36 protein-coding genes and 1 pseudogene are annotated in these 43,938 nt (G+C 73.1%); 16 read left to right on the forward strand and 21 right to left on the reverse strand.

All coding sequences use genetic code 11. The annotated features are described in order from the left end of the window. Positions 1–141 precede the first annotated feature (141 nt). The 4 genes from TR46_RS14370 to TR46_RS14385 form a co-directional block, all read right to left on the reverse strand. The gene (locus tag TR46_RS14370) at positions 142–1,296 is read right to left on the reverse strand and encodes an ABC transporter ATP-binding protein (RefSeq protein WP_042399789.1); all 1,155 of its coding nucleotides are present in this window, start codon (positions 1,294–1,296) and stop codon (positions 142–144) included. A 63-nt stretch (positions 1,297–1,359) separates the two neighbouring features. Beyond that, entirely contained in the window at positions 1,360–2,229 is an 870-nt protein-coding gene (locus tag TR46_RS14375) for an ABC transporter permease (protein WP_439654361.1), read from the reverse strand. 23 nt (positions 2,230–2,252) lie between these two features. Further along, the gene (locus tag TR46_RS14380) at positions 2,253–3,119 is read right to left on the reverse strand and encodes an ABC transporter permease (RefSeq protein WP_042399934.1); all 867 of its coding nucleotides are present in this window, start codon (positions 3,117–3,119) and stop codon (positions 2,253–2,255) included. A gap of 59 nt (positions 3,120–3,178) precedes the next feature. After that, a complete protein-coding gene (locus TR46_RS14385) occupies positions 3,179–4,348 on the reverse strand; it encodes an ABC transporter substrate-binding protein (protein ID WP_042399793.1) in 1,170 nt (389 codons plus the stop codon). A gap of 264 nt (positions 4,349–4,612) precedes the next feature. Between TR46_RS14385 and TR46_RS14390 the strand changes: the two genes are divergently transcribed. After that, positions 4,613–5,350, forward strand: coding sequence for a GntR family transcriptional regulator (locus tag TR46_RS14390; RefSeq protein ID WP_042399794.1), 738 nt, complete (start codon positions 4,613–4,615; stop codon positions 5,348–5,350). A gap of 7 nt (positions 5,351–5,357) precedes the next feature. Here TR46_RS14390 and TR46_RS14395 read toward each other — a convergent pair whose 3' ends face one another. The 3 genes from TR46_RS14395 to TR46_RS14405 all read right to left on the reverse strand — a co-directional run bounded on the left by TR46_RS14395 (position 5,358) and on the right by TR46_RS14405 (position 9,772). Beyond that, the gene (locus TR46_RS14395; protein ID WP_052432795.1) at positions 5,358–6,584 is read right to left on the reverse strand and encodes an LCP family protein; all 1,227 of its coding nucleotides are present in this window, start codon (positions 6,582–6,584) and stop codon (positions 5,358–5,360) included. A gap of 156 nt (positions 6,585–6,740) precedes the next feature. Further along, positions 6,741–8,141: an LCP family protein gene (locus TR46_RS14400; RefSeq protein ID WP_084718483.1), complete on the reverse strand. Its 1,401-nt coding sequence runs from the start codon at positions 8,139–8,141 to the stop codon at positions 6,741–6,743. Positions 8,142–8,254: 113 nt separating this feature from the next. Continuing rightward, a complete protein-coding gene (locus TR46_RS14405; RefSeq protein WP_084718484.1) occupies positions 8,255–9,772 on the reverse strand; it encodes an LCP family protein in 1,518 nt (505 codons plus the stop codon). Between the two features lie 154 nt (positions 9,773–9,926). On the opposite strand from TR46_RS14405, the gene TR46_RS14410 reads away from it, so the two are divergent. Further along, complete coding sequence (locus TR46_RS14410; RefSeq protein ID WP_042399797.1) at positions 9,927–11,006, forward strand: glycosyltransferase family 2 protein; 1,080 nt, start codon at positions 9,927–9,929, stop codon at positions 11,004–11,006. 19 nt (positions 11,007–11,025) lie between these two features. Here TR46_RS14410 and TR46_RS14415 read toward each other — a convergent pair whose 3' ends face one another. From TR46_RS14415 to TR46_RS14435, 5 genes are all read right to left on the reverse strand, one after another. Then, positions 11,026–12,687, reverse strand: a complete 1,662-nt coding sequence (locus tag TR46_RS14415) for an LCP family protein (protein WP_042399800.1) — start codon at positions 12,685–12,687, stop codon at positions 11,026–11,028. A gap of 197 nt (positions 12,688–12,884) precedes the next feature. Next, on the reverse strand, positions 12,885–14,477 hold the full coding sequence (locus TR46_RS14420; RefSeq protein ID WP_052432797.1) for an LCP family protein: 1,593 nt from the start codon (positions 14,475–14,477) through the stop codon (positions 12,885–12,887). Positions 14,478–14,531: 54 nt separating this feature from the next. Further along, positions 14,532–15,428 (reverse strand): LytR C-terminal domain-containing protein, encoded by an 897-nt coding sequence (locus tag TR46_RS14425; RefSeq protein ID WP_052432798.1) that lies wholly within the window; start codon positions 15,426–15,428, stop codon positions 14,532–14,534. Between the two features lie 88 nt (positions 15,429–15,516). Beyond that, a complete protein-coding gene (locus TR46_RS14430; protein WP_052432799.1) occupies positions 15,517–16,899 on the reverse strand; it encodes an LCP family protein in 1,383 nt (460 codons plus the stop codon). Between the two features lie 207 nt (positions 16,900–17,106). Further along, complete coding sequence (locus TR46_RS14435) at positions 17,107–17,871, reverse strand: TIGR03089 family protein (RefSeq protein WP_042399807.1); 765 nt, start codon at positions 17,869–17,871, stop codon at positions 17,107–17,109. Between the two features lie 142 nt (positions 17,872–18,013). Here TR46_RS14435 and TR46_RS14440 point away from each other — a divergent pair, with 142 nt between their 5' ends. Next, on the forward strand, positions 18,014–18,943 hold the full coding sequence (locus tag TR46_RS14440; RefSeq protein WP_042399809.1) for a DNA-3-methyladenine glycosylase family protein: 930 nt from the start codon (positions 18,014–18,016) through the stop codon (positions 18,941–18,943). A gap of 151 nt (positions 18,944–19,094) precedes the next feature. On the opposite strand, the gene TR46_RS14445 is transcribed toward TR46_RS14440, so the two are convergent. Both TR46_RS14445 and cofD read right to left on the reverse strand, forming a co-directional pair. Further along, the gene (locus TR46_RS14445; protein WP_042399950.1) at positions 19,095–20,426 is read right to left on the reverse strand and encodes a coenzyme F420-0:L-glutamate ligase; all 1,332 of its coding nucleotides are present in this window, start codon (positions 20,424–20,426) and stop codon (positions 19,095–19,097) included. Positions 20,427–20,452: 26 nt separating this feature from the next. After that, complete coding sequence (cofD, locus tag TR46_RS14450; RefSeq protein ID WP_042399812.1) at positions 20,453–21,412, reverse strand: 2-phospho-L-lactate transferase; 960 nt, start codon at positions 21,410–21,412, stop codon at positions 20,453–20,455. Between the two features lie 91 nt (positions 21,413–21,503). On the opposite strand from cofD, the gene TR46_RS14455 reads away from it, so the two are divergent. Beyond that, positions 21,504–22,553, forward strand: a complete 1,050-nt coding sequence (locus TR46_RS14455) for an NAD-dependent epimerase/dehydratase family protein (protein WP_042399816.1) — start codon at positions 21,504–21,506, stop codon at positions 22,551–22,553. A gap of 40 nt (positions 22,554–22,593) precedes the next feature. On the opposite strand, the gene TR46_RS14460 is transcribed toward TR46_RS14455, so the two are convergent. After that, complete coding sequence (locus TR46_RS14460; protein ID WP_042399822.1) at positions 22,594–23,754, reverse strand: sensor histidine kinase; 1,161 nt, start codon at positions 23,752–23,754, stop codon at positions 22,594–22,596. Beyond that, complete coding sequence (locus tag TR46_RS14465) at positions 23,751–24,512, reverse strand: response regulator transcription factor (RefSeq protein ID WP_063770594.1); 762 nt, start codon at positions 24,510–24,512, stop codon at positions 23,751–23,753. Before TR46_RS14465 ends, TR46_RS14460 begins: the two co-directional genes overlap by 4 nt. Positions 24,513–24,627: 115 nt before the next feature. Here TR46_RS14465 and TR46_RS44245 point away from each other — a divergent pair. The 4 genes and pseudogenes from TR46_RS44245 to TR46_RS14480 all read left to right on the forward strand — a co-directional run. Further along, positions 24,628–25,326, forward strand: a pseudogene (locus TR46_RS44245) (glycosyltransferase family 2 protein); the annotation flags it as partial. Positions 25,327–25,476: 150 nt separating this feature from the next. After that, on the forward strand, positions 25,477–25,995 hold the full coding sequence (locus TR46_RS44250) for a TIGR04282 family arsenosugar biosynthesis glycosyltransferase (RefSeq protein WP_439654362.1): 519 nt from the start codon (positions 25,477–25,479) through the stop codon (positions 25,993–25,995). Continuing rightward, positions 25,992–26,726 (forward strand): methyltransferase domain-containing protein, encoded by a 735-nt coding sequence (locus tag TR46_RS14475; protein ID WP_152626466.1) that lies wholly within the window; start codon positions 25,992–25,994, stop codon positions 26,724–26,726. The genes TR46_RS44250 and TR46_RS14475 overlap by 4 nt, the downstream gene beginning before the upstream one ends. Continuing rightward, entirely contained in the window at positions 26,723–28,270 is a 1,548-nt protein-coding gene (locus TR46_RS14480) for a glycosyltransferase family protein (protein WP_042399827.1), read from the forward strand. The genes TR46_RS14475 and TR46_RS14480 overlap by 4 nt, the downstream gene beginning before the upstream one ends. Here the strand turns inward: TR46_RS14480 and TR46_RS39425 are convergent. Next, positions 28,176–28,733 (reverse strand): cysteine dioxygenase, encoded by a 558-nt coding sequence (locus tag TR46_RS39425; protein ID WP_084718489.1) that lies wholly within the window; start codon positions 28,731–28,733, stop codon positions 28,176–28,178. The two genes, TR46_RS14480 and TR46_RS39425, sit on opposite strands and share 95 nt — an antisense overlap. Positions 28,734–29,309: 576 nt before the next feature. Here TR46_RS39425 and TR46_RS14490 point away from each other — a divergent pair. The 3 genes from TR46_RS14490 to TR46_RS14500 all read left to right on the forward strand — a co-directional run bounded on the left by TR46_RS14490 (position 29,310) and on the right by TR46_RS14500 (position 35,270). After that, a complete protein-coding gene (locus tag TR46_RS14490; protein ID WP_030264048.1) occupies positions 29,310–29,579 on the forward strand; it encodes a WhiB family transcriptional regulator in 270 nt (89 codons plus the stop codon). A gap of 189 nt (positions 29,580–29,768) precedes the next feature. After that, positions 29,769–33,767 (forward strand): glycosyltransferase family 2 protein, encoded by a 3,999-nt coding sequence (locus TR46_RS14495; RefSeq protein ID WP_052432800.1) that lies wholly within the window; start codon positions 29,769–29,771, stop codon positions 33,765–33,767. Between the two features lie 3 nt (positions 33,768–33,770). Then, the gene (locus tag TR46_RS14500; protein WP_042399837.1) at positions 33,771–35,270 is read left to right on the forward strand and encodes a DUF5719 family protein; all 1,500 of its coding nucleotides are present in this window, start codon (positions 33,771–33,773) and stop codon (positions 35,268–35,270) included. A gap of 114 nt (positions 35,271–35,384) precedes the next feature. On the opposite strand, the gene TR46_RS14505 is transcribed toward TR46_RS14500, so the two are convergent. Further along, positions 35,385–35,843, reverse strand: a complete 459-nt coding sequence (locus TR46_RS14505; RefSeq protein ID WP_042399842.1) for a metallopeptidase family protein — start codon at positions 35,841–35,843, stop codon at positions 35,385–35,387. Between the two features lie 116 nt (positions 35,844–35,959). Between TR46_RS14505 and TR46_RS14510 the strand changes: the two genes are divergently transcribed. The 5 genes from TR46_RS14510 (at position 35,960) to manA (ending at position 40,919) form a co-directional block, all read left to right on the forward strand. Further along, positions 35,960–36,331 (forward strand): DUF3499 domain-containing protein, encoded by a 372-nt coding sequence (locus TR46_RS14510; protein WP_042399846.1) that lies wholly within the window; start codon positions 35,960–35,962, stop codon positions 36,329–36,331. A gap of 122 nt (positions 36,332–36,453) precedes the next feature. After that, positions 36,454–37,839, forward strand: a complete 1,386-nt coding sequence (locus TR46_RS14515) for a phosphomannomutase/phosphoglucomutase (protein ID WP_042399851.1) — start codon at positions 36,454–36,456, stop codon at positions 37,837–37,839. A 193-nt stretch (positions 37,840–38,032) separates the two neighbouring features. Beyond that, positions 38,033–38,203, forward strand: coding sequence for a Trm112 family protein (locus TR46_RS39430; RefSeq protein ID WP_084718490.1), 171 nt, complete (start codon positions 38,033–38,035; stop codon positions 38,201–38,203). Between the two features lie 34 nt (positions 38,204–38,237). Continuing rightward, positions 38,238–39,563: an SIS domain-containing protein gene (locus TR46_RS14520; protein WP_042399853.1), complete on the forward strand. Its 1,326-nt coding sequence runs from the start codon at positions 38,238–38,240 to the stop codon at positions 39,561–39,563. 75 nt (positions 39,564–39,638) lie between these two features. After that, entirely contained in the window at positions 39,639–40,919 is a 1,281-nt protein-coding gene (gene manA / locus TR46_RS14525) for a mannose-6-phosphate isomerase, class I (RefSeq protein ID WP_042399855.1), read from the forward strand. 106 nt (positions 40,920–41,025) lie between these two features. Here the strand turns inward: manA and TR46_RS14530 are convergent, their stop codons facing one another. The 3 genes from TR46_RS14530 to TR46_RS14540 form a co-directional block, all read right to left on the reverse strand. After that, positions 41,026–41,520 (reverse strand): hypothetical protein, encoded by a 495-nt coding sequence (locus tag TR46_RS14530; protein ID WP_236655334.1) that lies wholly within the window; start codon positions 41,518–41,520, stop codon positions 41,026–41,028. 57 nt (positions 41,521–41,577) lie between these two features. Next, positions 41,578–42,408, reverse strand: a complete 831-nt coding sequence (locus TR46_RS14535; RefSeq protein WP_152626468.1) for a heavy metal-binding domain-containing protein — start codon at positions 42,406–42,408, stop codon at positions 41,578–41,580. An 85-nt stretch (positions 42,409–42,493) separates the two neighbouring features. Further along, positions 42,494–43,513 carry a heavy metal-binding domain-containing protein gene (locus TR46_RS14540; protein WP_084718491.1) on the reverse strand — a complete coding sequence of 340 codons (1,020 nt, stop codon included), beginning with the start codon at positions 43,511–43,513 and terminating at the stop codon, positions 42,494–42,496. Positions 43,514–43,938 lie beyond the last annotated feature (425 nt).

The following is a 43,938-nucleotide window of genomic DNA, read 5'->3' on the forward strand; positions in this document are numbered from 1 at the left end:
CGGGGGGGGGGGGGTGGGGGGGGTGGTGGTTCTGACGGATGGTCGGTTGCGGGCCGTAGTCGGCTGGCGCGCAGCCCCCAGGGGCGCGGGGAACTGCGCGACCAGCCCCCTACGGCCCGAGCCAGGATCCGTCAGAACCACCTAGGCGCGGGCGTCCACCAGGACGGGCCGCTCGGGGAGGGAGACGGTGACCCCGCTGCCGGCGGGGAGTGCGGCGGCCTCGTGGGTGGAGAGGTCGGCCTTGATGGTGCGGCCGTCCGGGAGCTGGACGGCGAGGCGCGTGACCGCGCCGAGGAAGGTACTGCCGGTGATGATCGCCCCGGTGCCCCCCTTGGCACTGAGCAGCACGTTCTCGGGGCGCACCAGGACCTCGACGTCCTGCTGCGCGGCGGTGCGCGCGCCGTCCACGGGCAGTCGCCGACCCAGCACCTCGACCGTGCCGGGGTCCTCGCCGACGCGTCCGGGGATCCGGTTCATGGTGCCGACGAACTCGGCGACGAACGCGGTGGTGGGGCGGGCGTAGAGCTCCGCGGGGGCGGCGCACTGCTCCAGGCGTCCGGCGTGCATCACCGCGACCCGGTCGGCCATCGACAGCGCCTCCTCCTGGTCGTGGGTGACGAAGAGGGTGGTGATGCCGAGCTCCTGCTGGAGCCGGCGGATCTCCTCACGCAGCGTCAGCCGGACCTTGGCGTCCAGGGCGGACAGCGGCTCGTCGAGCAGCAGCACGCGCGGGCGCAGGGCCAGGGCGCGCGCCAGCGCGATCCGCTGCTGCTGGCCGCCGGAGAGCTGGTGCGGGTAGCGGTCGCCGAACTGCGGCAGGCCGACCAGCTCCAGCAGTTCGTCGGCGCGCTTGCGGCGCTCGGCGCTGCCGATGGGGCGGCGCGAAGCGCGTCGAACAGGGGCGGTGGTCGGGCGGGGGGCTGGCCGCATCTTCAGTCCGAAGGCGACGTTGTCGCGTGCGTTCAGGTGCGGGAACAGGCTGTAGGACTGGAACACCATGCCGGCGTCGCGGCGGTGCGCCGGTATCCCGGTGATGTCGCTGTCGTCCACCAGGACCGCGCCCGAGTCGGGGGTCTCGAAGCCGGCCACCATCCGCAGCGCGGTGGTCTTGCCGCAGCCCGAGGGGCCGAGCAGGGCCAGCAGTTCGCCGGGCCGGACGGTCAGGTCGAAACCGTCCAGGGCGGTGCTGGCCCCGAAGCTGCGGCGCAGGCCGCGGAACTCGACGGTGGCGCCGGTGGTGCCGCTCTTGGCAGCGTTGTCAGTGGGGGCTGCTACAACGGGAGTCGTGTCGGTCATCTGGGGCTCCGGGTCGGCGGGGCTGTCGGCGTGGTCGCTGTCGGCGTGGTCACAGGGCGGCGCTCACTGATGGGTGGGGGTCGAGGAGGAACGGCGGGAGCCGCCCGCCGACATGACGAGCAGCAGCAGCCAGGTGAGCACCAGGCTGACGATCGAGACGGCGATGGTCACCGGTCCCTGCCCGGCCGCGTTTCCGTTGACGATCCAGACCGCGAAGGGGGTGAAGCCCAGGATCGAGGAGACGGTGAACTCCCCGAGCACCAGCGCCAGGGTGAGGAACGCGGTGTTCATCAGGGCGCCGCGGAGGTTGGGCAGGATCACCGTGACGATGGCGCGGGCCCGTCCCGCCCCGTTGTTCTGCGCGGCCTCCAGCAGGGTGCGCACGTCCAGGGCCCGCATCCCGGCGTCCAGGGTGCGGTACGCCAGCGGCAGGGCCATCACCGTGTAGGCGAGCAGCAGGATCACCGGGAAGGCGGGGTTCTGGATGTCGATCAGCAGTTGCTGGACGAAGGTCGTCTGTCCGGGGACCATGCTGTCGCTGCCCCACTTGAGCACGTCGGTGAAGCCCGCGGTGAGCGCGATCGCGGGGACGACCAGCGGCAGGGTGCAGACCACCTCGACCACGGTGCGCAGCCGCGGGCCGCCGAGCCGGACCGCGACCACGGCCGGCACCAGCAGCAGGTAGACCAGCGCGATGGTGGCCGCGGCGAGCTCCAGCGAGAGCCGCAGCGCGGGCCACAGGCCGGCCACGCCGAAGATCTGGCTGTAGGCGCTGAGGTTGAGGCCCTTCACCGGGTCGTCCACGGTGAACAGGAAGGTGGCGGCGATCGGGACGACGAAGTACAGCCCGAAGACCACCAGTACGGCGGCACGGCCGAAACGCGGACGGCCGCGGCGGCGCGCGGACTTCTGCGCGCCGGGCGGCGGGTCCATCGCCTTGGTCAGGGTTGCTGCGGTCATACCAGCCATCGGGCGCTCCGGCGTTGCAGGGGCAGGTAAACGACCATCACCAGGGCGGCGATGACCACCATGTCCAGGCTCATGGCCAGGGCGACATTGCTGGCGTCGGCGGCCACGTTGCCGTTGAGGGCGTTGGCGATCTGCAGGGTGATCAGCGGCACCGACGCGCCGACCATGGCGGCGGCGGTCGCGTAGGCCGCGAAGGCGGTGCCGAAGAGCAGCACGAATCCGCCGAGCAGCGAGGGGGCCAGCACCGGCAGCGCCACATGGCGCCAGTACTGCCACAGCGTCGCGCCGTTGTTCTGGGCGGCCTCGCGCCACTGGCGGCGCAGCCCGTCCAGCGAGGGGAGCACGCTGAGCACCATCAGCGGCACGAGGAAGTAGAGGTAGACCAGGGTCAGGCCCCAGAAGGTGTAGAGGCTCCACCCCGCGTCCTTGAGGTGCAGGTGCGTGGTCAGCACCCCGGCGTTGCCCAGGGTGGCGATGAAGGCGAAGGCCAGCGGCACGCCGCCGAAGTTGGCGAGCACGCCGGAGGCGCTGAGCACGGCGTGCCGCAGCGCCTTGAACCGGGAGGTCACCACGGCCTGGGCGAGCAGCAGCCCGCCTACGGTGCCGATCAGCGCCGAGACCGCGGACAGCTTGACGCTGCCCGTCAGCGCGGTCAGGTAGCCGCCCTGGAGCGAGGCGGTGATGTTGCCGGTGGTGAAGGTGGAGGCGGTGCCGGGGGCACTGGTGGCGGTGTTGGTGTAGAACGCACCGTGGGCCATGGCGACGGCGGGGATGCCGAACGCCACGGCGACGAAGAGCAGCAGCGGGACGACGGCGAGGCGCCCCGCCGCCGCCCGGCGCAGCACGCTGAGCACGCTGCCCGGGCGGCGGAGGGGCGCGACGGCCCCGTCCTGGAGAGCGGGGTCGGCGGTGCTCACCCGGAGATGGCCTTCGCCCAGCCGGCCGCGAGCACGGCCTTGGCCTTGGTGGTCTGGTCCGTGGACGGGAAGGTCGGGGTGCCGGAGACGGCGGGCAGCTTGGCGGCGGCGGCCGTGTCCAGGGTGCCGGCGGTCTTCATGGCGTCCATCTCGGCCGGTCGGGCGAAGCCGCCGAGGAACAGGTTCTGGCCCTCGGCGCTGTAGAGGTACTCCTCCCACAGCCGCGCGGCGGCCGGGTGCGGCGCCCACTTGTTGACGGCCTGGTTGTAGTAGTTGGCGTACAGGCCGTCGGTCGGGACGTTGACCTGCCAGTTGATGCCCTTGGACTTGAACTCGGCGGAGTAGCCGGCGTTGAGGTAGTCCCAGTCGATGGTGATCGGGGTCTCACCGGACTCGACGGTGCTCTGCTTGGCCTGCACCGGGTTGAAGTTGCCGGCCTTCTTCAGCTTGGTGAAGAAGTCCAGGCCGGGCTGGATGTTGTCGAGGCTGCCGCCGTTGGCGAGGGCGGCCGCGTAGACGCCGGCGAAGGCCGCGCCGGCCTGGGTCGGGTCGCCGTTCAGCGCGACCATGCCCTTGTACTCGGGCTTGAGCAGGTCGGCGAAGGTCTTCGGGCAGTCCTTGACCTTGGTCTCGTTGCAGCCGATGGAGACGTAGCCGCCGTAGTCGAAGGTCCAGGAGCCGTCGGTGGCGGCCTGCCCGGCCGGGATGGAGGAGAAGGTGGCGACCTTGTACGGGGCGAACAGGCCCTGCTTGGCGCCGCTGAGGGCGAACGCGCCGCCGAGGTCCATCACGTCGGGCGCGCGGCCCTGGTCCTTGCGGGTGGTGACGGCGTTGATCTCGTCCTGGCTGGAACCCTCGGGGTTCTCGTCGTTGATCTTGATGCCGTACTTCTTGGTGAAGCCGTCCATGATCGCGCCGTAGTTGGCCCAGTCGCGCGGAAGGGTGATCGCGTTGAGCGAGCCCTCCTTCTTGGCGGCCGCGATCAGGGCGTCCATGCCCCCGAGGTCGGCCGCGGAGGTCGCGGTGGCAGCGCTCTTGGTACCAGTGCCGGCGGAGGATCCGGCTGCGGCGGTCGTCGGCGTAGAGGAACCACAGGCGCTGACAGCGAGCGCTGCGGCCGCAAGGACGCCGGCAAGGGCGGCGGCCCGGGTGCGGGAGGGGGTCACGAGGTCTCCTGACGAGGCGTCTGAAAGGCGAGACTTGTTCGGACAAGCTGGAGACAGTACGCCCGAGCATGATGACGCGACGGTTAACGTGACGTGGACGGTGCCGTTCCGACGGCTGTCGTTATCCCGTGTTCTGGACCGGTGTTTCACGCCCAACGCAGGTAACGGTACGATCACGCAGTCGACCGCCCCGGGGCCGCACTGGCGGCCCTGGGGTGACAGCACTGTGCACAATCCAACCGCACCCACAGGGAGGTTCCCACGGTGGCAGCACGCCACGAGGAGATCGCCGAGGAGCTCCGCCGCGCGATTGACCGCGGCGAGTACCCCGTCGGCGGCACCCTCCCCACCGAGAGCGACCTCGCCGCCCGCTACGAGGTGTCCCGGGGCACGGTCCGCCAGGCCGTCGCCGCGCTGACCTCCGAGGGCCGGATCGGATCCCGCCAGGGCGCCCGCCGGGTGGTCCTCGGCAACCGCCGCAGCCAGAGCTTCGCCGAGCTGCGCAGCTTCGCCCAGTGGGCCGGGGCGATGGGGCGCACCGCGACCGGGCAGGTGATCGAGCAGTTCCGCCGCCCGGCCAGCGACGAGGAGGTCGAGCGGCTGCAGCTGGCCGCCGGCGCCGAGGTGCTCCAGGTGCTCCGGGTCCGCGGCCTGGACGGCGAGCCCGTCCTGGTCGAGCGCAACGCCTATCCGATCTGGGTGGCCGAGGCGGTCGAGCGGCTCCCGGCCGACTGCGAGTCGGTGGTCCAGGCCCTCTACGACGACGTCGGCATCATCTTCGCCTACGGCGAGCACACCATCGACGCCGTCGCCGCGGGGACCCAGGACGCCGAACTGCTGGGCATCCGCCGGGGCGGACCGCTGCTGCGGATCCGCCGGACCACCACCACCCATGCCGGGCGGCCGATCGAGTGGTCCGACGACCGCTACCGCCCGGGTTCGGTCAGCTTTGCCGTCGCCAACTCCATCGGCTCCAACCCCCTTGCACGGCACGTGGGTTGACGCGAAGTCAATTTCCCTTGGTGCCCGACGGGTTGCTCGCGGTGGTGATTGGCCGGTCATTCTGGATCTCGTCGAACAGGGCCGCCGAACCACTGGGGGACCACAGCACCGCGGAGGCTCCGCCGGGTGTGGTGTAGTCCTGCGTCGCCAGCGGCACCGTCACGGTCTTCCCGCCCGGCCCGCTGACCCTGTGCATCTGCAGGCCGAACTGGCTCAGCGTCCACATCCCGGTGCCCTGGTCCACCCTCAGCGAGTCCAGCGCGGCGCTCAGGAACGGGTACAGGGTGAACGGGTTCAGCCAGGTGCCGGGCCTGACCACCTGCTTGGCCATGGCCTGCAGGAACCGCTGCTGGTTCTGGATCCGGCTCAGGTCCGAGTCGGGCAGCGAGTAGCGGGTGCGCACCAGCTGCAGCGACTGGGTGCCGTTGAGGGTCTGGCAGCCCGCCTTGAGGTCGGCGCCCGACTTGGCGTCCTTGACCGGGGCGGACAGGCAGATCGGCACCCCGCCCAGCGAGTTCACGATGTCGACCACCCCGGTGAAGCCGACCTCGGTGTAGTGGTCCAGATGGATGCCGGTGGTCGTCTCCACCGTCTTCACCAGCAGTTGCGGGCCGCCGGCCGCGAAGGCGGCGTTGATCTTGTCCTTGTGGGCGGAGTGCGCGGTGCCTCGGCTGTCGGTGTAGCCGGGGACGGTGACGTAGGAATCGCGCGGGATGCTCATCAGCACCGGGCCGTTGGCGCCCTTGTGCAGCACCATGACGGTGTCGGTGTTGACCCCGGTGTCGGAGCCGACGTGCAGCTCCTGCTGCTGACGGGCGGTCAGCCCGGCCCGGCTGTCCGAGCCGACGATCAGCCAGTTGGTGCCGGGCCCGTTCGCCGGGCGCCCGCTGTAGTCGGTGATCGCGGACACCTTGGCGAGCTTGCCGTCGGCCCAGATCCAGGTGGCGGCCACGAGCAGCAGCAACAGCGCGACCAGCACGGCCAGCAGGAGCAGCAGCGACTTCCAACGGCTGCGCCGGCGCTTGGGCTTCCCCGCGGGCCCCTGGCCGGGCTCCTGGCCGGATCCCTGCCCTGATCCGTGTTCAGGCCCCCGTTCAGCCCTCCTACCGCGCCGGCCGGCCCGGTAGGCGCCGCCGGCCGAGGGGTCGGCCTGCTCCTCGGGCACCCCGCCGAGCCTGGCGGCCTGCGCCCGCGGCGACAGCTCGGGCGGCAGGGGTTCCTCGGGGCCGGTCATGGTCCGATCATCGGCTCCACCGGGCGGAAAGCGAACGGGGCGCACGGCGGCGGGCCGGAAATTGGCCCGTCCGCCGTACGCCCCGCTCGCTTTCCGACGGTCCGCCGTGCGCCCCCTGCGCCCCCTGCGGTGTCGCCGGGGTGGGCCCGAGGCCGGTCAGCTGGAGAAGGTCGGCACGGTGCTGTCGTTCTTGAAGGCGTTGAAGACCTGCTCCGCCTCGTTCATGTTCCACTTCACCGCGTCCCCGTCGGACGCGGTGGGGTAGTTGGCGTTGGCGATCGGCACGGTGATGGTCTTGCCCTTGCCGCTCTGGACGTCCTTCATCGCGAAGAACATCGAGCCCAGGTCGGTGAGGCCGGTGTTGTTGTCCACGGTCAGCAGCGACAGGCCGCTGTCCAGGGTCGGGTAGAGGGTGAACGGGTTCAGCAGGGTGCCCGCCGAGGTCGCCTTGTGCGACAGCGCCGACAGGAACTGCTGCTGGTGCTTCATCCGGGCCAGGTCCTGGCTGGCCTCCTGGTGCCGCTCGCGGACGAAGGCCAGCGACTGGGCGCCGTTCAGGGTCTGGCAGCCGGCCTTGAGGTTGGCGCCCGAGGCCTTGTCGACGATCGCCTTGTCCAGGCACATGTCGATGCCGCCGAGGTCGTTGACCACATTGACGAAGCCGGAGAAGCCGATCTCGGCGTAGTGGTCGATGTGGATGCCGGTGTTGTACTCCAGCGTCTGCACCATCAGCGTGCCGCCGCCCTCGGCGTAGGCGGCGTTGATCTTGTGCTTGGCGGAGCTGTGCTTGACGCCCTTGCTGTCGGTCCAGGCGGGGATGGTGACGTAGGAGTCGCGCGGGATGCTCATCAGCGTGTTCCCGTTGGACCCGCTGTGCAGGATCATCATCGAGTCGGTGCGCGCACCGGTGTCGTACCCGGTGTGCAGCGCCTGCTGCTGCGCCTTGCTCAGGCCCTCCCGGCTGTCCGAGCCGATGATCAGCCAGTTGGTGCCCTTGCCGGCGGCCGGGCGGCCCGCGTAGTCGACCAGCACATTGCTGTGGTTGAGCTTGGAGTCGGCCCAGAAGTAGGTGCCGACGCTCACCACCAGCAGCACCAGCACCAGCGTGAACAGGCTGAAGCGGATCTTGCGGCTGCGGGACCACTTGCGCCGCCCGGGTCCGGTCCCGGCCCCGTTGCCGCCGCCGGGTCCGCCGGGGCCGCTCGGCCGGGTGCCGCGGCCGGGGCCGCGCGGGTCCAGCTCCGGCGGCAGCCCGCCGGCGGGCGAGCCCTGCTGCGGCACCGGACGGCCCCCCACCTGCTGCCCGGAGCGCCGGCCGGCACCCGGACCGCGCGGGTTGAGCTCGGGCGGCAGCGGCTGCCGGCCCTGGTCGTAGCCGCCCTGGCCCTGGCCGCGCGAGCCCTGGCCGCCCTGGCCGTACCCGCTCTGGCCGTACCCGCTCTGGCCCTGGCCACCCTGGCCCGGCCTACTGGTGCGGGTCTCCCATCCGCTGATGTCGCCGCCGCCGGCGTTCCGGCGTGCGCTGGACCCGTTGTCCCACCCGTCGTGCGTCGTCATACGCCCGAGGATGCCCTGTTTTTCTGTCTGTCAGGTACGGAGAAGGCCGCCTCGGGCAGGCTGTAGCCGTTTTGATGCATCGCGGTGAAGGCCCCGTGGCGGTGTCCCGGCGATCAGGTGCAGATGACGTCGTCGCCCCGGGTCGCGGCGATCGGCGGGGCTTTGGCGGGGCTGCTGCCGCTGGGAGCAGGGGTGCTCGCGGCGGGGACGGGGGCCGGCGCCTTCACCTTGGCGACTCCGGTGAAATCCTTACCCAGAACCACCTGCAGGGTGTCGCCCAGCTGCGGCACCGCCACCAGCTGGGCCCCGGGCAGGGCGGCGGCCAGCGTCCTCACCGACTCGTCCCAGCGGGGGTCGTAGCGGATCACGGTCCGCGCCGCGGTGTCCGGGCCGGCGGCGTTGCTGGCGTAGCCGCTGGTCGCGAACCCGTCGGCGCGCAGCAGCAGGTCGGCCCTGGCGCCCAGCCCGGTGACCCCGGAGCCGTTCTGCACCTGCACCCGTACCTGCCCCGGTGCGACCCGCACCTGGACCGGCGCCTTCCCGGCGGCGGCGCTGCCGCGCGCCGAGGGCGAGGGCGAGGCCGACGGTTTGCGCGCGGGCGGCGTCAGCGGCCGGTCCGCACGCAGCGCGGCGAACAGTTCGGCGGCCCGCGGCTTGTCCCACAGCACGGTGGAGCCCCAGCCGGGGACCTGGTGGTCGAGGTCCGACAGCGGCACGGTCGCGAAGGAGGCCGAGGAGGGCCGCAGGTCCTTCATCCGGGTGGCCAGCGCCAGCAGGTCCTTGCCGCTGAGCCCCTCGTCGGCCTTGACCGAACCCAGCACCGTGGAGAGCACCCGCTGCAGCCTGAGCGGGTTGAGCAGCGTCCCCGACCCGGTCGCCTGCTCGATGACCTGGGCGACGAACTTCTGCTGGCGCTGCATCCGCCCCAGGTCCGCGGTGGGGTCCACATAGCGTGCGCGGACGTACTTCAGCGCGGTCGCCCCGTCCAGCCTGGTAGTCCCGGCCGGGAGGTCCAGCCCCGACTTGGGGTCGTGCAGCGGCCGGTCCGTGCACACCGGGACGCCGCCCAGGGCGTCGACGGTGCTGACGAAGCTGAGGAAGTTGAGCTGCAGGTAGTGGTCGATGCGCAGGCCGGTGGCCTGTTCGACGGTGGCCACGGTCAGCGGGGGCCCGCCCATGCCGTAGGCGGCGTTGATCTTGCCCATGGAGTCCGGGACCGCCTGCCGGGTCGCCAGGTCCTGGTGGGCCGGGATGTCGACAAAGCTGTCGCGCGGGATGCTGACCACGCTGGCCCCCTCCCCGGAGGCGGACAGGTGCACCAGCATCATGGTGTCGGTGCAGTGGCAGGACTCCCCGCCGGCGTGCAGCGACTGCAGGGTCCGCTGGGGTACGCCGTCCCGGTCGTCGGTGCCCACGACCAGGATGTTCGTCGCGGCGTCGTCGGCCGGCCGGTGGCTGAGGCCGCCGAAGACGTTCACCCTGCCGATGGAGTCGCCCACGCCGCTGACCACGGCCCGGCCGATCCCGCTGGTGGCCAGCACCGCGCAGGACAGCGCCGCGGCGGTCCAGAGTACCCGGCGCCGCAGCGGCGAGGCGGGTGGCGGAGCTGGTTTCCGGGGCTCGGCAGGCATCCTTCGGATCGTAGGACGAGGTGGGCGCGGCACCGCGGAGCACCGCCGGGGTGTCGCGACTGTCACTCCGTCAGGTGGTCCTGCGGTGCCTGCGGCAGGGCTGTGCCGCAGCCCGTTCGGCGGTGGACGGCACCCACCGGTACGGTGGCCGCATATGAACGCCAATGCCGCCTCCAGCGCCTCCGGGGCGCAGCCGCTGCCGCCCGTCTCGGTGATCATGCCGGTGCTCGACGAGTCCCGGCACCTGCGTGACGCCGTCGGGCAGATCCTGGCCCAGGACTACCCCGCCCCACTCGAGGTGGTGATCGCCCTCGGCCCCTCGAAGGACGACACCGACCGGATCGCGGCCGAGCTGGTGGCCGAGACGGCGGGCAGCGACCGCGAGGTGCGGACCGTCCCCAACCCCGGCGGCCGTACCCCCGCGGCGCTCAACGCCGCGATCCGCGGCTCCCGCTTCCCGGTGGTGGTCCGGGTCGACGGCCACGGGCTGCTCACCCCCGGGTACATCGCCACCGCGGTCCGGCTGCTGGACACCACCGGCGCGGTCAACGTCGGCGGGATCATGCACGCCGAGGGCGAGACGGAGTGGGAGAAGGCCGTCGCCGCCGCGATGACCTCCCGGATCGGGGTCGGCAACGCGGCCTTCCACACCGGCGGCGAGGCGGCCCCGGCCGACACCGTCTACCTCGGGGTGTTCCGCCGCGAGGTACTGGAGCAGCTCGGCGGCTACAACGAGGAGTTCCTCCGCGCCCAGGACTGGGAGCTGAACTACCGGATCCGCCAGGACGGCGGCCTGATCTGGTTCACCCCCGAGCTCAGGGTCACCTACCGGCCGCGCCCCAGCATGCGGGCGCTGGCCCGGCAGTACCGGGACTACGGCCGCTGGCGCCGGGTGGTGTCCCGGTACCACAAGGGCTCGGTGAACCTGCGCTACCTGGCGCCGCCGGCCGCGGTCCTGGCCGTGGGCCTCGGCCTGGTCGGCGGGGTGCTGCTGCACCCGCTGCTGTTCGTGGCCCCGGGCGGCTACGCGGCGGCGATCCTGCTGGGCTCGCTGCGCGAGGGCCGCGGCCTCTCCTTCGCCGCCCGGGTCCGGCTTCCGCTGGCGCTGGCCACCATGCACATGTCCTGGGGCTGGGGCTTCCTGACCAGCCCCCGGTCGCTGGCCCGCCGCGTCATCGCCAGCACCGTCCCGGTGGCCGGCGCGGTCGACCGGGACGGCGCGCCGGCGCGCTGAGGCGCCGGCGGACGGTCCGTCAGAGCTTCGGCTGCGACGGGGGAGTGCTGCCCTTCCACTGGTAGTTGGGCATCACGTTCATGCAGCCGCTGTTGTCGTCGGCGTTCTTGGCGTGCGAGTCCTTCGGTACCGAGCCCTGCTTGGGCAGCGTGGTGCGGAAGTCGGCGCCGCTGGGCCAGTCCAGGCCGATGTCCAGGGTGATCCCGGTGGCGTCGGCCGACTGCTTCACCGCCGCGGCGGTAAGGTGCAGTGCCGTCGCGACCTCCGCGGCCTGGGCCTGCAGGGCGGCGGGGTAGGTCAGCGTGCTGGTCTTGGCCGCGGTGGCCGGGCTGCTGCCGGTCTTCGACCCGGTGAAACCCAGCGCCTTGAGCGAGGCCACCATGCCGGAGGCACGGTTGTCGAACTGGCCGGCGCTGGCGTTGACCACGGTGACCGGGAAGCTGCCCTTGGCGGGCGGCGGGGTCGCGCTCCTGGACGCGGACGGTGACGCCGACGCGGACGGTGCGGTCGAAGGGTTCGCCGAGGCCGAGGCGGAGGAGGCCGCGGTCGGCTCGGTGGTCAGCGGGATGTCGTTGGCGATCATCGAGAAGAGGTGCTGGGCCGCGCCGGGCTCGGGCACCAGCCAGGCGGTGGGGTTCTTCGGGTCCGCGACGTACGGCATGGTCACCGACTCGATCCGGTCCGTCTTCACCCCCTTGAGCTGGTCCGCCAGCCCGATCAGCTTGGGAACGCTTTTGAGGTTGTCCGAGAAGACGATGCTCTTGATCGCACTGTTCGCCAGGCTCAGCATCTTGCCCGGGTCGGTCACCGTTCCGTTCGAACGCAGGGTCCGGATCAGCGAGTTGAGGTACATGTGCTGGGCGTCGGCGCGACCGATGTCGCTGCCGTCCGGGGCGAAGGCGTGCCGGGTGCGCAGCCACTCCAGCGACTGCAGGGAGTTGAGCACGATGTGCTTGCCCGCGGCCAGGATCAGGTGGGAACCCTCGTCGTGCCGGCCGGTCTTGTCGGTGTAGACGTAGTTGTCGTCGATGTTCTGGTTGAGGCAGACCGGCACGCCGCCGACGGCGCCGGCCATGGCCACCACGCCGCTGAAGTCGATGGTCATCGTGTCGGTGATGGAGATGCCGGTCAGCGCCTCCACCGCGGCCTCGGTGCAGCCCGCACCGCCGCGGCCGAAGCTGGAGTTGATGATGTAGTGGATGGGCGTGTACTTGGTGCCGTTGACGGCCGTGCACGCGGGTATCTCCATGTCGGTGTCACGGGGGATGCTCAGCATGGACGCGTTGCTGCGGTCGGCGGAGACATGCAGGATGATCTCCACGTCCGCGTTGCCGGGGCCGCTGTCCGCACAGGACCCGCCGAGCGCGCAGTCCTCCGGCTTGTCCCTGGTGTCCGTGCCGATCAGCAGGATGTTCAGCGCGCTGTGGCCGTTGGCGTCCGTCTTCGGCGGCGGCAGCTTGTGGTCCCCGGCGAAGTGGCTGGTCCTGATGTTGCTGTTCAGGTACGACACATAGGCGTAGGCGCCCCCCGCGCCCAGCACCAGTACCCCGGCGGTTCCGAAAGCGGTGTACTTCGCTATTCGCTTCCCGCGCGGGGGCTTCTTGCGGCGACTGCTTTTCGCGGCCTTTCGGGCGGCCGCGCGGCCCTGGAACGCGGTCGATGATTCGTCTTCGTACGGCAAAGGCAGTTCGCCCCCCGGTGAGTCTCCGGGGCCGCCGCCACCCCCGAGGCGCGACCCGGCGGCCGCCTTCTCCCCTGCGCGCCGCCTGCCCGGACTATATCCATTCGAGACCGTCCGTACATCACCGAGTGTTCTTCCCTGCCAAATTCACAACCATGAGGAAAAAGGAGCTACCGGGACATTAGCGGCGCATTTCGTCACCAAGCGTAAACAGGGTTCACCTTTGCGCATTTGCTCTCGTCCCCGCTCTGCAGCGCCGCAGTGGTCGGCACCGCGCCGGGCGAAGGCGTCGCCACGGTCGGGAAGACCCTTCCGGAGGGCCAGTCGGAGCCCACCACCAGCAGCGGGCGCGGGGTGCCGGCCTGCTCCTGCAGGTCCGCGGCGGGCAGGTGCAGGGCCTCGGCGACGAGCCGGGCCCCGGCCGCGTCGTCGGGGGCGTAGCTGAGGGTGGTGGTGCGCTGGTGGGCGGGGGCGTTGAGGCCGTTGCGGGTGCGGGTGAAGCCATCGGCGCGCAGCGCCGAGGTGAGAGCGGTGGCCCGTCCGGCGATGCCGCTGCCGTTCTGCACGGTGAGGCGCACCTCGGCGGGGGCCGCCGCTGCGGCCGGGGCGGTCGGCGCGGAACCCGACGGGGCCGGGGCCGCCCCCGATGCCGAGGCGGAGGGGGAGCCGGCGGCCGGGGCGGCCGGCTTCCCGTGGGAGTCCAGCGGGATGTCGCCGCGCACCATCGAGAACAGCCGCTCCGCGTCGCCCGGCATCGGGATCACCCAGGACTTGGGGTTGCTCGGGTCCTCCGCGTACGGCATGGTCACCGTGGTCAGCCGGTCCGGCTGGAGCCCCTTCAGCTGGTCGGCGAGCCCGGCCAGCCTGCCCACGCTGTCCAGGCCGTCGTCCACGGTCAGCGCCTTGGTCGCGGCGTCGGCCAGGGACAGGATCCGGCCCGGGTCGGTGAGCGTCCCGGCCGAGCGCAGCCGGCGCAGCATCGAGGTCAGGTACATGTGCTGGACCTGGGTCCGGTACAGGTCGCTGCCGTCCCCGAAGCCGTGCCGGGTGCGCAGCCACTCCAGTGCCTGGACGCCCTTGACCACATGGGTGCCCCTGCTCAGCCGCAGGTGCGAATAGGGGTCGTCGACATTGCCCTGGGTGCAGACCGGCACCCCGCCCACCGCGTCGGCCATGCTCACCACGCCGCCGAAGTCGACCATCATGTAGTGGTCGATGTGAATGCCCGTCAGCTGGTGCCAGGTGTACACGGTGCAGCCGGGTCCGCCGTGCGACAGGCTGTCGGTGATCTGCTCGTGCGGCGACTCCGGATAGGACTTCCCGGTCGCCGGATCGGTGCAGGCCGGGATGTCGACCATGGTGTCGCGCGGAATGCTGATCAGCGAGGCGTTGCTGCGGTCCGCCGAGACATGCAGCAGGATCTCCACGTCGGCGTGGACCGGGCCGCCCACACTGGCCCTGGCCCCGCCCAGGGAGAGGTCCGCGGCGGTGTCCCGGGTGTCCGATCCGATCATCAGGATGTTCAGCGCGCTGTGCCCGCCGGCGTCCTCGGACGTGCTGCCCTGGTCGCCGAAGCTGAGCGCGCCGTGCTTGATGTTGCTGTCCAGGTACTGCACATAGCCCCAGGCGCAACCCGCGCCGATGAGCAGCAGCAGGGCGCAGCCCAGCGCGATCCGGCGGATCCGTAGCTGCGGTCGCCCGGCCGGCTCGTTCCTGCGTCGCCGCCCCGGGGGCTCGGCCTTGCGGCGTCGGGTGCTGGTCCGGTTGCTGCCGGGCTGGTTGCTGCTCATCGGCGGTGGCCTGCCTTCGTGCGTCTCGGGCGTCTGCGCCCGGTGCGCACCGGGCTAATGGCTGCCGCAGGCCGCCGTCGTCGAGGTGCCGGCAGCGGCCGCGGGGGTGGGAGCCGCGAACGGCTTGCCTATGCCGTGGAAGTCCTGACCCAGGGTCAGCACCATGGGGTCGCGCAGCCCGGTGGTCTTCCCGTCGCCGTGCAGGGCGGACGCGGGCAGGCCCATCGCCGCGGCCACGGTGCGGGCCTGGCTGATGTGGTCGGGCGCGTACACCAGGGAGGTGCTCGCGGTCCTGTCCGCCGGGCCGCCGTTGCTGGTGCGCAGCCACTTCTCGGTGTTCTGCATCCAGCTGAGCACCGACTCGGCCGCGCCCAGGGTGCCGCTGCCGTTCAGCACGGTCACCCGGGTGTCCAGCGGGGCGGCCTTCGCGCCGGCCAGGAAGCTGCCGGAGACGGCGGGTTCGGGCACGGGGACGGCAGCCCTGGTCGGCGCCGCGGAGCAACTGGCGCTCGGGCTCGCGGCGGCGCTCCCGGTCGACGCGGCCTGGGCGGAGCCGCCGTGGGCGCTCTCGACCAGGACGTAGATGCAGCCTCCGCCGACGAGCAGCAGGAAGCCGGCGACCCCGGCCAGCCAGGGCCCGCCCCGGGCCTGCTGCCGCCGCCGGGCGGCCCGGCGGGGCGGACGCGGTTCCGCCGCCGGAGTCCGAGCCGGTGCCGGCCTCGACGCGGGCGTCGAGTCGGGCGTGGACCCGGGTGTGGGCCAGGGGGCCGCCGCGGGGTGCCGCGGCGTCCGGTCCTGTGCCGGTCGCGGCGGTGCGGGCGGGGGCGGCTCGCCGGGCAGCCGCATCCGGTACTCCCCGGTCACCGGATCGAGGACCCAGAGGTCGGCAGGATCGACGGCTTCGACGCCGTCGAAGCCGGGATCCGCTCCCGTCCCATGGCCCCTCTGCACCCGCCGCTCCGCTCTCCTCAGCATGCGTCTGAGTCGGCCACACTAGCCGGTCTGCTCATGAGGCAGGTGCGGAGGGCGGTGGGGGAGGTCAGGATGATGCGCAGATGTCCTGGTTTGCGGTGCGTCCGCTGAAGGTCGGCCCCGGAGCGGGCGTGGGAGCGGCCGCGGCCGAACTGCTCGCGGCCGACCCCACCGCCCCGGCCGCGGCGGTGGACGCCGACGCGGGCGCCGACGTGGAAGCGGCGGTGGACGGAGACGTGGACGGAGACGTGGACGGAGACGTAAACGGCGTCCGGGACGGCGATGCGGCGGGGGAGGCTCCGCCGGCCGCGCCGGAGACCTGTACCGGTTCGTCGTTCCTTATCCGGGTGAACAGCTCGTTCGCCTCGGGCTGCTGGAACTGGTCCCGGTTGGTGTCGTAGACGTACGGCTCCCGGGGCGCGGTGAGCAGTACCAGCTTGTCACTGGGCAGGTCCTTCAGGCTGGTCGCCAGGTCGTAGAGCTTGCCCACGCTGTTCAGCCCGGGGTCCACGGTGATGGCCGAGGTGGCCGCGTCCAGCAGCGGGTACAGCTTGGTGGGGTTGAAGAGCACCCCGTTGCTCTCCACCTTCTGCACCAGCGAGGAGAGGAACTGCTGCTGACGGCCCATCCGCTCGGTGTCGCTGCCGTCGCCGAGGGTCTCCCTGGCCCGGACGAAGCCCAGTGCCTGGTTCCCGTTGATGGTCTGCCGTCCGGCGGGCAGTACCAGGTGCGAGTCGGGGTCGTCGACCGGCTTCGCCAGGCAGACCTGGACCCCGCCGACGGCGTTGACCATGTTCTTGAAGCCGTTGAAGTCGACCACCATGAAGTGGTCGATCCGGATCTGGGTGAGGTTCTCCAGGGTGCGGATGGTGCAGGCGGTGCCGCCGAACTCGAACGCCCAGTTGAACTGGGCGAACTGGGCCTTGGTGTGGCTGCCGTCGGACAGCTGGCAGGCGGGGATCTGCACCATGGCGTCGCGCGGGATGCTCATCGCGACCGCGCTCTTACGATCCTTGGACAGGTGCAGCAGGATCGTGGTGTCCGACCTGGCGGTGCCGTTGGGGTCGCCGTAGGCGCTGTTGGCGCCGTCGCGGCTGTCGGAGCCGATGATCAGTATGTTCTCGGCGTCGTAGGCGATCGGGACCACGCTGGGGCGCAGGGCCGGCGGCCCGAGCAGCTTCTCGGTGGTGGTGTCGGTGTGGATGTTGTGGTTGAGCTTGCGGTAGCCGAGCCACACCGTCACCGAGGCGCCGACCAGCACCAGGCCGAGGCCCAGCGCCACCCAGCGGATGATCCGCCAGCGGCGGCGGCGGTACTGCGGGAACACCGGGGCGCCGTCGTCCGGCGCGGAGCCGGTGCCGTCACCGGAGTCGTCGGCGGGGCCGTCGGCGGGGTCGTCAGCGGAAGAGGAAGGATTCTGCTTCTGCTCGTCCCCAGTTCCCTCGGGCACCGGTGATCCACCCCCATGCATGACCGTCGCTGCCAGGCGACTGTGAAGAACGTGTGTTCACCTGTCAGACGCGCGAACGCCGCAGGTAGTTGCACAGATTCCCCATGGATGGCACGGAAGCCGCAGGGCACGTCCCAGACGTCGCCGCACGTGCTCCGGAAGAGCGGCTACCCGGCGCCGAATGGTCCACACATGTCGGATTGACGGTCAGTTGACCCGGTGCGTCACCCGCTCCGAGGCCATCCGCTGTTCGAGCGCCTCCTCCGCCAGCTTCTCGCTGTTGCGGCAGAGGACCACCGAGCCGCCTGCGGCCAACGGCGCCAGCAGCCCGCCGCCGAGCCCGGCCCAGTCGTCGAAGGAGAGCGTGCTCAGCACCCGGTCGCCCGGGCCCACCTCCAGCCGGGCGGCCTGCTCGGCGGCCAGCGACACCACCTGCGCCCCGGTCAGCTGCTCGCCGTCGATCACCAGGGCCGGCCGGTCCGGATCCACCGGCGCGTAGGGGACGAAACGGTCGCCCTGGGCCGGCACCTCGGCCGCGTAGTCCAGGAAACCCGTCGGCAGTTCGGGGAAGCGCCCGCCCAGCGGGCGCAGCGCGAGCGCCACCCGGTCACCGGGGCAGGCCAGCGCCTGCTCCAGGGTGTCGGGGCCGCTCACGACCAGCGACGCCTCGGCCGGATCGCCGCCCGGCAGCACCGTCAGCCCCACCGACCAGCAGGCGAACAGCCAGATGGCGGTCTGCCAGTGTGCGGGCAGCAGCAGCGCCGCGCGGTCGTCCGGAGCCGCGGCGAGATCGTCCTGCAGCAGATTGGCGGTCTTCGCCACCCAGTTGTCGAAGGTCTTGACGGAGAGTTCGACTCTCTCGCCGGTCGCGTCGTCGTAGTAGGTGATCAGTGGACGGGCAGGGTCGGTCGCGAGGGCGGAGCGCAGCAGATCGGCGGGGGTCTCTGCGCCGCTGAGGGGTGTCTGGCTCATGGTGTGCTCAGCCTATGCCCTGGGGATCGTGAGATTGCGACCCCATCCAGCACCGGACGGAGAAACCCGGTCAGGAAACGACAAGCGGCTTCAGCCGCAGAACTCACGTCCGCACCGCTGCCCCACCCCGTACCCTGGCGGGATGCGTACGGACGAGGCGGCTGAGGCCCAGCGGGTCTGGCGTCCTGAGGGGGCGCTCGATGTCGCCGGCACGCTGGGGGTGCTCAGGTTCGGTCCGCGCGACCCCGCCTTCCGCCGCACTCCGGACGGCGCGTTCTGGCGCTGCTCGCGCACCCCCGGCGGTCTCGGCACGCTGCGGCTGGCCGGCACCCCGGCCGCGGTCGAGGCCAGGGCCTGGGGCCCCGGCGCCGACTGGCTGCTCGACCGGCTGCCGGCGCTGCTCGGCGCCGAGGACGACCCGTCCGGCTTCGACCACTGCGGCAACGCGCTGCTCCGTGACGCGCACCGGCGCAACCCCGGGCTCAGGATCGGCCGGACCGGCCTGGTCATGGAGTCCCTGGTGCCCGCGATCCTCGGCCAGCGGGTCACCGTCGGCGAGGCCCACGACGCCTGGCGCACCCTGCTGCTGCACCACGGCGCGGCCGCGCCGGGTCCGGCGCCGGCCGGGATGCGGATCGTGCCGTCGGCCCGCGACTGGGCCATGGTCCCGTCCTGGGAGTGGCACCGCGCGGGCGTGGACGGCAAACGCTCCGCGGCGGTGGTCCGCGCCGCGAGGCTGGCCGCCCGCCTCGAACGCGCTTCGGTGCTGCCGACCCCCGAGGCCACCGCGCTGCTCACCTCGGTCCCCGGCATCGGCGTCTGGACCGTGGCCGAGACCCTGCAGCGCAGCAACGGCGACGCCGACGCGGTCACCGTCGGCGACCTGCACCTCCCCAACACCGTCGGCTGGGCCCTGGCCGGGCGCGAACGCAGCGACGACGCAGTGATGCTCGAACTGCTGGAGCCCTACCGGGGGCACCGCCACCGCGTCTGCCGCCTCCTCCGCACCACGCGCCTGCGCGCGCCCCGGCATGCGCCGCGTTATGCGCCGATCGATTACCGCGGGTTCTAAGGTGCGGCTTGTGCTTGGTTTGTCGCGCAGTTCCCCGCGCCCCTGGGGGGCTGCAACTGACCCACCGTGAGCAAGTGGCACCTACCCGGGGGCGCGGGGAACTGCGCGACCAGCCAACTATGGTCCGCAGTGAACAACCCGCAAGAAGGCTTCAGCGCACCTCGATGAACGCCCCCGCGTCCCGCGCTGCACGATCGGGCGCCGCCTCCGCGGGGTGTCCGACGGCGACCGCCCCCATCGGGTCCCACCCGCCCGGCAGCGCCAGCGTCTCCCGCACCACGTCCCGACAGAACATCGTCGAGGACACCCACGCCGTCCCCAGCCCCTCCCCGGCCAGCGTGACCAGCAGATTCTGCACCGCGGCGCCCATCGCCACCACGAACATCTCCCGCTCCGCGGCCGCCCTCCCGGGGTCCGGGTAGTCGTGCGAGCCGTTCATCACCAGACAGGGCACCACCAGGTACGGCGCGTTGCGCAGCACATCACCCCGGCGCACCCGCGCCGCCACCCGCTCCTCGGTCCAGCCGTCGAGCTCCCGCAGATCGCGGTTCCACGCGGCGAGCATCGCGTCCAGCAAGCGGGTCCGCACCTCCGCGCTCTCCAGCAGCACGAACCGCCACGGCGTGGTGTGGTGCGGCGCCGGCGCGGTGACCGCCGCCGCGACCGCCCGCCGCACTGCCGCGCCGTCCACCGGCTCCGAGGTGAACCGGCGCACGGTACGGCGCCCGACCACGGCCTCGCGGACCGCCTCCGACGTGCCTAGCCGGAACATGTCCTCGGCCGCACTGCGGATCATCGGCCGCACCCCGGCGCCGTCCTGCTCGGTCACCAGCCGTCCCAGGCCCCGCACCACGGCCACCGGCAGGCCGCCGGCCTTGCCCTTGACCAGATCCCCGGCGGCCGCCAGCTCGTCGGCGGTCGCGGTGACCGTCATCGACAGCTCGTTGCCGTGCGAGTCCAGCCGCCCCCGGTGGTCCTCCAGTGCGTCGATCCCGGCCGCGCCGATCGCCACGTCGGTCAGTCCGTTGCGCCAGGGCCGTCCGAAGGTGTCGGTGACCAGCACCGCCACCCGACGACCCGTCAGTTCGCCGAGCCGCTTGCGCAGAGCCCGGGCCGAGGCGTCCGAGTCCTCCGGCAGCAGCAGCACGGTCCCGGCCGGGGTGTTCGACGCGTCCACCCCCGCCGCGGCCATCACCATGCCCTGCCGGTTCTCCACGATCCTGGTCCGGCCGCGCCGGGCGACCACCCGTACCGTCTCGGCGTCGATGGCGGCCTCGCGGTCGTCGGCCCGGACCACCCGGCCCTCCGCCTTGCTGACCACCTTGGAGGTCACCAGCAGCACATCGCCGTCCCGCAGGGTGTCGCCCACCGCCGCGGCCAGCAGCTCGCCCAGGTCGTCGCCGGGGACGACCTCCGGCAGCCCCGGCACCGCCCACACCTGCAGAGTCGCCGCCTGATGCTCCGCCGCCTGATGCTCCGCCACCGGAAGCCCCGCCGCCTGATGCCCCGTCACTCGCCCCGCACCGCCTCCGCGAACGCCAGCGCCTCCCGCGCCATCGCCGCGCTCGCGTCCACGTCGGTCATCCACAGCGGCACCGCCCGGCACGGAATCCCGGCCGCCTCGACCTCGGCCACCGCCCCGGCGTCCGACCCGTCCACCAGCCAACCGTCCAGCAGATCACTGCCGTAGTGCTTGGCCACGGCCGAAGCCGAGGTCTCCACCCCCACGGCCTCCAGCACCTTGTCCGCCATCCCGCGCACCGGCGCCCCGCCGATGATCGGCGAGAGCCCGATCACCGGGGCCCGCGCAGCCACCAGGGCCTGCCGGATGCCGGGCACCGCCAGGATCGTGCCCACGCTCACCACCGGGTTGGACGGCGGCAGCAGGATCACGTCCGCCTCGGCGATCGCCTCCAGCACCCCCGGCGCCGGCTTGGCCGTCTCCGCGCCGACCGGGATGATCGCGAAGGCGGGCACGGTGGCATGGTGCTTCACCCAGTACTCCTGGAAGTGCACCGCCTTCCGCTCCCCCTCGACCTCGGTGAGCACATGCGTCTCGACCCGGTCGTCCGACATCGGGATCAGCCGCACCCCCGGCTGCCACCGGTCGCACAGCGCCTCGGTGACGGCGCTCAGCGGATACCCGGCGGCCAGCATCTGGGTGCGCACGATATGGGTGGCGAAGTCCTTGTCGCCGAGGCCGAACCACTCCGGGCCGACCCCGTAGGCCTTCAACTCGGCCTTGACGGAGAAGGACTCCTCGGCCCGGCCCCAGCCCTGCTCCTCGTGGATGCCGCCGCCGAGGGTGTACATCACGGTGTCCAGGTCGGGGCACACCTTCAGTCCGAACAGATGGATGTCGTCACCGGTGTTGCCGACGACGGTGATCTCCCCTCCCTCGACCGCCTGCTTCAGCCCGCGCAGAAAGCGCGCGCCCCCGATTCCTCCGGCCAGTACCACGATGCGCATGGCGCCCATCCTCGCAGGTACCTCTGACGATCCCCTTACGTGACCCCGTGGCACGCCCCGCGACGGCCGTCCGCGCCCTAACGTCCACGGTATGGATGTCCTCCTCACCGGCGGCGCCGGCTTCATCGGGTCCGCCGTGGCCACCGCACTCAGCTCGGCCGGCCACACCGTCCGCGTCCTGGACGCGCTGCTGCCCGCCGTCCATCCCCACCAGGAGCCGCCGCCGTTCCCCGACGGCGTCGAGTTCGTGCACGGCGACGTCCGCGACCGGGAGACAGTGGAGCGCGCGCTGCACGGGATGCAGGCGGTCTGCCACCAGGCCGCCATGGTCGGGCTCGGCCTGGACTTCGACGACGCCCCCGACTACGCCGGCTGCAACGACCTGGGCACCGCGGTGCTGCTGTCCGCGATGGCCCGGGCCAGGGTGGCCCGGCTCGCCCTGGCCAGCTCCATGGTCGTCTACGGTGAGGGCCGCTACCGCTGCGCCGAGCACGGCGAGGTCGTCCCGGGGCCGCGCCGCCCGGCCGACCTGGACGCCGGTCGCTTCGAACCGCCCTGCCCGCGCTGCGGCGCGGCCCTCAGCCCGGACCTGGTGGACGAGTCCGCGGCCGCCGACCCCCGCAACGTCTATGCCGCGACCAAGCTGGCGCAGGAGCACCTGGCCTCGGCCTGGGCCCGGGCCACGGCCGGCCGGGTGTTCGCGCTGCGGTACCACAACGTCTACGGCCCCAACATGCCGCGGGACACCCCCTATGCGGGCGTGGCCTCGCTGTTCCGTTCCGCGCTGGCCCGGGGTGAGGCGCCCAGGGTCTTCGAGGACGGCGCCCAGCGCAGGGACTTCGTCCATGTCACCGACGTGGCGTCGGCCAACCTCGCGGCGGTCGGCGCACTGTCCGAGCAGCCGCCGGGGCACTTCCGCGCCTACAACGTCGGCAGCGGCACCGTGCACACCATCGCCGACATGGCCGCCGCCCTGGCCGTCGGCGGCCCGGCGCCGACCGTCACCGGCCAGTACCGGCTCGGCGACGTGCGGCACATCACCGCCGACTCGCGACGGCTGCGCGAGGAGCTGGACTGGCGGCCCCAGGTCCCCTTCGCCACCGGCATGCGGGAGTTCGCCACCGCCCCGCTGCGGCACTGAACGTCCGGCACTGCGATGGGTGCGGGTGCGCCGACGGCCGTCAGATCCCGGCGGGCAGGGCGATCTCGAAGCAGCAGCCGCCGTGCACATTGCGGACCGACGCACGCCCGGCGTGCGCCTCCACGATCCCGCGCACGATGGCCAGCCCGAGCCCGGCCCCGGTGTCGCCGTGGTGCTGCACGGCCCCGCCCTGCACCGTCCCGCCCCAGGGCGCGCGGGGCGTGCGCGCGCTGCCGCCGCGCCAGCCGGTCTCGAACACCCGGGCGAGGTCCTGCTCGTCGATACCGCCGCAGCCGTCGGTGACGGAGACGACGACCTCCCGCTCGTTCTGCCGCGCCGCGACCGCGACCGTGCCGTCCGCCGGGGTCGAGCGGATGGCGTTTATCAGCAGGTTGCCCAGCACCCGGGTGATCTCCCGGCTGTCCACCTCCACCGGCGCCGGGGCGACATGCCCGCCCACCAGGTGCACTCCCCGCTCCCGTGCCAGCGGATACGCGCCGGCGATGGCATCGCCGACCAGGTCGTAGACGGACACCCGGGACAGGCTCAGGGTCAGCGCCCCGGCCTGGATCCGGGAGAGCTCGAACAGGTCGTCGACCATCCCGGTGAGCCGGTCCACCTCGGTCCGCATCCGCGAGTGGTAGCGGGCCGGGTCGTCGGCGACCCCGTCCTCCAGCGCCTCGGCCATGGCCCGCAGCCCGGCCAGCGGGGTCCGCAGGTCGTGCGAGATCCAGGCGATCAGCTCGCGCCGGGAGTGCTCCAGGGCCCGCTCCCGCTGCCGGGACTCGGCCAGCCGGGCACTGGTCGCCTGCAGCTCCGTGCTCAGCGCCGACAGTTCGGAGTTCAGCGGCGCGGCGGGGGCGGTGAAGCCCTCGTCGCTGCCGACCGTGCGCGCGGCCAGCGCCAGCGCCCGGCTGCCGGAGACCACCTGCCGGCTCAGGAACGCCGCCACGATCAGCGAGACCACGCAGCCCATGCCCAGGATGATGGTGACCACGGCGTAGTCGTGCCGGTCCAGCAGCATCGCCTGGGCCACCGCGATGGTGCTCGCGGTCAGCGAGGCCGCGGTCACCAGCGCGACGGTGAACAGCGACAGCGACAGCGACCGGCGCCGCAGCAGCACCACGGCGGGCCAGCCGAGCAGTCCGGCCGAAGCCGCGCCGAGCGCGGCGTAACAGGCCATCACCAGGTAGTCGTTCACGCTGCTGCCTCCCCGGCCGGGTCGAAGCGGTACCCCACACCCCAGACCGTGGTGATCAGCCTGGGAGCGGCAGGATCATCCTCGACCTTCTCCCGAAGCCTGCGCACATGCACGGTAACTGTCGACATGTCGCCGAAGTCCCAGCCCCACACCTTGTTCATCAGTTCCTCGCGGCCGAAGGCCGTGCCAGGGTGCTGCACCAGGAAGGCCAGCAGGTCGAATTCGCGCAGGGTCAGCGTCAGCTCCCGCCCGGCCCGGTGCGCCCGCCGGGCGGACGGGTCGAGCACCAGGTCGCCGGCCCGCACCTGCGGAGCCGGCTCGGCCTCCGCGCCCCCGGCGCCGGCCGGGTTCCCGCCGGCGGGGCCGTGCGCCGCGCTCCGGCGCAGCACCGACTGGATCCGCAGCACCAGTTCCCGGGGCGAGAACGGCTTGGTGACATAGTCGTCCGCGCCCAGCTCAAGGCCGTTGATCCGGTCCTGCTCGTCCCCCTTGGCGGTCAGCATGACGATCGGTACGCCGCGCGCCCCGGGGTCGGCGCGCAGCCGTCGGCAGACCTCCAGGCCGTCGATCTCGGGCAGCATCAGATCCAGTACGACCAGGTCGGGACGGACCGCCGTGGCCTGCGCCAGCGCGGCGGCGCCGTCGGCAGCGCGCTCGACGGAGTAGCCGGCGTGGTGCAGGTAGCGGGTGACCACCTCGGCGACGGTGGGGTCGTCGTCGACGACCAGGATGCGGGAAGGGGGTACGGAAGGGGGCACGGTTCGAGAGTAGAAGGCGCTGGGCTGCAGCGATGGGGTCCGAATGGGCGGCGTAGGACTTCCGTAAGGAGCCCTTGACCTATTTGTCCACCTTTTCGCTCTTACCGTGAGCGCCATGACCAATCCTCATCAGCCACTCCGGGAAGCCGCCGTCCGGGTCGAGGTCGTGCTGCCGTGCCTCGACGAGGCGGAGGCCCTGCCCTGGGTTCTGGACCGTATGCCGCCGGGGTACCGGGCGATCGTCGTGGACAACGGTTCGAGTGACGGCTCCGCGGACCTCGCCCGCAGCCTCGGCGCCCTGGTGGTCTCCGAGCCCCGGCGCGGCTTCGGTGCCGCCTGCCACGCCGGGCTGCTGGCCGCGACCGCCGAGTTCGTCTGCTTCTGCGACTGCGACGCCTCGCTGGACCCGGCCGAGCTGCCGTCCCTGGTCGGCCCGGTCCAGGACGGGACGGCGGACCTGGTGCTGGGGCGCCGCCGTCCCACCGCGCGCGGGGCGTGGCCGCTGCACGCCCGGCTCGCCAACGCCGAGCTCGCCCGGCGGCTGCGGGCCCGCACCGGCGCGCCGCTGCACGACCTGGGGCCGATGCGCGCCGCCCGCCGGGGACGGCTGCTGGACCTGGGGCTGGGCGACCGCCGGTCCGGCTACCCGCTGGAGATGGTGTTGGCGGCCGACGCGGCCGGGATGCGGATCGCCGAGCGCGAGGTGGCCTACCGGCCCAGGTCGGGACGGTCCAAGGTCACCGGCACCGTGCGCGGAACCAGGCAGGCGGTCCAGGACATGGGCGCCCTGCTGGCGGCCCCGGCGCCGACCCTGCTGGTGCTGGCCAAGTCCCCGGTCCCGGGCCGGGTGAAGACGAGGCTCACTCCGGCCTGCACCCCCGAGCAGGCGGCCGCCCTGGCCGAGGCGGCCCTCGCCGACACCCTGGGCACACTGGGCCGGGTGCCGGCCGGCCGGCGGATCCTGGTGCTGGAGGGCGCGCCGGGGCGCTGGCTCCCCGAAGGGTGGGAGGTGCTGCCGCAGGCCGGCGGCGGCCTGGACGTGCGGCTGGCCAAGGCGTTCGCGGCGGTGTCGGGGGATGCCCCGGCACTGCTGGTGGGAATGGACACTCCGCAGCTCAGCGCCCGGACGCTGGCCGAGGCGCTGGCCCCGGCGGCCAGGGCCGGCGTGGACGCCTGGTTCGGCCCTGCGGCGGACGGCGGCTTCTGGACCCTGGGGCTGGCCCGCCCCGACGCCGAGCAGGCCCGACGGCTGCTGCTGGGCGTCCCGATGTCCACCCGGACCACCGGGGCGGTGCTCCGCGGACGGCTGGCCGCGGCCGGGCTGCACGTCGTCGACCTCCCGGTACTGACCGACGTCGACACCGTGGCGGAGGCCGCGGAGGTCGCCGAACTGGCCCCGGAGACCCGCTTCGCCGACACCTGGCGCGCCCTGGCGCCGACGGCGCTCACCTCGACGCCCGCGCTCGGGGGTACGACCCGGTGACCACGACCGCCGCCGCACCGACGCAGGCCCCGAACCCGGCCCCCACTCCCGCTCCTGCTCCCGCCCCTGCTCCCGCTCCAGCTCCCGCCCCTGCTCCCTGGTCCGCCGACCCCTTCGCCGACGCGATCCGCCGCGGCCGGGGCCCGCTCTGGCTGCGCCGTACCGACGGACACCGCTACCCCCTGGACGTGGCCCGCTGGTGCGCCGCCCCAGACGCGGCCGACCGCACCCTGCTGCGCCGCTGCCTGCACCGCGGCCTCCCGGCCATCGACCTGGGCTGCGGCCCGGGCCGTCTGGTCGCCGAGCTCCAGGCGCACGGGCTGCCCGCGCTCGGCGTCGACATCACCCGCGCCGCCGTCGCCCGCACCCGGGGCCTCGGCGGCAGCGCGCTGTGCCGGTCGGTGTTCGACCCGCTGCCGGGCGAGGGCCGCTGGGGCACGGCGCTGCTCGCCGACGGCAACCTGGGCATCGGCGGCGATCCGGCCGCGCTGCTGGCCCGGGCCGCCGACCTGCTCGGCCCCGCCGGACACCTGCTGGTCGAGGTCGAGCCGGGGGAGCTGGAGGAACGGGTGACGGTGGCCGTCGAGGACGGCTCCGGCCGCCGCGGTCCGGCCTTCCGCTGGGCCCGACTCGGCGCCGCCGCGACCCTGCGCGCGGCGGCGGACCGGTTCACCCTCGCCGACTCCTGGGCCGCAGCCGGCCGCAAGTTCCTCGCCCTGGAGCGACGGTGACCGGGCCGGCGGGCCGTCGTCGGGCCCCCGGCGCGCTCTGGACCTGGCTCTGCGCCCTCACCCTCGCCGCCCTCACCGCCGCCCTGGCCAGGACCTTCACCAGCGGAGCCACCCTCGGTCGGCTCGGCTCGCTGCACCACTGGTACCTCGCGGACGGGGCGCTGTTCGCGCTGGCGGTGTTCCTGCTGCGCCGGGTCCCGCCGCGGCGCACCGCGGCGCTGGTGCTGGCCGGCGCCGTCGCGGTCGCCCTCACCGGACTCCTCGCGCCGCCCCGGACCAGCGACGACGCCTACCGCTACCTCTGGGACGGCCAGGTGCAGGCGGCCGGGATCTCGCCGTACACCTACGCGCCGACCGCCCCGGCGCTGGCCCCGCTGCGTGCCGCCGACCCCGCGCTCTTCCCGGTCACCGGCGGCTGCCGGGGCTGGGACCTGCACCGGGCCGGGCCGGTCTGCACCCATCTCAACCGGCCCACGGTGCACACCATCTACCCGCCGGTCGCCCAGGTCTGGTTCCTCGGCCTGTACGAGGCCGGACGGCTCACCGGCGGCCACGGGGTGCGCACCGCGCAGGTCGGCGGTGCGGCGCTGGCCGTGCTGACCAGCGCCGCGCTGCTGCTGGTGCTGCGCCGCAACCGCGCGCCGCTGCACCGGGCGGCGCTCTGGGCCTGGTGCCCGGGGGTGGCGATGTGGGCGGTCAACGACGCGCACGTGGACACCCTGGGCGTGCTGCTGTCCGTCTGCGGCCTGGCCGCTGCGGCCTCTGCGACATCTGCGCCCGCTGCGGCCTCTGCGGCCGCTGCTTCGGCGGTGTACGGGCGGCGGGTCCGGGCCGGGGTGCTGCTCGGCGCGGCGGTGGCGGCCAAGCTGATCCCGGCGCTGGTGCTCCCCGGCGCGCTGGCCGGGGTGCTGCGCCGCCGGCCCTCCTGGCGCGACACGGTGGTGCCGGCCGTCGCCGCGCTCACCTTCCTGCTCTGCTACCTGCCCTACGTGCTGGCCTCGGGTCCGGCCGTGCTCGGCTACCTGCCCGGCTACCTCAAGGAGGAGGGCTACGACCAGGGCACCCGGTTCGCCCTGCTCGGCCCGCTGGGCGACGCGCTGGGACTGGAGCAGCGGCAGCTTTCCGCGGTGGTCGCGGCGGTGCTGCTGGCAGCCGTCCTCCTGGTGCTGCGGAACGGCGACCCGGCCCGGCCGTGGCGCGGGGCACTGACGGTCTTCGGCACCGCGCTGTTCCTCGCGGCGCCCGGCTACCCCTGGTACGCGCTGCTGGTGGTGGGCCTGGTCGCGCTGGACGGCCGCTGGGAGTGGCTGGCGCTGCCGGCCGCGGCCGAGGTGATGGTCGTGCTGGGCGCGGGCCTGCAGCGGCAGGCCTACGCGGGAGCCCTGTGCGTGGTGCTCGCGGGGACCGCACTGCGCGTGCTGGCCCGGACCGGCGAGACGGTGCTCGCGGTCAGTGCTCCGGCAGTGCCTCGGCCCGCGCCGCGGCCGGTGCCTGCCGCCCCTGCCGCTGCGGCCATCCCGATCCGTACGGGGTCATCTCGGTGAGGCCGGGGAAGTAGACATGCAGGCTCACGGCGGGCTCCAGCGAGGTGTTGACCACCTCGTGCAGATAGCCGGGGGCGAAGACCCGCTGCGCGCCCTCGGCCAGCAGCCGCTCGGACTGGCCGGCGCCGGTGAGCGAACGCTCCGTCAGCTCGCCCTCCAGCACGGTGAGCACGCCGGAGGAGCGGCCGTGGTCGTGGCGGCCGCTGCCCTGTCCCGGCAGCCAGCTGAGCAGCCACACCTCGTACCCGACGCCGGTCTCCAGCTGCGCGTACCAGCGGGTCAGCGCGTCGTAGCGGACCAGTGGCCGCCAGCGGTCGCGGTCGGCGGCGACCCGTCGGGCGAGGGCGGCGAAGTCGCCGACGCTGACCGGGTGCGGGAGCGGCTCGGGTGCCAGGTGCGGCCAGGCGAGCGGGTCGCCGGCGATGCTGACGTCGCTGAGGCCGTCGGCCCAGGGGGGAGTCATGAGTGGTGATGTCCTTGTGTGCGCTGCGGCTGGTGGAGCGCCGGGGGAAGGGGCGGCGCCGGGAACGACCACAGGGCCCGACCGAGGGGTCAGGCCCTAGCTACAGCGGCAACAGAGCGCACTGGCGGCACGGCGGAGCTCGGTGACGAGGCTCTCGGAGTGGGCGCGCTGCTCTGACATGTGTAACAGGACATCCTTTGCGGCTACCCGCTGTCAAACCTGACCCCCCGATCAGTGGTCGACATCACCCGATCGGGGGATAAATCACCTCCCGGGTTTGTTGTTGAAGATCGCCGGGAACGAGGCGCTCAACTCCCGCAACCGGGGCCTTCGTGGTCTTCGTCCTGATGGATGTGCGGAGCGATACGAGGGACCAGTGGCAAGTAATCCGGTTTGCCCGGTTATGCACACTTATGGTGGCCGCTTGGTTCCAGGGAGTGAATCCCAGGCCTAATACCAGAGCATGGCTTGACGGGGCCAGAGTTGCGCACTTGTAATTTCACTCGTGTCGTTCAGTCGCAGAGGCAACGACCGCACCACGGGGACGCACGCTGAAGAGGGGTAGGAGGCGCGCTGATGAGCGAGCTCTTTGAGTTGATGATCGCCGACGAGGACGCCGGTGAGGAAGAGCTTGGCTGGCAGGAACGCGCCTTGTGCGCCCAGACCGATCCTGAGTCGTTCTTCCCGGAGAAGGGGGGATCGACCAGGGAGGCCAAGAAGGTGTGCCTCGCCTGCGAGGTCCGCTCCGAGTGCCTGGAGTACGCACTGGCCAACGACGAGCGCTTCGGCATCTGGGGCGGCCTCTCCGAGCGGGAGCGGCGCCGCCTCAAGAAGGCCGTGGTCTGAACCCACAACTGCCGGAGCCCCGCCGACCATCCAGGGATCCCCCTGGTCGGCGGGGCTTCTCCGGTTCCGGATCCGGAACCCCGTCCGCTGCTATTTCCACACCGGAACTCAACCCCCTCAGTCGCAACCGTTAGTGTGGGGCGCTCACACAGCACCCAGCCACTCAGCGAACCGGGGCCACCCACCGCGATGACTGCCACAGCGACGAGTCCCTACGGCCAACCCGCCCCCCAGCGGCCGCCTGCCTATCCGAGGCATCTGGTCACCGCCGTCCTGGTCAGCCATGACGGCGCCCGCTGGCTGCCGCAGGCCCTGAACGGACTCCTGGGCCAGGAGCGCCAGGTCCAGCGCGTGCTCGCGGCCGACACCGGCTCCGCGGACCGCTCGCTGCAGTTGCTGTCCGACGCCCTCGGCCCGGACGCCGTGCACCAGTTCGGACGCCGTACCGGCTTCGGCACCGCCGTCAACGAGACCGTGCGCGCCACCAGCCCGCTGCGCCCGCACGACCTGCCCTACGCCATCTCCGCCAGCGGCTTCGACCCGGTCGGGGAGACGGCGCACGACCAGTTCGGCGACCCGCTGGGGCACCACGACGAGCTCGCCGACGAGCAGTTCGGCGCGGGCACCTCGGTCGAGCCGGTGGAATGGCTCTGGCTGCTCCACGACGACTGCGAGCCGCGGCCGGACGCACTGCTGAAGCTGCTCCAGGTCGCCGAGACCACCCCCAGCGCCGCCGTGGTCGGCCCCAAGCTCCGCAGCTGGTACGACCGCAGGCAGCTGCTGGAGGTCGGCGTCAGCATCGCCCGCAGCGGCCGCCGTTGGACCGGGCTGGACCGGCGCGAGCAGGACCAGGGCCAGCGCGACCAGGTCCGTCCGGTGCTCTCGGTGTCCAGCGCCGGCATGCTGATCCGCCGCGACGTGTTCGAGGAGCTCGGCGGCTTCGACCAGGCACTGCCGCTGATGCGCGACGACGTCGACCTCTGCTGGCGGGTCGCCGCCGCAGGCCACCGCACCGTGGTCGCCCCCGACGCGGTGCTGCGGCACGCCGAGGCGGCCAGCCGCGAGCGCCGCCCGGTCGACTGCGCCCGCTCCGACCGCCCGCACCGGGTCGACAAGTCCGGCGCCGTCTACACCCTGCTGGTCAACTCCCGTACCGCGCTGCTGCCCTACCTGTTCCTGCGGATCACCCTCAGCACCGTGCTGCGGGCCCTCGGCTACCTGCTCGGCAAGACGCCGGGGCAGGCCGTGGACGAGTTCGCCGGTCTGGCGCACGTACTGCTGCGCTTCGGCCGGGTCCTGGGCGGCCGGGTCCGCAGGCGCCGTACCCGCAGACCGGACGCGCTGGACGACCGGAGCCTGTTCCCGGCGCCGGGCGCGACCACCCGGGCCGCGGTGGAGAACCTGGTGGCCGAGTTCGCCGGGCGGACCGGCAACGAGGCCATGTCCAGCCGGCACGGCTCGGTCGAGTCGGGACCGGTCGACGACGACTCCGAATTCCTGGAGGTCGAGCAGTTCGCCCGGCTCAAGCGGATCGCCCGCCGGCCCGCCCCGGTGCTCTTCGCCGGGCTGCTGGTGCTCACCCTGATCGCCTGCCGCGGCCTGCTCGGCAGCGGTTCCCTCTACGGCGGCGCGCTGCTGCCCACCCCCGGCGGCGCCATGGACCTGTGGCGGCAGTACGCCGCCTCCTGGCAGCCCACCGGCGTCGGCTCGTCCGGCGGGGCACCCCCGTACCTCGGCGTGCTGGCCGCGCTGGCGAGCATCACCCTGGGCAGCCCCGGGATCGCGGTCAGCCTGCTGCTCCTGCTGGCCGTGCCGCTGGCCGGGGTCTCCGCCTACCTGGTCTCCCGGCCGCTGATCGACTCCCGGCTGGTCCGGGCCTGGGCCGGCGCGGGCTACGCGCTGCTGCCCGCCGCGACCGGTGCGCTGGCGCAGGGCCGGCTCGGCACCGCGGTGCTGGCGATGCTGCTGCCGCCGCTGGCCCGCGCCGCGGCGATCGCGGTCGGCCTGGGCATCCGCACCGAGACCGCGGCCAAGGGCGGACGTCCTGGCTGGCGCAGCGCCTGGGTCGCCGCCCTGCTGCTCACCCTCACCACCGCCTTCGTCCCGTTCGCCTGGCTGCTGGGCCTGCTGTTCGCGCTGGGCGCGCTGCTCGCCGCCTTCCTGCGCGGCGGGGCCTTCGGACAGGGCCCCGACGTGCTGCGCAGCCTCGGCGCGCGCTGCCTGGCCATCGTCGCCACCCCGCTGCTGGTGCTCGCGCCCTGGTCGCTGGGGCTGCTGACGCACCCGGCCCGGCTGCTGCTGGAAGCCGGCATCCCCGGCGCCGTCGGCGCCACCGCGACGCCCACCGGACTGCTGCTGCTCGACCCAGGTGGCAGCGGGGCGGTGCCCGGCATCCTGATGATCGGCGTCGTGCTGGCGGCGCTGGCCGCGCTGCTGCGTGCGGACCGCCGTCGGGCGGTGGCCGTCGCCTGGGGCGCCGCCGCGGTCGCCATCCTCGGCGCGGTCCTGGTCGGCACGACCAAGGTGGTGCCGGGACCGGGTGCCCAGGCCGTCTCCGCCTGGGCCGGACCGGCCACCCTGATCGCCGGGATCGCCCTGCTCTCGGCCGCCGCCATCGGCGCCGACGGGGCCCGCGCCCGGGTCGCCGGCATCGACTTCGGCTGGCGCCAGCCGGTGGCCGCGCTGGTGCTGGTCACCGCCGGCCTCGCGCCGGTGGCCGCCGCGGGCTGGTGGCTGCTCAACGGAGCCGGCGGCCCGCTGCAGCGCGGCAACGGCCAACTCGTCCCGGCGTTCATCGCCGAGCAGGCCGGCACCGTCGACCAGATCCGCACCCTGGTGCTCAGCACCAGCGACTCCGGAGGGGTCGTCAGCTACTCGCTGGCACGCGGTGCCGGGCCGACCGTCGGCAGCGCCGAGTCCTCGGTCGCGGCCGGACCCTCCAGCAACCTCAACGCCCTGGTGGCCAACCTGGTCGCCGGGGCCGGCGGCGACCAGGCCGACGCGCTCGCCGAGTACGCCATCCAGTACGTGCTGGTGCAGGCCCCGGTCTCGACCAAGGTCAGCGACACCCTGAACGCCACCGCGGGTCTGACCCGGGTGAACCAGCAGCAGAGCGCCAGCATTTGGCGGATCACCGCCAATGTGTCCAGGGCCGTCATCCGGACCCCCGGAGCGGCCGACACCGCCGTCCCCGCGGGACCGGTCGAGGTGAATGCCACCGTCCCGGCCGGGGCCGACGGCCGGGTGCTGCGGATCGCCGACGCGGCCGACCCCGCCTGGCAGGCCACCGTGGACGGCAAGGCGCTGACGCCGGTGACCGTGGACGGCTGGGCGCAGGGCTTCCAGCTGCCGGCTTCCGGCGGCAAGCTCGCGGTCGGCTACCACGAGAGCCCGGTGCACCTGGCCTGGATCGCGGGGCAGTGCTTCCTGGCCCTGGTGGTGCTGGTGCTGGCCCTGCCGGGACGGCGCGACCACAACGACGACGACCTGCCGGACGAGGGCGACGCGGAGCAGCAGGCGGCGGCCGAGGCGCCGCTGCCCGGCTCGCGCCGGGCCCGCCGACTGGCGGCCGAGGAGGCCGCCGCCGACGCCGCGCAGGCCCCGGCAGCCCCGGTAGGGGAGGCCGACTTCCCGGAGCAGCCGGGTCCGGTCGGGTCGCCGCAGGAGCAGCCGGTCCAGGAGCAGCCGGCTCAGGAACAGCCGGTGTACGCGGCCTATCCGGAGCAGCAGTACCAGGACCCCGTCTACCAGGACCCCGGCTATGCCGCACAGGGCTACCCCGACGGGGCCTACCCGGACGGCGGCTACCAGAACGGCGGCTATCAGGACCCGGCGTACCAGGACCCCGCCTACCAGGGGCAGGCGTACCCGCCCTACCCGGAACAGCCGTCGCAGCAGCCCTACTACGACGAGCAGGGCTACCCGGTCCAGCCGCAGCCCTACGCCGACCCGCAGTACTCCCAGTACGCCCAGCAGCAGCCTGCGCAGCACGGGCAGCACGAGCAGCACGGGCAGCCGGCCCCGCACGGCTACGACTGGAACGGCGGCGCCGCCCCGGCGGCCGTCCCGGGTCAGGCCGGGGCCCCGCACGACGCGGCGGCCGGCGCCTACGGCTCGTTGCCGCCGGACGACCCGTGGCTGCAGGCCCAGCAGCCGGTCCGCCACCCCAACGACGAAGCCGGGAGCTGACCGATGCTCAGCCGAACCACCCAGTCCCTGCTCGCCGCAGTCGGTGTGCTGGCCCTCGCCGTGGGCATCGCCGAGGTGCACCCGCCGACCGGCCAGGCCGCGGTCACCGGCGCCACCGTGCTGACGGCGGTTCAGCACAGCACGCTGATCTGCCCGCCGCCGGTCCAGGGCAGCAGCGGCAGCACGGGGTACGGGCTGGCCGTCCCCGGCCTGCTGCCGGGCACCACCGCCGGGTCGGCGAGCGGTTCCTCCAGCGGTGCGGCTGCCGGCGGCGACGGCGCCGTGCTCGGCAGCCTCACCCCGGGCGGCACCGGCTCCAAGGCGCTCGCCAAGCAGACCGCCGTCGGCGGCAGCACCACCGCCAAGGCCGCCGGGGGCGACAAGGCCCCGGCCCTGCTGGCCGAGTCCGACGGCAGCACCGCTCCCGGCTTCACCGTCCAGCAGACCACCAGCGGGGTGGGTTCCACGCTCTCCGGCACCGGCTGCACCGCCCCCGGCACCGAGTTCTGGTTCGCCGGCGCGGACACGGCCAAGGGCAGCGCCGACTACCTGGAGCTCAGCAACGCCGAGGCCACCGCGGCCGACGTGGACATCCAGATCTTCGGCCCGAACGGCGAGGTGGACAACACCCAGGCCGCCAGCATCAATGTGCCGGCCGGCGGCACCGCATCACTGCTGCTGTCCACCCTGATCGGCCCGGGCAACGACAACAGCTCGCTGGCCGTGCACGTGCAGGTCCGCAGCGGCCGGGTGGCGGCGGCCCTGCACGCCGACAGCGGCTCCAAGGGCGCCGACTGGATCCCGGCCACCACGGCGGCGGGCACCCAGGTCATCGCCGGGCTGCCGGGCGACCTCAGCGACGCCGTCCTGGTGGTGGCCGCACCCGGCTCGGCCGACGCCGACCTGAATGTGCAACTCGCCTCGCAGAGCGGCTGGATCACCCCGGCCGGCCATGAGACGGTGCACGTCAAGGCGGGCATGGTGACCGCGGTCGACCTGTCGGACATCACCCGCGGCCAGCCGGCCGCTTTGCGGCTCACGCCCACCGACGCAAAGCAGGCCGCCCCGGTGGTCGCCGGGATCCAGGTGGTCCGCGGCGGCAAGAGCGGGACGGACACCGGCTACCTGTCCGGCAGCGGCCCGATCGGGCAGCGGGCCACCGCCGCGGGCAGCACCGGCAGCGACACCACGCTGCTGCTCACGGACGCCGGCAGCAAGGCGGCCGTGGTGCAGGTCGCCACGATCGGCTCCGGTTCCACCCCCGTCAGCACCAGCGTCTCGGTCCCGGCGGGGGCCACCGTGGCGGTGACCCCCAAGGCGCCGGGCGGCGGGAGCTATGCGGTGACGCTCACGTCCGACTCCGGGGGCAGCGTCTACGCGGCTCGCATGATCACCCGTGCGAGCGGATCCGTCCCGGCGTTCACCGTCCAGCAGCTCACCGACGACCGCAGCACGGTGCAGATCCCGCACGCACTGCAGGACAACTCGATCCTGACCCGCTGACGGCGGATCAGGAAGGCGGCGCCGGACCGGGCGGCGGCGGATCGGGCGGCGGCCTGTCGGGCCGGAGGCCGTCAGTCCTCGCCGTCGGGGGACGGCCTGTCGGGCCGGAGGCCGTCAGTCCTCGCCGTCGGGGGACGGGTCGACCGTGTCCGGATCCATGCCGAGCAGTTCGGCGACCTGTTCCACCACGATCTCGTGGACCAGTGCGGCCCGCTCGTCCCGGCCCTTGGCGCGGGTCTCCACCGGGCGGCGGAACACCACGATCCGGTCCGGCCGGCCCTGACCGGCCGGGATCAGCCGGCCCAGCGGGACGTCCTCCGCACGGACGTTCTCCAGCTCCGGTTCCGGCTCCCCCGGCAGCGGGGCCGGCACGTCCTGCACGGCGAACTCCACCGCGGTCAGCTGCGGCCAGCGGCGCTCCAGCCGCTCCACGGACTCGCGCACGTAGTCGTCGAAGAGCTCGGAGCGGCTGAGCGACAGCGGCACCTGCGGAGGTGCGAGCGGTCCGCGCAGCCCGCGGCCGTGCCGGTCACGCCGGCGAGGGCGACGGCCGGAGCCCGTTGGTCTGTCCATCCCGGCAGCTTAGAGCGTCCACGCACCCTCGAACTCCGGCGACGCGGTGCCGGATTGCGGGCGACACGGGGTGGGTCGTCGCGGACAGGCAGCCCGGTGGGGTACCGTCCATCGTCGTGAGCCCTGTACGTCGCTGTTCGCGCACCGCGTGCGGTCGTCCCGCCGTCGCGACGCTGACGTACGTCTACGCGGACTCGACGGCCGTCCTCGGCCCGCTCGCCACCTACGCCGAACCGCACTGCTACGACCTCTGCGCGGAGCACTCCGAGCGGCTCACCGCCCCCCGCGGCTGGGAGGTGGTCCGGCTGACCGTCGACTCAGGGCCGATCCGGCCCAGCGGCGACGACCTGGAGGCCCTGGCCAACGCGGTCCGTGAGGCCGCCAAGCCCCCGGTGCGCCGCCAGGACGGCGGCAGCCCCGCCGACCCCACCGAGGTCGGCCGCCGGGGCCATCTGCGGGTGCTCCGGTCGCCCGATCCCCAGCCGTAGTCAACCGCGACCCCTCAGCCGCGGACCGCTCACAGCCCGCACCCAACAGGCACCGGGTAATCTCCCCCTACCAGCTGTGACCGCAGACCTGTGACCGCAGACCAGAATGGCGGAGATTCCGAGTGCGTGACCTGAAGCAGATCGTGAAGGCGTACGACGTGCGTGGTGTCGTCCCGGACCAGTGGGACGTGCCGCTCGCTCGCGCCTTCGGCGCCGCTTTCGTCCGCGTCACCGGAGCGGGCGCCATCGTCACCGGACACGACATGCGGCCCTCCTCCCCGGGCCTGTCCCGTGCGTTCGCCGAGGGCGCCGCCGCCCAGGGCGCCGACGTCGTCGAGATCGGCCTCTGCTCGACCGACCAGCTGTACTTCGCCAGCGGCAAGCTCGACCTGCCCGGCGCGATGTTCACCGCGAGCCACAACCCGGCCCGGTACAACGGCATCAAGATGTGCCGGGCCGGCGCCTCCCCGGTCGGCGAGGACACCGGCCTGGTCGAGATCCGCGAACTGGTCGAGTCCTGGACCGCCGAGGACGACACCGTCACCGTCCCCGCCTCGGACACCGCGGCCGGGACCATCACCCAGCAGGACGAGCTGCAGCCCTACGCGGACCACCTCAACGGCCTGGTCGACCTCAGCGGCATCCGCCGGCTGAAGGTCGCCGTGGACGCGGGCAACGGCATGGGCGGCCACACCGTGCCGAGCGTGCTCGGCGGCCTCCCGCTGGAGATCGTGCCGATGTACTTCGAGCTCGACGGCACCTTCCCCAACCACGAGGCCAACCCGCTGGACCCGAAGAACCTGGTCGACCTGCAGGCCAAGGTCCGCGAGGTCGGCGCCGACATCGGCCTGGCGTTCGACGGCGACGCCGACCGCTGCTTCGTGGTGGACGAGCGCGGCGAGCCGGTCTCGCCCTCCGCGATCACCGCCCTTGTCGCCGTCCGGGAGCTGGCCCGGGCCAAGGCGGACGGGGAGCAGGAGCCGGTGATCATCCACAACCTGATCACCTCCTGGACCGTCCCCGAGGTCGTCCGCGAGCACGGCGGCAAGGTAGTCCGCACCCGGGTCGGACACTCCTTCATCAAGCAGGAGATGGCCCGGACCGGCGCCGTCTTCGGCGGCGAGCACTCCGCGCACTACTACTTCCGCGACTTCTGGCGTGCCGACACCGGCATGCTGGCCGCCATGCACGTGCTGGCCGCCCTCGGCGCCCAGCAGGGCACCCTCTCCGGGCTGGTCGCCGAGTACGACCGCTACACCGCCTCCGGCGAGATCAACAGCACCGTCGAGGACCAGGCCGCGCGCAGCGCCGCCGTACGCGAGGCCTATGCCGCCACGCCCGGTGTGGCCTTCGACGAGCTCGACGGTATGACGGTCACCACCGGGGACTGGTGGTTCAACCTCCGCGCCTCGAACACCGAGCCGCTGCTCCGGTTGAACGTCGAAGCCCGCGACTCGGCCACCATGGCGAAGATCCGTGATGACGTGCTCGCCATCGTCCGCGGCTGACGGCCCGGCACGCCCGCGCCGTACGGAGGCCCGACCGTCGCCGTAGCCCCGCCGTGCCCCGAGGTACCCCGCCGTGCCGCTGTCGCGTCCCCGCCGTCTCCGACGGCCGCGCGGCGGCGGTACGGTAGCCATTCGGGGACGGAACACCGCCCCCGAAACCATCCGTCCCGTCCCATCTCGGAGCGCACCGGCCATGAGCATCGACCCCGCCCTGCTGGAGATCTTCGCGTGCCCGCAGTGCCACGCCCCGCTGCGCGAGTCGGACCAGGAGCTGGTCTGCACCTCCGCCGACTGCGGCCTGGCCTACCCGGTGCGCGACGGCATCCCGGTCCTGCTCATCGACGAGGCCCGGCGCCCGGCCTGACCGCCGCCACCGTCCCCGCCAGGGAGGCCACCGCATGATCGAGGAACGGGTACTGGACAGCCCCGAGGAGCTGGCCCGCGCCGACGACACCGGGATCCTGCTCGATCTGGCCTCCGCGGGGGCCGCTGTCCGCACCGCGGTGCGGCTCGCGGGCGAAGCCGGTCTCGACCGGCTCAACCCCGAGGGACGCCCCCGGGCGGTCTTCGTCGCCGGACACGGGACCGCCGCCCTGGCCGGCGAACTGCTGGCCGCGCTGGGCAACGGCAGCTGCCCCGTCACCGTGCTCCGTCCGACCAGCGCGGACGACTCCGCTGGTTCGGCCATCGCCTTCACCTCCGCTCTGCTGTGGAACCTGCCCGGCTGGGCGGGTCCGTCCGATCTGCTGATCGCACTGTCCACCACCGGCGCCGAGCCCGGCCTGGTCTCACTTCTGGAGCAGGGCTATGCGCGCGGCTGCTCCAACGTCGCCGTCGCACCGGCGGACAGCCCGCTGTCCGAGGCGGCGCTGCAGACGCGTGGCCTGCCGCTGCCCTTCGTGGCCCCGGGCGAGGCTCCGCGGTACCGCACCGCGTTCCCGGAGGGGGACCTGCCCCGGGAACTCCCCTCCTCGCTCTGGAGCCTGCTCGCCCCGGCCCTCGCGCTGACCGACCGGGTCGGTGCGGTGGACGCGGCCCCGGCCTCGGTACAGGCGGCCGCCGACCGGCTCGACGAGGCCGCAGTGCGCTGCCGCCCCGGCGCGGAGACCTACGGCAACCCGGCCAAGACCCTCGCCGTCCAGCTGGACGAGGTGCTGCCGCTGCTCTGGAGCGACGGCCCCTGCACCGCGGCGGTCGCGCTCAGGTTCGCCGCCGCACTGGCGGACCTGGCCGGCCGTCCGGCCGTCTGCGCGACCCTGCCCGAGGCCCTGAGCACCCAGCAGGGCCTGCTGGCCGGGCGCCTCGCCCCCGATCCGGACGAGGACGACTTCTTCCGGGACCGCGCCGAGGACGGCGCCGAGCTCAGGCTCAAGGTGCTGCTGCTGCACCGCTCGCCGGAACCGGAGCAGTTCGCCGACCCGTCGGCCGATCCGCTTGCGGACCAGCCGGCCGACCGGCCCGAGGAGCCCGGTGCCCCAGGGGCGTGGGGCGGCCCCGCACGCGGCGCCTCCCGACGGCCCACCTCGCGCCGGATCCTGGCGCGGGCCCGACGTCTTGCGACGGACCATCAGATCGCCGTCGGCGAACTGGCCAGCGCCCGCCCGGACGGCCTCGAAGCGATCGCCGAACTCATCGCCCTCACCGACTTCGCCGCCGCCTACCTCGGTCTCGCCGCCTCGGGCACCGCCGACCTCCCAGCCGGCACAGCACCGGCCGACACCTAGAGCAGTCACAGCCGACCCAGGCACACTGACCTCCATTTGTTGACTGCTTGATCGCTCAGAATCAGGAAACTCACTGTGGACCGGCTCACCAACACCATCCGTCCCTACGCCTGGGGCTCCCGCACCGCCCTGCCGGCCCTGCTCGGGACCCCGCCCACCGGTGAACCGCAGGCGGAGCTGTGGATGGGAGCCCACCCCGGAGCACCGTCCACCGTCCACCGGGGCCAAGGCCCGCAGACCCTGGACACCGTCATCGGCGCCGACCCCGAGGGCGAACTCGGCGCCCCGGTCGTGCAGCGCTTCGGCCCGGCCCTGCCCTTCCTCCTCAAGGTCCTCGCAGCAGGCGAGCCGCTCTCGCTCCAGGTCCACCCCGACCTCGACCAGGCCAGGGCCGGGTTCGCCGACGAGGAGCGGCGGGGCGTGCCCATCGACGCCCCCGACCGCAACTACAAGGACGCCAACCACAAGCCCGAGCTCATCTGCGCCCTCGACGACGCCGAGGGAGCCGCCTTCGAAGGACTCTGCGGATTCCGCGCACCGGATGCGACCGCACAGCTCCTGGAGAGCCTGGCCGTCCCCGCACTCGCGCCCCTGGCCGAGGTCCTGCGCGGCAAGCCCGAGGAGGAGGCCCTCCGCGAGGCACTGACGCTGATCCTCACCGCCGCCCCGACCACCGTCCGCAGCACCGTCGCCGACACCACCGCCGCCCTGGAGCGCGCCGCCGCAGCCGGGCCCGACGGGCTGCCCGAGGAGATCCACTCCGCGCTCGCGTCCTACGCCGCCCTCGGCCACGCGTTCCCCGACGACCCCGGCGTCGTCGCGGCCCTGCTGCTCAACCACGTCCGGCTCCAGCCGGGCGAGGCCCTCTACCTCGGGGCCGGAATCCCGCACGCCTACCTCAGCGGCATCGGCGTGGAACTCATGGCCAACTCGGACAATGTGCTGCGCTGCGGCCTGACGTCCAAGCATGTGGACGTGCCCGAGCTGCTCCGCATCGTTCACTTCCGCAGCACCGAACCCGGCGTGCTGCGCCCCGTCCCGGTCCCCGGCTCGGACGGCGAGGCGTTGTACCCGACGCCCATCGACGAGTTCCGGCTCTCCCGCTACCTGCTGGACCCCGGCGCCCACGGCCGCCGCATCCCCACGGTCACTCCGCAGATCCTGCTCTGCACCGAGGGGGCCACGGTCCTCACCGATGCGGACGGTGGTTCACTCACGCTTCGTCGCGGCGAATCCGCGTTCATTCCCGCCCACGGCACCCGGGCCGTACAGGGCTCTGACGTCACCGACCTGCTCGTTGCCGGGGCGTCCGGCGAGGCCCGCAGCACGGTCTTCCGTGCCACCGTGTCGATGTGACCTAAGAAGTACACCCGGGCACCGACAAACGCCCCGGGTTCCGGAGGAAAGAGCCGGAATCCGAGGCGAATGCCACTCGTACGAGTGATCCTGGTGGGGCGAGGGATCAGCCCCCCAGCACCAGCTTCTCCAGCGCGGCCCGGGCCCTGGCGTCGGAGCGGGCCCGCAGCGACACGGCGGTCGCGAGCGCGGTGGCCCACTCGTCCAGGCCCACCGGCTTCCGGGACAGCACCACGCCGCGCACCACCGTGGCGACCTCGCCCTGCGGGCGCCCGTGCGCCAGGGTGAGGATCAGCCGCCGGTCGTCGAGCGAGACCTCCAGCTTCTCGACCCGGCCCTCCCGGCCGGCCAGCCGGTCGCCGACCGAGCGCTTGCGCTCGAAGGCCACGCAGCCGGGCGGCAGCGCGTCGGCCAGTGAATCCGTCAGCACCTTGACGTAGATCTCCAGGTCCGCCGAGTCCTGGCGGAGGGCGGCGGCCAGCATGTCGATGGACGCCTCCGGAGCCTCGGGCACACCGTCGACGGCGCCCGCGCCGTCAGCGCCCTCCTCGGCTCCGCTCTCGTCGTCCGACCGCGCGGGCAACGGGTCATGCTCACTCATGGTCCATCCCTGCGTCGTCCATCCCTGCGTCAACAACAACCGGACCTTCGAAGCTTCTCACCCGTCAAGGCTGAGCACCATCGTCGGCCGCTCGATCTCGTGGTCCGGGCGCAGCGGGCGCACCGCGGTGCCGATGGAGAAGAACTCGGTGGTGTGGCCGCCCCAGCGGTGGTTGTGCGCGTTCAGCTGAACCCCGACGACGCCCTCGGCGTGCAACGCCTCCGCCTCCGCCTGCATCCGCGCCATGGCCAGCTCGCGGGCGTCGTAGAGGGCCTGGGTGAACTGCTCGATCTCGACGTTCTTGCCGAGGTTGGAGAAGACCGCGCCCATCTTCTGGTGGGCGATGTGGTAGACGCAGGTGCCCATCACCATGCCCAGCGGCGCGTAGCCGGCCCGGATCAGGGTCCAGAAGTCCTGCCCGGACAGGTCGGAGGTGAACGGCTGGCCCTTGTTGTTGCGCCAGCTGCCGCCGCCGGGGGGAGGGTTGTCCGCCTTGACGGCGGTGCCGATGGCGATGAACTCTGCCACGTCGTTGCCGAACTCACGCGCCTCGACGGTCAGCCGCACCCCGACGATGCCGTCCGCCCCCAGCGCCGCGGCCTCGGCCTCCATCCGGGTCATGGCCAACTCCCGCGCGTGGTACATGGCCTGACTGAGCGTCTCCAGCTCCTGGTTCTTCCCCCAGCGGCCGATCTGGATGCCCACGTGGTAGATGGAGCTGCCCAGCACCAGGCCGATCGGCTTGAACCCGGCCTCGCGCACCAGCAGGAACTCGTTCACGGACAGGTCGCTGGTGAAGATGGAACCGGGCTTGCCCGGCTCCAGCTCGGCCAGCCGCCGCATCGCATCGGCCGGAACGCCCTGGGCGTTCGGCTCCGTGTTCGTCATCTCGCTACCCCTCATAGACCCAAGCAGTTCGGACAGTCAGTCAGTGGGCGACCGGTGGCCGGCCGCGGACAGGCGGAAGGCTGTGCTAGCGACCCGTCTCGTTCAGCTCCTGCACCAGCCGCTGGTACTGCGCCCGGTCCCCGTAGGGGCTGGACGCCACCGCGGCCAGCCGCCGCTTCAGCAGCTCGCCGCGGTCGCCCAGCGGCATCACCGAGAGCGTCCGGGGCGGCTCACGCCGGGCCTCGAACCTGGCGATGGTGGTGCCCACCATCGTCGACTCGGCGACGTGGTCCTCCTGCTCGGAGTTGTTGCGGTTCCGCGCCCGCAGGCACGACTCCCGCCAGACCCGCAGATCGCTGCTGGCCATGATGACCGCGTCGCCGCCCTGCCGGGCGCCCTGGAGCTGCAGCTGCCGCCGTGCGTCGGAACGCACCTCGTGGATCAGCTCACTCCATCCGGTGACCTCGATATTGCGCCAGGAGAAGCTCTGCGACCGGGTGCGGTAGTCGTCGTGGCGCACCCCGATCGACATCCCCACCAGCAGCTCCACCGGAACCCATCCGGAGGCGACCAGCTTGCCGAAGCCCTGCCCGTCCAGGTGCGAGGTGAACGGATGCTTCGGCCGTACCGGCCCCTGGGCCCGGACCGCGGTCCCGATCACCTTGAACTCCAGGCAGTTCGGCTGGGCCGCGAACGGCGCCATGGTCAGGGCGGCGGAGACCACCCCGTCCCCGCCCAGCGCCAGGCACTCGGCGGTCATCCGCTGCAGCGCGGTCTGCCGTGCGCTGTTGAACACCGCTACGAGCGCGGCGGCCGGCGACCCCTCCCCGGAGACCGCGATCGGCGCATCCCCCACGTTCCCGTAGCTGAAGCCGTAGCCGGCGCCGGGGAACAGGCAGTCGTGGTAGCCCCAGTACCGGCCGCTCCGGCCGACGTGGTAGACCGCTGACCCCATCACCTGTCCGACCGGTTCGAACCCGACCGAACGGATCGCCGCGAACTCACCGGTCGACAACGCCGAGGTCCACGTCCCGCTCGCCCTGACCTCGGCCATGCGCTCCGCTGCCGCCGGCGGCAGCCCGCTGCCGCTCCATGGCACCGACATCCGCTCCACCCCATCCGCCGCGACCCAGGACGAAACCCTAGGACGAAGATTCGACCGTGCGCATCGGAATGTACGCCTGTCCTCTCGAATCCATCACACACCCCCGAGGCCGAATCCGGCCGTACCGCGGGCACCGCGTCGGCGGGTCGGTGTAGATTCGTTCCAGAGCCAGACGTCGCTGCTGATGGCGGTCGGTGAGCTCGGGCAGGTCGTCCGCGAGGGCGCGCCGCGGTCCGGGCCAGCCGAGGGAGAGAGGGCCTCCGACGCACTGGGCCGCAGAAGGCACGACCCCGCAGACCCGCGCACCCCGCGCGACGTCGGCGCTGTTCGTCGTGTCCGCGGTCCACCACTGCCCGGGTCGGCGCGCCGCCGACGCCTCGTAGCGATAGCGATGGAGACCAAGCATGTCCGCAACTCCCACCGGT

It is taken from the genome of Streptacidiphilus carbonis (assembly GCF_000787775.1).
Classification (GTDB): domain Bacteria; phylum Actinomycetota; class Actinomycetes; order Streptomycetales; family Streptomycetaceae; genus Streptacidiphilus; species Streptacidiphilus carbonis.

Bases quoted from the DNA above. Each gene is read 5' to 3' on its own strand.
- TR46_RS39425 (WP_084718489.1), bottom strand. From the start codon at position 28,733: ATGACTCCCCCCTGGGCCGACGGCCTCAGCGACGTCAGCATCGCCGGC.
- TR46_RS14420 (WP_052432797.1), bottom strand. From the start codon at position 14,477: ATGAGCAGCAACCAGCCCGGCAGCAACCGGACCAGCACCCGACGCCGC.
- TR46_RS14500 (WP_042399837.1), top strand. From the start codon at position 33,771: ATGCTCAGCCGAACCACCCAGTCCCTGCTCGCCGCAGTCGGTGTGCTG.
- TR46_RS14495 (WP_052432800.1), top strand. From the start codon at position 29,769: ATGACTGCCACAGCGACGAGTCCCTACGGCCAACCCGCCCCCCAGCGG.
- TR46_RS14435 (WP_042399807.1), bottom strand. From the start codon at position 17,871: ATGAGCCAGACACCCCTCAGCGGCGCAGAGACCCCCGCCGATCTGCTG.
- TR46_RS14410 (WP_042399797.1), top strand. From the start codon at position 9,927: ATGAACGCCAATGCCGCCTCCAGCGCCTCCGGGGCGCAGCCGCTGCCG.
- TR46_RS14530 (WP_236655334.1), bottom strand. From the start codon at position 41,520: ATGAGTGAGCATGACCCGTTGCCCGCGCGGTCGGACGACGAGAGCGGA.
- TR46_RS14505 (WP_042399842.1), bottom strand. From the start codon at position 35,843: ATGGACAGACCAACGGGCTCCGGCCGTCGCCCTCGCCGGCGTGACCGG.
- TR46_RS14440 (WP_042399809.1), top strand. From the start codon at position 18,014: ATGCGTACGGACGAGGCGGCTGAGGCCCAGCGGGTCTGGCGTCCTGAG.
- TR46_RS14395 (WP_052432795.1), bottom strand. From the start codon at position 6,584: ATGACCGGCCCCGAGGAACCCCTGCCGCCCGAGCTGTCGCCGCGGGCG.
- cofD (WP_042399812.1), bottom strand. From the start codon at position 21,412: ATGCGCATCGTGGTACTGGCCGGAGGAATCGGGGGCGCGCGCTTTCTG.
- TR46_RS14400 (WP_084718483.1), bottom strand. From the start codon at position 8,141: ATGACGACGCACGACGGGTGGGACAACGGGTCCAGCGCACGCCGGAAC.
- TR46_RS14370 (WP_042399789.1), bottom strand. From the start codon at position 1,296: ATGACCGACACGACTCCCGTTGTAGCAGCCCCCACTGACAACGCTGCC.
- TR46_RS14490 (WP_030264048.1), top strand. From the start codon at position 29,310: ATGAGCGAGCTCTTTGAGTTGATGATCGCCGACGAGGACGCCGGTGAG.
- TR46_RS14455 (WP_042399816.1), top strand. From the start codon at position 21,504: ATGGATGTCCTCCTCACCGGCGGCGCCGGCTTCATCGGGTCCGCCGTG.
- TR46_RS14375 (WP_439654361.1), bottom strand. From the start codon at position 2,229: ATGGACCCGCCGCCCGGCGCGCAGAAGTCCGCGCGCCGCCGCGGCCGT.
- TR46_RS14535 (WP_152626468.1), bottom strand. From the start codon at position 42,408: ATGACGAACACGGAGCCGAACGCCCAGGGCGTTCCGGCCGATGCGATG.
- TR46_RS14520 (WP_042399853.1), top strand. From the start codon at position 38,238: ATGATCGAGGAACGGGTACTGGACAGCCCCGAGGAGCTGGCCCGCGCC.
- TR46_RS14540 (WP_084718491.1), bottom strand. From the start codon at position 43,513: ATGTCGGTGCCATGGAGCGGCAGCGGGCTGCCGCCGGCGGCAGCGGAG.
- TR46_RS39430 (WP_084718490.1), top strand. From the start codon at position 38,033: ATGAGCATCGACCCCGCCCTGCTGGAGATCTTCGCGTGCCCGCAGTGC.
- TR46_RS14405 (WP_084718484.1), bottom strand. From the start codon at position 9,772: ATGCCTGCCGAGCCCCGGAAACCAGCTCCGCCACCCGCCTCGCCGCTG.